44 protein-coding genes (2 of these 44 only partly in view) are annotated in these 57,671 nt (G+C 60.7%); 20 read left to right on the top strand and 24 right to left on the bottom strand.

The features are described 5' to 3' along the window. The 3 genes from AAFH49_RS05580 to AAFH49_RS05570 form a co-directional block, all read left to right on the top strand. A protein-coding gene (locus tag AAFH49_RS05580) for an AI-2E family transporter (protein ID WP_342296517.1) crosses the window boundary here: on the top strand, positions 1-719 show its 3' portion. The gene continues 478 nt to the left of window position 1, outside the view; only the last 719 of its 1,197 coding nucleotides appear in the window; its start codon lies off the left edge, out of view; its stop codon occupies positions 717-719. Between the two features lie 101 nt (positions 720-820). After that, positions 821-1,297: a ferritin-like domain-containing protein gene (locus AAFH49_RS05575; protein WP_342296516.1), complete on the top strand. Its 477-nt coding sequence runs from the start codon at positions 821-823 to the stop codon at positions 1,295-1,297. Positions 1,298-1,439: 142 nt separating this feature from the next. After that, positions 1,440-2,924, top strand: a complete 1,485-nt coding sequence (locus AAFH49_RS05570; protein ID WP_342296515.1) for an exonuclease domain-containing protein — start codon at positions 1,440-1,442, stop codon at positions 2,922-2,924. Positions 2,925-3,006: 82 nt separating this feature from the next. Here the strand turns inward: AAFH49_RS05570 and acs are convergent, their stop codons facing one another. The 10 genes from acs to AAFH49_RS05520 all read right to left on the bottom strand — a co-directional run bounded on the left by acs (position 3,007) and on the right by AAFH49_RS05520 (position 17,140). After that, the gene (acs, locus tag AAFH49_RS05565; RefSeq protein WP_342296514.1) at positions 3,007-4,920 is read right to left on the bottom strand and encodes an acetate--CoA ligase; all 1,914 of its coding nucleotides are present in this window, start codon (positions 4,918-4,920) and stop codon (positions 3,007-3,009) included. A 342-nt stretch (positions 4,921-5,262) separates the two neighbouring features. Continuing rightward, a complete protein-coding gene (locus tag AAFH49_RS05560) occupies positions 5,263-7,179 on the bottom strand; it encodes a propionyl-CoA synthetase (RefSeq protein WP_342296513.1) in 1,917 nt (638 codons plus the stop codon). 86 nt (positions 7,180-7,265) lie between these two features. Continuing rightward, positions 7,266-7,643: a response regulator transcription factor gene (locus AAFH49_RS05555; protein ID WP_342296512.1), complete on the bottom strand. Its 378-nt coding sequence runs from the start codon at positions 7,641-7,643 to the stop codon at positions 7,266-7,268. Positions 7,644-7,767: 124 nt separating this feature from the next. Then, positions 7,768-10,581, bottom strand: coding sequence for an ATP-binding protein (locus tag AAFH49_RS05550; RefSeq protein WP_342296511.1), 2,814 nt, complete (start codon positions 10,579-10,581; stop codon positions 7,768-7,770). Between the two features lie 148 nt (positions 10,582-10,729). Then, positions 10,730-10,951, bottom strand: coding sequence for a hypothetical protein (locus tag AAFH49_RS05545; RefSeq protein WP_342296510.1), 222 nt, complete (start codon positions 10,949-10,951; stop codon positions 10,730-10,732). 134 nt (positions 10,952-11,085) lie between these two features. Then, complete coding sequence (locus tag AAFH49_RS05540; RefSeq protein WP_342296509.1) at positions 11,086-12,579, bottom strand: MFS transporter; 1,494 nt, start codon at positions 12,577-12,579, stop codon at positions 11,086-11,088. Between the two features lie 54 nt (positions 12,580-12,633). After that, positions 12,634-14,142 (bottom strand): hypothetical protein, encoded by a 1,509-nt coding sequence (locus tag AAFH49_RS05535; RefSeq protein ID WP_342296508.1) that lies wholly within the window; start codon positions 14,140-14,142, stop codon positions 12,634-12,636. A gap of 182 nt (positions 14,143-14,324) precedes the next feature. Continuing rightward, positions 14,325-14,747 (bottom strand): IS1/IS1595 family N-terminal zinc-binding domain-containing protein, encoded by a 423-nt coding sequence (locus AAFH49_RS05530; RefSeq protein WP_342296507.1) that lies wholly within the window; start codon positions 14,745-14,747, stop codon positions 14,325-14,327. Positions 14,748-14,853: 106 nt separating this feature from the next. Next, positions 14,854-15,783: a M28 family peptidase gene (locus AAFH49_RS05525; RefSeq protein WP_342296506.1), complete on the bottom strand. Its 930-nt coding sequence runs from the start codon at positions 15,781-15,783 to the stop codon at positions 14,854-14,856. A gap of 91 nt (positions 15,784-15,874) precedes the next feature. Beyond that, positions 15,875-17,140 (bottom strand): MFS transporter, encoded by a 1,266-nt coding sequence (locus AAFH49_RS05520; RefSeq protein ID WP_342296505.1) that lies wholly within the window; start codon positions 17,138-17,140, stop codon positions 15,875-15,877. 255 nt (positions 17,141-17,395) lie between these two features. Between AAFH49_RS05520 and AAFH49_RS05515 the strand changes: the two genes are divergently transcribed. Together AAFH49_RS05515 and AAFH49_RS05510 are read left to right on the top strand one after the other, a co-directional pair. Further along, the gene (locus AAFH49_RS05515) at positions 17,396-18,304 is read left to right on the top strand and encodes a flavin reductase family protein (protein WP_342296504.1); all 909 of its coding nucleotides are present in this window, start codon (positions 17,396-17,398) and stop codon (positions 18,302-18,304) included. Positions 18,305-18,333: 29 nt separating this feature from the next. Beyond that, positions 18,334-18,795, top strand: a complete 462-nt coding sequence (locus AAFH49_RS05510; RefSeq protein ID WP_342296503.1) for a hypothetical protein — start codon at positions 18,334-18,336, stop codon at positions 18,793-18,795. 19 nt (positions 18,796-18,814) lie between these two features. On the opposite strand, the gene AAFH49_RS05505 is transcribed toward AAFH49_RS05510, so the two are convergent. Beyond that, on the bottom strand, positions 18,815-20,041 hold the full coding sequence (locus tag AAFH49_RS05505) for an alanine dehydrogenase (RefSeq protein WP_342296502.1): 1,227 nt from the start codon (positions 20,039-20,041) through the stop codon (positions 18,815-18,817). A gap of 96 nt (positions 20,042-20,137) precedes the next feature. Next, the gene (gene tsaE, locus AAFH49_RS05500) at positions 20,138-20,575 is read right to left on the bottom strand and encodes a tRNA (adenosine(37)-N6)-threonylcarbamoyltransferase complex ATPase subunit type 1 TsaE (protein ID WP_342296501.1); all 438 of its coding nucleotides are present in this window, start codon (positions 20,573-20,575) and stop codon (positions 20,138-20,140) included. Positions 20,576-20,856: 281 nt separating this feature from the next. On the opposite strand from tsaE, the gene AAFH49_RS05495 reads away from it, so the two are divergent. Next, a complete protein-coding gene (locus AAFH49_RS05495) occupies positions 20,857-23,253 on the top strand; it encodes a TonB-dependent receptor domain-containing protein (RefSeq protein ID WP_342296500.1) in 2,397 nt (798 codons plus the stop codon). Positions 23,254-23,324: 71 nt separating this feature from the next. Continuing rightward, positions 23,325-24,581 carry a pyridoxal phosphate-dependent aminotransferase gene (locus AAFH49_RS05490; RefSeq protein WP_342296499.1) on the top strand — a complete coding sequence of 419 codons (1,257 nt, stop codon included), beginning with the start codon at positions 23,325-23,327 and terminating at the stop codon, positions 24,579-24,581. A gap of 463 nt (positions 24,582-25,044) precedes the next feature. Here AAFH49_RS05490 and porX read toward each other — a convergent pair whose 3' ends face one another. Then, positions 25,045-26,613 (bottom strand): T9SS response regulator signal transducer PorX, encoded by a 1,569-nt coding sequence (gene porX, locus AAFH49_RS05485; RefSeq protein ID WP_342296498.1) that lies wholly within the window; start codon positions 26,611-26,613, stop codon positions 25,045-25,047. Positions 26,614-26,872: 259 nt separating this feature from the next. Here porX and AAFH49_RS05480 point away from each other — a divergent pair, with 259 nt between their 5' ends. The 6 genes from AAFH49_RS05480 (at position 26,873) to AAFH49_RS05455 (ending at position 33,084) form a co-directional block, all read left to right on the top strand. Further along, positions 26,873-28,102 (top strand): HD domain-containing protein, encoded by a 1,230-nt coding sequence (locus AAFH49_RS05480; RefSeq protein ID WP_342296497.1) that lies wholly within the window; start codon positions 26,873-26,875, stop codon positions 28,100-28,102. Between the two features lie 164 nt (positions 28,103-28,266). Further along, positions 28,267-29,307, top strand: a complete 1,041-nt coding sequence (gene lpxD / locus AAFH49_RS05475; RefSeq protein ID WP_342296496.1) for a UDP-3-O-(3-hydroxymyristoyl)glucosamine N-acyltransferase — start codon at positions 28,267-28,269, stop codon at positions 29,305-29,307. Positions 29,308-29,406: 99 nt separating this feature from the next. Next, positions 29,407-30,801 carry a bifunctional UDP-3-O-[3-hydroxymyristoyl] N-acetylglucosamine deacetylase/3-hydroxyacyl-ACP dehydratase gene (locus tag AAFH49_RS05470; RefSeq protein ID WP_342296495.1) on the top strand — a complete coding sequence of 465 codons (1,395 nt, stop codon included), beginning with the start codon at positions 29,407-29,409 and terminating at the stop codon, positions 30,799-30,801. A gap of 107 nt (positions 30,802-30,908) precedes the next feature. Further along, positions 30,909-31,715 (top strand): acyl-ACP--UDP-N-acetylglucosamine O-acyltransferase, encoded by an 807-nt coding sequence (lpxA, locus tag AAFH49_RS05465; protein WP_342296494.1) that lies wholly within the window; start codon positions 30,909-30,911, stop codon positions 31,713-31,715. A 172-nt stretch (positions 31,716-31,887) separates the two neighbouring features. Beyond that, the gene (locus tag AAFH49_RS05460) at positions 31,888-32,517 is read left to right on the top strand and encodes an ABC transporter ATP-binding protein (RefSeq protein WP_342296493.1); all 630 of its coding nucleotides are present in this window, start codon (positions 31,888-31,890) and stop codon (positions 32,515-32,517) included. Between the two features lie 204 nt (positions 32,518-32,721). Then, complete coding sequence (locus AAFH49_RS05455) at positions 32,722-33,084, top strand: hypothetical protein (RefSeq protein WP_342296492.1); 363 nt, start codon at positions 32,722-32,724, stop codon at positions 33,082-33,084. An 88-nt stretch (positions 33,085-33,172) separates the two neighbouring features. Here AAFH49_RS05455 and AAFH49_RS05450 read toward each other — a convergent pair whose 3' ends face one another. Then, entirely contained in the window at positions 33,173-34,042 is an 870-nt protein-coding gene (locus AAFH49_RS05450) for a DUF4197 domain-containing protein (RefSeq protein ID WP_342296491.1), read from the bottom strand. Between the two features lie 113 nt (positions 34,043-34,155). Here AAFH49_RS05450 and AAFH49_RS05445 point away from each other — a divergent pair, with 113 nt between their 5' ends. Beyond that, positions 34,156-35,457, top strand: a complete 1,302-nt coding sequence (locus AAFH49_RS05445; RefSeq protein ID WP_342296490.1) for a competence/damage-inducible protein A — start codon at positions 34,156-34,158, stop codon at positions 35,455-35,457. Positions 35,458-35,640: 183 nt separating this feature from the next. On the opposite strand, the gene AAFH49_RS05440 is transcribed toward AAFH49_RS05445, so the two are convergent. From AAFH49_RS05440 to dnaG, 6 genes are all read right to left on the bottom strand, one after another. Continuing rightward, positions 35,641-36,393 carry a hypothetical protein gene (locus tag AAFH49_RS05440; RefSeq protein ID WP_342296489.1) on the bottom strand — a complete coding sequence of 251 codons (753 nt, stop codon included), beginning with the start codon at positions 36,391-36,393 and terminating at the stop codon, positions 35,641-35,643. A gap of 262 nt (positions 36,394-36,655) precedes the next feature. Continuing rightward, positions 36,656-37,882, bottom strand: a complete 1,227-nt coding sequence (locus tag AAFH49_RS05435) for a bifunctional 3,4-dihydroxy-2-butanone-4-phosphate synthase/GTP cyclohydrolase II (protein WP_342296488.1) — start codon at positions 37,880-37,882, stop codon at positions 36,656-36,658. 44 nt (positions 37,883-37,926) lie between these two features. Beyond that, positions 37,927-39,117: a glycosyltransferase gene (locus tag AAFH49_RS05430; RefSeq protein ID WP_342296487.1), complete on the bottom strand. Its 1,191-nt coding sequence runs from the start codon at positions 39,115-39,117 to the stop codon at positions 37,927-37,929. Beyond that, a complete protein-coding gene (locus tag AAFH49_RS05425) occupies positions 39,114-40,370 on the bottom strand; it encodes a glycosyltransferase family 4 protein (RefSeq protein ID WP_342296486.1) in 1,257 nt (418 codons plus the stop codon). The genes AAFH49_RS05430 and AAFH49_RS05425 overlap by 4 nt, the downstream gene beginning before the upstream one ends. Positions 40,371-40,468: 98 nt before the next feature. Beyond that, complete coding sequence (locus AAFH49_RS05420) at positions 40,469-41,524, bottom strand: potassium channel family protein (RefSeq protein WP_342296485.1); 1,056 nt, start codon at positions 41,522-41,524, stop codon at positions 40,469-40,471. A gap of 153 nt (positions 41,525-41,677) precedes the next feature. Further along, positions 41,678-43,768, bottom strand: a complete 2,091-nt coding sequence (gene dnaG / locus AAFH49_RS05415; RefSeq protein ID WP_342296484.1) for a DNA primase — start codon at positions 43,766-43,768, stop codon at positions 41,678-41,680. A gap of 245 nt (positions 43,769-44,013) precedes the next feature. Here dnaG and AAFH49_RS05410 point away from each other — a divergent pair, with 245 nt between their 5' ends. From AAFH49_RS05410 to AAFH49_RS05400, 3 genes are all read left to right on the top strand, one after another. Further along, positions 44,014-47,007 carry a leucine--tRNA ligase gene (locus tag AAFH49_RS05410; protein ID WP_342296483.1) on the top strand — a complete coding sequence of 998 codons (2,994 nt, stop codon included), beginning with the start codon at positions 44,014-44,016 and terminating at the stop codon, positions 47,005-47,007. 165 nt (positions 47,008-47,172) lie between these two features. Further along, positions 47,173-48,831, top strand: a complete 1,659-nt coding sequence (locus tag AAFH49_RS05405; protein ID WP_342296482.1) for a T9SS type A sorting domain-containing protein — start codon at positions 47,173-47,175, stop codon at positions 48,829-48,831. A gap of 161 nt (positions 48,832-48,992) precedes the next feature. Beyond that, a complete protein-coding gene (locus tag AAFH49_RS05400; RefSeq protein WP_342296481.1) occupies positions 48,993-51,608 on the top strand; it encodes a M14 family metallopeptidase in 2,616 nt (871 codons plus the stop codon). A gap of 116 nt (positions 51,609-51,724) precedes the next feature. On the opposite strand, the gene AAFH49_RS05395 is transcribed toward AAFH49_RS05400, so the two are convergent. Further along, complete coding sequence (locus AAFH49_RS05395) at positions 51,725-52,075, bottom strand: MmcQ/YjbR family DNA-binding protein (protein WP_342296480.1); 351 nt, start codon at positions 52,073-52,075, stop codon at positions 51,725-51,727. A gap of 11 nt (positions 52,076-52,086) precedes the next feature. After that, on the bottom strand, positions 52,087-52,260 hold the full coding sequence (locus AAFH49_RS05390; protein ID WP_198068543.1) for a DUF6728 family protein: 174 nt from the start codon (positions 52,258-52,260) through the stop codon (positions 52,087-52,089). A gap of 106 nt (positions 52,261-52,366) precedes the next feature. On the opposite strand from AAFH49_RS05390, the gene AAFH49_RS05385 reads away from it, so the two are divergent. Continuing rightward, entirely contained in the window at positions 52,367-52,828 is a 462-nt protein-coding gene (locus AAFH49_RS05385) for a YybH family protein (RefSeq protein ID WP_342296479.1), read from the top strand. A 34-nt stretch (positions 52,829-52,862) separates the two neighbouring features. Here the strand turns inward: AAFH49_RS05385 and AAFH49_RS05380 are convergent, their stop codons facing one another. Both AAFH49_RS05380 and ispG read right to left on the bottom strand, forming a co-directional pair. Beyond that, positions 52,863-53,180 carry a hypothetical protein gene (locus AAFH49_RS05380; protein WP_342296478.1) on the bottom strand — a complete coding sequence of 106 codons (318 nt, stop codon included), beginning with the start codon at positions 53,178-53,180 and terminating at the stop codon, positions 52,863-52,865. Positions 53,181-53,194: 14 nt separating this feature from the next. Continuing rightward, complete coding sequence (gene ispG, locus AAFH49_RS05375; protein WP_342296477.1) at positions 53,195-55,183, bottom strand: (E)-4-hydroxy-3-methylbut-2-enyl-diphosphate synthase; 1,989 nt, start codon at positions 55,181-55,183, stop codon at positions 53,195-53,197. A 324-nt stretch (positions 55,184-55,507) separates the two neighbouring features. Here ispG and AAFH49_RS05370 point away from each other — a divergent pair, with 324 nt between their 5' ends. Together AAFH49_RS05370 and AAFH49_RS05365 are read left to right on the top strand one after the other, a co-directional pair. Continuing rightward, positions 55,508-57,031: a lipase maturation factor family protein gene (locus AAFH49_RS05370; protein ID WP_342296476.1), complete on the top strand. Its 1,524-nt coding sequence runs from the start codon at positions 55,508-55,510 to the stop codon at positions 57,029-57,031. A 47-nt stretch (positions 57,032-57,078) separates the two neighbouring features. Further along, a protein-coding gene (locus tag AAFH49_RS05365) for a phytoene desaturase family protein (protein WP_342296475.1) crosses the window boundary here: on the top strand, positions 57,079-57,671 show its beginning. Its footprint extends 856 nt past the window's final position; the window shows 593 of its 1,449 coding nt (coding positions 1-593); the start codon lies at positions 57,079-57,081; its stop codon lies off the right edge, out of view.

The raw sequence follows: 57,671 nt of genomic DNA, 5'->3' as shown, positions 1-57,671 counted from the left end.
GCGGCTACCTGGGCTCCACGCTCAGCACCACGGCTACTGTGCTGAGCGTAACCACGCTAATACCTATTTATATCTTCTGCTTTCTGTATTACCGCGACCATATGCGGCAGTTCATGTTCCGCTTCGTGGCGCCCGATAAGCGCACCACCGTGCTGCATACGATGGACAGTATTCAGACCGTGGTGCAGGCTTACATCCAAGGTTTGCTCACGGTGATTGTGGTGGTGTCGGTGCTGAACGCCATCGGGCTGCTGCTGCTGGGGGTGAAATTCGCCATCTTCTTCGCGGTTTTTGCCTCGGTGCTGGCCATCATTCCCTACATCGGCATCATGGTGGGCTCGGCCGTTCCGGCATTGGTGACGCTGGTTGAGACCGGCTCGATAGGCAAGGCGGCGGCCGTGGTGGGCGTGTTCATGTTCGTACAATTTCTGGAAGGCAACTTCATCACGCCCATGATTACGGGCTCGAAGGTGAGCATCAATCCCATGGCCGCCATCGTGGCTCTTATTTTGGGCGGCGAGCTGTGGGGCACACCGGGCATGATTCTGAGCATTCCGCTGATTGCGGTGCTGAAGGTGGTATTTGATGCCAGCAAAACCACGGAGCCCTGGGGCTTTCTGCTCGGCGACGTGACCGATGGCGAGGACACGCAAAACGACAAAACAGACGATAAGCCGGGCTTTTTTGCGAAAGCCTGGCGGATGATAAAACGGATGTAAAACTGGGCTGTAGTATGTTTTTTGAAGGTTTATTTGGATTTTTTAATTTAATATTCATTATATTTGATATTAAATTCATTTTCCACCTAACCATTTTCATCATGGCTACTACAAATGAAAAGACCTCCCGTGCTTACATCGAGCTTCTCGAAATCAACAAGACGGCCAGCAAAGGCTACAAGGAAGCCGCCGATGGCGTGACCAACCCGCAGCTCAAAACCGAGTTGAACCGTCTGGCGCAGCAGCGCACCCAGTTCACCAACGAGCTCACCCAGCAGGCCAGCCGTCTGGGCGTCGACCCCAATAAAACCACCTTCGAAGGTGCCGCCACGGAAGTGGTGGCGGCCGTGCATCGCAGCTGGATTAATGTAAAAGCGGCGGTGACCGGTCACAACGACGCCGCCATTCTGAATGAATGCGAAACGGGTGATACGTCGGCCCTGAAGGCCTACGATGCAGCCCTGAAAGCCCCCGATATGCCCACGCCGGTGAAAACCGTAATTGAGCACCAGCGCAGCGAGATTATGGCCGCCAAGAATGCGGTGACGCAGCTGAAATCCAAGATGAAACCGATGTAGAAAAGCAGCGGTAACGGCTTCGGCCTCCTCCGTGTTTTTCGCGTAGAAAAGGCAGCCGGTAGCGGCTGCCTTTTTTTATGTGCAACCTTCTGCGGGGCTAAGTTTGTTAGCTTCGCCACCGACCATCTTTCCCGCGCCCGATTTGTACGCCATCATTGACCTTGAGACCACCGGCGGGCAGCCCACCCAGGACCGCATCACCGAAATAGCCATTTACATTCACGACGGGGAGAAGATTGTGGACGAATACGCCACGCTGCTCAACCCCGGCCGGGGCATTCCGCCGTTCATTACCCAGCTCACGGGCATCACCAACGACATGGTGAGCGACGCGCCCAAGTTCCACGAAGTGGCCCGCAAGGTGGTGGAAATGACCGAAGGCTGCGTGTTCGTGGCCCACAACGTGCGCTTCGACTACTCGTTTCTAAAGAAGGAATTTGCCGACCTCGGCTACAACTACTCGCGCAAAACGCTATGCACCGTGCGTCTTTCGCGCAGCCTCATTCCGGGCCAGCCGAGCTACAGCCTCGGCAAGCTGTGTCAGAACATCGGTATCCCGCTCGAAGGCCGGCACCGCGCCGCCGGCGATGCCCACGCCACGGCCCTGCTCTTCGGCAAGCTCCTCAAAATCACCTCTGAAAGCGAAGACCTCCCCCACGGCACCGATGCCAGCCACACCCTGGCCCGCGTGGATGCCCTGGCCCCCAGCGGCCAGGCGGCCAGCACCAAAAAGCCCTCGCCCAAGCGCGTGGCCGCCGTGCAAACCGCCATCCGCGAGGCACTGATGCCGCCGCTGCTGCCGGCGTCGGTGGTGGCGAATCTGCCGCAGGCCACGGGCGTGTACTACTTCCACAACGAGGCTGGGGAGGTGATTTATGTGGGCAAGTCCATCAATATCTACAAGCGGATTCAGCAGCATTTTGCCATTGATGTGAAGTCGCGCAAAAGCCTGGAGTTCAAGAATTCCATTGCTGATATTACCTGGGAATTGACCGGCTCGGAGCTGGTGGCGCTGCTGTACGAGTCGCACCTGATTAAGCACATGAAGCCGGCTTACAACCGGGCGCAACGGCGCTCGGTGTTTCCGGCGGGCATCTATCTGCGCATTGATGAGCAGGGCTATAAGCGCCTGGCCTACGGCCGCGCCGATGCGCGCAATGCCGAAATCCCCATCATCGCGCTGGGCAATCAGTACAAGGCGCAGGGCTTTCTGTACCATAAAGTGGCCAAGTACAACCTCTGCCAGAAGCTGTGCGGACTCTACAAGACCCAGGGCGCGTGTTTCGACTACCAGGTGCACCGCTGCCTCGGAGCCTGCGTAGGCCAGGAACCGCCGGAGAGCTACAACCTGCGCGTAGACGAGGCCATCGATAGCATCAGCTATGAGCACGAGTCGTTCGTGGTCATAGGCCCGGGCCGTACGGAGCTGGAAAAGAGCATTGTGCTGGTGGAAAATGGCCGCTACAGGGGTTTTGGGTACGTGGACGAGACGTTTTCGGCCCGCAAGCTGGCCGATTTCCGGGACGTGATAAAGGAGTACACCGACAACAAGGACATCCAGCAGATTATCCGGAATCACCTGCGCACCAAGCGCAAGGGCGAGCGGGTGAAGGTGTTTGGGAATTGATTTCGACCTAAAAAAGAAAAGGGCGGCCCCAGAATATCTGGAGCTGCCCTTTTGCGTTGGGGGTTTTAGGGTCTATTAATCCTTACTTCTTGCCAGCCAGAATCTCATCCACCACCAGCGGGTCGAGGAGGGTGGTTACGTCGCCCAGGTTGGTGGTTTCGCCTTCGGCCACTTTGCGCAGGATGCGGCGCATGATTTTGCCGGAGCGGGTTTTGGGCAGGCCCGAGACGAGTTGAATCTTGTCGGGCTTGGCGATGCGGCCGATTTCGGCCACTACGGCTTCGATGATGCTGGCTTCGGTCATTTGCAGGTCGAGGTCGGTGGTGGGGACACCGTTTTTGCAGATGACGTAGGCGTAGATGCCCTGGCCTTTCACGTCGTGCGGGTAGCCTACTACGGCGCTTTCGACCACGTAGTCGCTTTGGTTGATGGCGTTTTCGATTTCGGCGGTGCCGAAGCGGTGGCCGGACACGTTTATCACGTCATCGACGCGGCCGATGATGCGGTAGAGGCCGTTTTCGTCGCGCCGGGCGCCGTCGCCGGTGAAATAGTAGCCGGGGTACGGAGTGAAATACGTTTGGCGGGCGCGCTCGTGGTCGCCCCAGGTGGTGCGGATGACGCCAGGCCAGCTGGCTTTGATGGCGAGGTAGCCTTCCTGGTCGTTTCCTTCGATTTCGGTGCCGTCCTGATTCAGCAAAACCGGTTGCACGCCGGGCAGCGGCAGGCCGGCGCGGGCGGGCACGCTGGGCGTGATGCCGGCCATTGCAGATATCATTATGCCGCCGGTTTCGGTTTGCCACCAGGTGTCGACGATGGGGCAGCGGCCTTTGCCGACGTGCTGGTGGTACCAGTGCCAGGCCTCTTCGTTGATGGGCTCGCCCACCGAACCCAGGATGCGCAGACTGCTGAGGGAATAGGCCAGGACGTGGTCGATGGGCGCGGCCATGAGGCTGCGGATGGCCGTGGGCGCGGTGTAGAAAATGGTGACGTGGTGCTTGTCAATCACCTCCCAGAAGCGGCCCGGCGAGGGGAATGTAGGCACGCCCTCGAACAGCAGCGTGGTGCTGCCGGCCAGCAGCGGGCCGTAGAGGCCGTAGGTATGGCCGGTAACCCAGCCGATGTCGGCGGTGCACCAGTACATGTCGTTTTCCTCCACCTGGAACACGTTGCGGAAGGTGTAATCGGCCCAGACCATGTAGCCGGCCTGGGTGTGGACCACGCCTTTGGGCTTGCCGGTACTGCCGCTGGTGTAGAGAATGAAGAGCGGGTCTTCGGCGGCCATTTCCTCGGCGGGGCAGTCTTTGGTCACATCTTTTACCTCGTCGTGGTACCACACGTCGCGGCCTTCTTTCATTTGCACGGGCCAGCTGGTGTGCTCTACCACGATGACGCGGCGCACCGAGGGGCACAGCTCCAAGGCCTCATCGACCACGCTCTTCACCGGGATTTGCTTCGCGCCGCGGTTGAGGCCGTCGGCGGTGAGGACGAAGGCGGCGTCGGCATCATTGATGCGGTCGGCGATAGCGGTGGCGGAGAAGCCGGCGAAAATGACGCCGTGCACCGCCCCGATGCGGGCGCAGGCCAGCACGGCAATGGCCAGGCTCGGAATCATGGGCATGTAGAGGACCACGCGGTCGCCTTTGGTCACGCCGTTTTTCTTGAGCACGTTGGCGAACTGGCAGACTTGCTCGTGCAGCTCGCGATAGGTGAGGCGCAGGTGGCGGGTTTTGGGGTCGTTGGGTTCGAAGACGATGGCGAGCTTGTTGGCGCGCTGGTCGAGGTGGCGGTCGAGGCAGTTTTCGGTGATGTTGAGGGTGGCACCGTCGAACCAGCGGCTGTTGCCGGCGGGCGAAAACTCGCCGCTGCGCACGGTATCCCACTTTTTGCGCCAGGTGAATGGCTCGGCGGCGGCGGCCCAGAAGGCGTCGGGGTCGGCCACGGATTGCTGGTAGTCGGCGTGGTATTCTTCGAGGGTACGGGTGCGGATGGCGGACATCTGGTTGAGTTAAGAGTTAGGAGTTAGGAGTTGAGAGCTAAGAGGTGGTGGGCGGGGGAAATTGGGAGTGGAGTCGAATTAAATCCTACTCGGTTCGTATTTATTTATAATTGAGTCGTATTTATTTATACATGTCATTAATTTATTTATATTTTGGCTCAATTAACGGCATCTTGATTCGTATTTATTTATACTCGGTGTGAATTTATTTATACTCTAGGGTGATTAATCGGTGCTCGGAGGTGATTAATGTTGCTGTAGGGTGCGGGGCTTGCCCCCGCCCGGACGTTGGTGCCAAACCGACGGTGCCGTTCAACGACGGGCGGGGGCAAGCCCCGCACCCTACAGCGTTTCAAAAGCCAAGCCGATGCCCCGGCGTTGCAGGCCGGCGCGGATTTCATCCAGGATGAGGGGGTCGTCGATGGTGGCGGGGAGGGCGAAATCTTCACCGTCGGCGAGCTGGCGCAAGGTTTTGCGGAGGATTTTGCCGGAGCGGGTTTTGGGCAGGCGCTTCACGACTAAAACAGCCCGGAAGCAGGCCAGCGCGCCAATTTGGGTTCGCACGGCGGCAATTAATTCCTTTTCAAGCTGCTCCTCTCCTATCGTCTGGCCGTCTTTCAGGACTACCAGGCCTGCGGGGACCTGGCCGCGCAGCTGGTCGGCAATGCCGAGGACGGCGCACTCGGCCACGGCGGGGTGGGCGGCCAGGATTTCCTCGATTTCGCCGGTGCTGAGGCGGTGGCCGGCCACGTTGATGACGTCATCGACGCGGCCCATGATGTAGGTGTAGCCTTCGGGGTCGCGGTAGCCGCCGTCGCCGCTGAGATAGTAGCCGGGGAAGGTGCTGAGGTAGGCTTCGTGGAAGCGGGCATCATCGTTCCAGAGCGTGGGGAAGCAGCCGGGGGGCAGCGGGAGTTTCACGGCTACCAGGCCGGTGGTGCCGGGGGGCACGGGCTGGCCGGCTTCGTCCAGAATCTGGATGTCGTAGCCGGGCACGGGGTGGCCGGCGCTGCCGGCGCGGGGAGCGGGCATGCCTTCGAGGCCCGTCAGGGTGGCCAGCATGGGCCAGCCGGACTCGGTTTGCCACCAGTGGTCGACCACGGGCACGCCCAGCAGGCGGCCGGCCCAGGCGTAGGTGGCGGGGTCGCAACGCTCGCCGGCCAGGAAGAGGTGGCGCAGGCTGCTGAGGTCGTATTGCTTGGCCAATAGCCCGTCGGGGTCTTCCTTTTTGATGGCCCGGATGGCGGTGGGCGCGGTGAACATCACGCTGACTTTGTATTGCTCGATGATGCGCCAGAAGGTACCAGCATCAGGGGTGCGGACGGGTTTGCCTTCGAATAAAATAGTGGTGCAGCCTCTTAGTAGCGGCCCGTACACGATGTAGGAGCTGCCCACGGCCCAGCCGATATCGGAAGCGGTGAAAATGACTTCGCCGGGCTCCAGGTTGTAGATGGTGCGCATGCTGAAGAACAAGGCCACGGCGTGGCCGCCGTGGTCGCGCACCACACCCTTGGGGCGGCCGGTGGTGCCGCTGGTGTAGAGGATGTAGAGCGGGTGCGTGGCGGGGACGGACACGGCGGGGACCGGAGCGGCTTGCAGCAACTCCTGGTAGTCGATGTCGCGGCCGGGCTGCATTTCGGCCGTCACGAAATCGCGCTGGCAGACCACGACGTGGGCCGGCTGGAAGGTGGCTTTGGCGAGGGCTTCCTCCACCAGCGGCTTGTAGGGAATGATGCGGTCGAACTCCATGCCGCCCGAGGCGCAGATGAGGACGCGGGGCCGGGCATCGTCGATTCTGACCGCCAATTCGTGCGGCGCGAAGCCCCCGAACACCACCGAATGCACGGCCCCAAGGCGAGCGCAGGCCAGCATGGCCACCACGGCCTCGGGCATGTTGGGCATGTAGATGATGACGCGGTCGCCCATTTCGACGCCGAGGGCGCGCAGGCCGCCGGCCAGGCGGGCGGTCATATCCAGCAGTTCGGCGTAGGTGTAGGTACGCTGGGTGCGGGTCACGGGCGAGTCGTAGATGAGGGCGGGCTGGTGGGCGCGGCCCTGCGCCACCTGCCAGTCGAGGCAGAGGAAGCTGGTGTTCAGTTCCCCGCCTTTGAACCAACGGTAGAAGCCATTTTCATCCTGGCTGAGGGGCTCGGCGGACTTTTTATCCCAATGCAGGTGGGCGGCCTGAGCGGCCCAGAACCCGGCCGGATGGGCCAGGCTGGCGGCGTGGGTGGCGGCGTAGGAGCAAGCTGGTTTCATGGCGGGTGGGATGTAGCGCGGACTTTTAGTCCGCGAGTGGGAATGTCAGGACAGCTCCGGCGCGGACTAAAAGTCCGCGCTACAATTCAGGCGGCTACGCCCAGCAGCTCGCGGACTTTTTCCATGAGCTGGCGGGTGCTGAAGGGCTTGGGAATGTAGAGGTCGGCCCCTACTTCGTAGCCTTTTTGGATGTCGGCTTCGCGGCTTTTAGCAGAGAGGAAAATGACTTTGGTGGCGGCGCGGTCGGGGCGCTGGCGGAGCTCGCGGCACACCTGCAGGCCGTCCACGTCGGGCATCATGATGTCGAGGAGAATGAGGTCGTAGGGGGTTTGGTCGATGGCGGCCAGGGCTTCGGTGCCGTTGCGGGCGATGCCGACCTGGAAGCCGTTTTTGCGCATCAGGAATTCAAGCGACATGACGATGTTGGGCTCGTCGTCGACGATAAGGATGTGGGGGGTTTTCATGCAGATGGGTGGAGGCGGGTGGTGAGGGAGGTAGAAATAAAGGGCCGGGGTTCAATCGGCTGTCATCCTGAGCGCAGCGAAGGACCTTATCACGCGTGCTGTTTGAGATTGCTGCAATTTGTTCTTACTTGATAAGGTCCTTCGCTGCGCTCAGGATGACAGTTTCGATTTCCGCTTCCTCCCTTCCGCTCCCGGCCAGCGGCAGCTCGATAAAGAAGCGGGCACCCTGCTCCAGGCTGCTTTCGACCCAGATGCGGCCGTGGTGGAGCTCCACGATTTTGCGGGTGATGGCCAGGCCCAGGCCGGTGCCTTCGGGCTTGCGGGTGGTCTGGTGCTGGGCCTGGTAAAACTTGTCGAAGATGAGGTGCTGGGCGGCGGGCGAGATGCCCCGGCCGTTGTCTTCCACGCAGAGCAGGAGCACGTCGGCGGTGGGCCAGGCCAGCACGGCGATGCGGCCCTGGCCGTCGGGGTGGCAGGCTTTGATGGCATTGGAAAGCAGGTTGACGAGGACCTGCATGAGGCGGTCGCGGTCGGCGTGGAGGACGGGCAGGTCGACGGGGATATCGACGTGCAGGGTGATGTGCTTGTAGCGCAGGAGCTGGCCCACGGCATCGAGGGCTTCGGCCACGAGGTCGGCCACGGGCACGGGGGCGCGGTCCAGGGTGGCCTGGCCCGATTCGAACTTCTCCAAATCGAGCACCAGGGAGATGAGGCGGGTGAGGCGCTCGGCCTCGCGGCCGATGGTGAGCTGGAAATGCTGGCGCTCCTCGGTTTCCAAATCGGGGTTGTCGGCCAGGATTTCGGCCAGCGCCCGGATGCTGGTGAGGGGCGTGCGCAGCTCGTGGGTCACGGTGTATAGGAATTCGTCCTTGCGATGGTCGAGGGCCTGGAGCTGGTCGTAGGCGGCACGTAGTTCGTCGGTAAGGCGCTGAAGCTGGCGGCTCTGCTTCTGGAGCTGGCGGTTGGCTTCGAGCAGCTGCTGGCTCTCCTTGAGAATGCCCACCACGCTGTCGTAGCTGATTTGCTCGGCCCCGGCCACCGAGGCCACCAGCATCCGGGCGCTGGCCGGGCCGAGGCTGCCGGCCAGCAGCTTCTCGGCGTAGGTGAGCAGGCGCGGGTCGGCTGGAATTGGCAGTTGAGCGGTTTCTGCTGGGTTTTCGGAGGGAAGCGCGTCGGGGAAGCGGGTGGCGAAGGTGCGCAGGGCCTGATTGGTGCGCTTCTTCCCGAGGAAGCCTAGCAGCAGGGCGCGCACGTCGGGGAAGGGGGTCCTCCCCTGCCAGCCGGCCACTTCCTCGGCCAGGCTGCGGCGCGTGAACACGTCTACGAACACATCGGCCTGCCGCAGCTCAAGCGCCGTGGGCGGCCAGGCCAGCGAGAGGCCCACGTAGAGCCCGATGTTGAAAAACCAGCTCCAGAACAGGCCGTGCGAGAGGTAATCGAGCCCTTCGAGCCCAAACAGCGCGAATGGCCGCAAGCCGCTGATGCCGCCCACGCCCTCGGTCAGGACAGATTCGGGCAAGCGCCCCGGCCCTACCAGCGTGGGCAGCACCAGCGTGAAAAACCAGATGCCAAAACCCGCCAGCAGCCCCACCGTGGCCCCGCGCCGCGAGCCGCCCTTCCAGTACAGGCCGCCCAGCACGGCGGGCACAAACTGCGCCACCGCCGCGAAGGACACTAGGCCGGTGTTCACCAGCGGGAGGGTTTTGCCCACTTCGGCGTAGTAGCCGTAGGCCAGCAGCAGCACCAGCACCACGGCCAGGCGGCGGCTTTCGAGCGCTACGCGGCCCAGGTAGGCAAACCAGCGAGTCTGGCCCCCGGGCTGGGCTAAGGGCACGCGCACCAGCAGCGGCATGAGCAGGTGGTTGCTCATCATCACGCTCAGGGCAATGGTTTCGACGATAATCATGCTGCTGGCCGCCGACAAGCCGCCCAGGTACGTGAGCAGCGCCAGCCACGAGTGCCCCGCCGCCAGCGGCAGCGCCAGCACGTAGGTATCGGCATCGATGCCGCTGTGGCCCAGCCGCAGCATGCCACTGAAAGCCACCGGCAGCACGAATAGATTGATGATGATGAGGTAGAGCGGAAACAGCCACATGGCCTTGCGGAGGTGGTTTTCATCGACATTTTCCACCACGGCCACCTGGAACTGCCGGGGCAGCAGCAGCACCGCCGACATGCTCAGAACCAGCAGTGTGAACCACTCAGCCCCGCTCGTGCCCGAGCCGCGTAACGTGAACAGCTGCCGCAGCGCCGGCACCGCCGCCGCCTGGTCGAATACGTCGGCAAAGCCATGAAACAGCCCAAAGGTGACGAACAGGCCCAGCACCAGAAAGGCTACCAACTTCAGCACGCTTTCCAGGGCCACGGCCAGCACAATGCCCTCGTGCCGCTCGGTAGCCTCCACCGACCGCACCCCGAACAGGATGGTGAACACCGCCAGCGCACCCGTAGTGTAGAGGGCCGTGGTGGCCGCCGCCCCGCCCGCCCCCGCCCCGCTCCCGGTCAGGGTCACGAACGAGGCAGCAATGGCTTTGATTTGGAGGGCGATGTAGGGCACGATGCCCAGCACGCACACCACCGTAACCAGCGCGCCCAGCGCCGCGCTCTTGCCGTAGCGGGCCGAAATAAAATCGGCAATGGAGGTGAGGCGCTGCTGCCGGCTCACGCGAATAATCTTGCGCAGCACCAGCCACCACACCGGGGCCAGCAGCGTGGGGCCGAGGTAGATGCCCACGAACTCCAGCCCGTTGTGCGCCGCCCGGCCTACCGAGCCGTAGTACGTCCAGGCCGTGCAGTACACGGCCATGCTCAGGGCGTAGATGTAGGGGTTGCTCACCAAGCTTTTCCGGGCGGCAGAGCGGCGCTCAGCGGCGTAGGCCACGCCGAAAAGCAGGGCCAGGTAGCCGAAGGAAAAGCCGATGACGAGCAGCTTGGACATTTTGGTGGGGTGGTGGGTTGGTAAAAGTTTGTCATCCTGAGCGGAGCGAAGGACCTTATTACCGCTGAACGGTTTGCAGTAATCAACTGGCGCAAGCGTGATAAGGTCCTTCGCTCCGCTCAGGATGACAGGCGGCGAACACGCGTTTTCACTCCCTCCTCTCCCGTACCAGCCAAGCCGTCAGCCCAACCAGCACAGCCCATAGCAGCAACACATACAGGTAGAGCACCGGCACGCCGCCCACCCGCCCGTCGTGGTCGAACACGGCCAGCAGGGGGAAATTGAGCAGCACGCCGAACAGCACGGCTAAGAACAGCAGCCGGTGGCCCCGGCGCGATTCCGTGCGTTCAGGATGGGGATGGGAGGACACGGGAAACGGAGGTTTGGCAGGCATCAGGAGCCGGTGCGCCGGGGAAAGCGGCCGCTCGTCAATTTAGTAAAAAAGCCGCTGGCCCAGCGGACCAGCGGCTTTTTCGGGCGTGGGTTGGTCGCGTTACGGGCTACCTAAGCGGCCGGAGAAGGCTGGTCTTCAATGAGCTTCACGTTGCGCACGTCTTTCATATAAGCCACGCCGACGAGGAAGCAAATCAGGGCGATAACCACCGGGTAAATCAGGCCCACGATGCTGCTGTGCTCCTTGGCAAACGTGCCGGCTGGCTGCGCGGCCGCCCACACACCGATGGACGTGGCCACCAGCGGCACGAAGCCGCCGAAGATGCCATTGCCAATATGATACGGCACCGAAAGCGACGTGTAGCGCACTTTGGTGGGGAACAGCTCAACGAGGTAGGCGGCGATGGGGCCGTACACCATCGTCACGAACACGACGAGGCAGAACACCAGCGCAATCATGGCCGGCACGTTGGGCGTGAGGGCTTTCATGACGGCGGGCACGGCTTTGCCGGCGGCATCCACCGTAGCGGGCGTGATTTCGGTGAGCGGCCCGGCAAAGGCCTTGATGCCGTAGAACAGCGGCATGGTGAACAGCGCCCCACAAATCATACCCGTCATGATGATTTTCTTGCGGCCAATGCGGTCCGACAGCGAACCAAAATACACGAACAGCGGCGTGGCCAGCAGCATCGAAACCACCATGATGATGCTCGAATCAACGATGTCGAGTTTCAGCGTGGCATTCATGAAGGTGAAGGCCTGAAACTGGCTGGTGTAGAAGATAACGCCCTGGCCCATAGTAGCGCCGAACAGCGCAATGAGCACCAGGCGGCGGTTGATGGGGTTCACGAAGGAATCGCGCAAGGGACTTTTGCTGGTGGTGCCGGTGGCCTTAGCTTTGGCAAACAGCGGCGACTCGTGCAGCCGGCGGCGGATGTAGTACGAGGCAATAACCAGGAAGCCCGAGAGCAGGAACGGAATGCGCCAGCCCCACTCCTTGAAGGCGGGCTCGCCCATCAGTTTGCGGGTGATGAGGATGACGGTGATGCTGAGAATGAGGCCGCCGGTGGCCGTAATCTGGATGAAGCTGGTGTAGTAGCCGCGTTTCTGGTCGGGAGCGTATTCGGCCACGTAAGTAGCTGCGCCACCATACTCGCCGCCCAGGGCCAGCCCCTGCAACAGGCGCAAAATCACCACGATAACCGGGGCCGCAATGCCAATGGAATCATAGCTCGGAATGAGGCCGGTGATGAACGTGGCCCCGCCCATAATCAGCAGCGTGACCAGGAAAGTGTATTTCCGCCCAATCATGTCGCCGATGCGGCCAAAGAATACGGCCCCAAACGGCCGCACCACGAAGCCCGCCCCGAACACGGCCAGCGCCCCCAGCAACGACTTGGTAATATCGCCGGACTGCCCAAACAGCACCGGCCCGATGATGGCCGCCAGCGAGCCAAAAATGTAGAAATCGTACCACTCAATCACCGTACCCACCGACGAGGCCGTGATAACCTGCCAGATTTGACTGGTCGAGGTCGTGTTGTTGTCGTGCGCTGCCGGGGCATCCGCCGCCGCCGCGTAGGCCGGCTTCAAACTTTGTTCCATGGGAATTTCAGCAAAAAAAGATGAGGTGTGAAAGCGAAGGAAGTGCCGCCGGCCCTACAGGTACACCTGGAGCTGCAGGGTGACCTCGGGGCGGTACTGCACGCTGTTGACGGTGGCCGCACCGTTGTTGGCGGGGATGAAGGTCTGGTCCGAGAAATCGGGCCGGGCGCGGTAGTTGAGCGTCACTTTGGCGTTGTGGCCGTCGAGCAGCAGGTTCAGGCCGGCATCGTACACGTTCACCGATTTGCGGTTGCCGCTGGTGTCGTGCAGGCCTTCCCACTCGTTGCGCAGGTAGGCCACGTAGGGCTGGAGGCGGGCTTTCGGGCCCAGCAACTTTTTGGGCAGCAGCAGGCCGGCCTGGGCGTAGTAGCTGTGGCCCGTGCCGATGAGCGGCAGCGCATTACCATACAGGTTAGATGGGCCGGTGCTACCGACCGCCACACTGGAACCCGGGTTCAGCAACCCGGCGTTGCGCACATAATTGGGGCCGAAATCATAGTTGTAGTACACGGCATACAGCGTGAGGGCCGTGTTTGAGGTAGTATCAATCGGCGCATCGTAAAAGGCATCGACCCCGAAGAGCTTGATGTCGTGGGTGTGCGTGCCCGGGTTAATTACGTAGTCCTGGTCGCGCGAGTAAGTGCCTTCGGCATTGTAATGGAAGCCCGCCCCGACGTTGAACACCTTCTTCGTGCCCAGGTAGGTACCCGTGGTGAAGGGCAGCAGGTTGGCCTCCTTCTCGAAAAACGAGTAGCTGAAATAGCCCTGGTAAATCTTGTTGGTATTGCGCGGGTTGAACTGCGCCACGTTGGTGCGCAGGCCGGTGGGATTGGCCGTGGTAAGCTGGAGGCTGTTGCCGGCCGTGTTGGTGGCAAAGGCATCATCAATAGCCACGCGGTAGTCAAACCCGCCAATCCGGCCATGGCCATAAAAGCCCAGGAAGAAGCCAAACTGGTCGGTTTGGTCCAGCGTGGGAAAATTGGTGACCGGGATGTCGTAAGTCATCATGGTAGCCGTGCTGGCGGCCGTCATCCGCGACACGCCTACCTGGTAGTTCAGGCCGCCCCCCACGCTCAGGTATTTATTCACTTTGTATTCAGCCACAGCTTCGTGGATGTAATTCGGGGAGCGCTTGCCAGTGCCGTTAGGGTCGTTGGGCAGGCCGCCGCTCAGGGCCGTTTGGTTCTCAATGCCCAGGTCGATGTAAGTCAGAAACCGGGGGTTGAGCTGAGCCAGCATAATCAGGCGCGCCCGCCGGATGCCAAACGTGGTCTGGTCGCTCCTGGGGTTGCCGTTGCGGATAGTATTGCTGTTGTTCTCGTTGTATTGCGCCCACATCTGGGCCCAGGTTAGGAAGCGTAGGTATTTTGAGCCGTCGGGCGAGAGATTGATTTTCATGCCCGGGCCGTAGGGAGCCGATTTGGTCGGCGTGGGCACGGCGGGCGGCGGCGCGGGCGCGGCGGGCTCAGGAGCCGTGCCGGTAGCGGGCGGGGCAACCTGGCCAAACGCGGCCCCGGTCATCAACAAGCCACTCAGGGCCAATGCGTAGCGGGAAGTATGCATCGTGCTAAAGGAAGAATTTAGGTGAGAGTTGCCGCGAAGCTGCCGGGTTATTCAGAAGCTGAGCCGCAGCCGTTAATGGCCGCGCTCCGGCCCCAAGCCGATTGGTCCGGCTAAGTAGCACAATGCCCAGCCCGTTAGCTACCGGCCGGCATCGTTTTGGTAAGCACTATATCTTTTGCGACTTAGTGAGCCCGGAACCGCTCCCAGCGAATCACCATGAACTTATCGCCTAGCTCCGTCACCACCATGCCCGCACCTTTCAGGTTGCCCGGCACCTGAAAAAACGCGCCTAACTCCGCTTGGTTGAGTATTTTGTAGGTTGGGTGATAGTCGGTTTGGCGCGGGGCGCGCATGCCGTACTTCTTCACCCAGTTCATCACGCTCACGTGGCTCACACCCAGCAGCCGCTCAATTTCGCGGTAGCTCACGCCCTCAATGTACAGCTGCAGGGCCTTGATGACGTAGTAGCTGTCCACCTCGCGGCCCAGCTTGGCCACGGTGTAGTGGTAGCCGCAGGTTTTGCACCGAAACCGCTGCCGCTCGTTCACCACGCCACTTTTGGTGGCTTCCTTCGATTCGCATTTGGGGCAGGCGGGGGCTAGCATGGCGCAAAAAAGACGGGTGAAATGCTGAAAAGCTATAGCTACTCAGCAAACCTATACCATTTTAGCGAATATAACACATTTTACATTCATTTTCATTAGTGAGTGCTTACTCTCCCATCTGCACAGTAGCCAGCAACGCTTCTACGGCTAGTCCAAGACGGCGCATATCCAGCCGGCCCAAGGTGTCGGTAGCCTCGTGGTAGCTACGGTTGCGGTAGAAGGCGGTATCTGTCAGCAACACGGCCTGGTAGCCGAATTTCCAGTAATTGAGGTGGTCCGAAAAGTCGATACCCGGCAACCAAGCCGGTGCCTTGAAGCGCTTCACGGGCACGGTGGCCGCGCCCCGGTAGCGCCGCGCAAACTGTCGTCCAAAGCGCCCATTACCAAATTTCTGCGCCACGGTCACGTAGTTGCCGCGGCTCCCATAGATAAATTTCAGCGGCCAGATTGGGTAGCGCTGGGTACCGCGCCGGTCGTCATAATAGCCCAGCATTTCGAGCGCTACCATGCCGCGCACCGGCACGCCAGCGGCTTTCAGGCTCGCGGCGTGCACGTAGCTGCCCATGTTTGGGGTGCGGAAAAACGGCGGCTCTTCCAGCGTATAGGCCACCAAATCGATGCGGTACGGCAGCGCGGGCTGCTGGCCCAGCAGGCGGGCTAGCTCCAGCAGGGCGGCCACGCCGGTGCCGTTGTCATCGGCACCCGGCTGGTCGCCGCACACGTCGTAGTGCGCCCCAATTATCAGGCGTGGCCCATCTGCCGGCCCGAACGAGCCGAGGACATTGCGGTACTTCTGGCCGCGCACGGCGTAGGGCTGCGCACCCACCGAGTGCGCCCCGGCTGCCCGCAGATTCCGTTGAATGTAAGCCGCCACCGAATCGAGCACGTCCGGGTGCTGGTAGTTGCGCGGCTGCGGCGTGCTAACGAGAAACCGCAGGTGCTGGCGCAGCCGCGCCGTGTCGGCTGGCGGTGGGCTGGCCGCTTGCGCCGGACCAGCCGTTTGGAAGAAGAATAAACTCAGCAATGCCCATTTCATGCGGCTAAAGCTAATATCCCAAAACACAAACGGCAGCGCCGGTAAGGGCGCTGCCGTTTGGCAACCTGCGTTCAGATTGAAATCTCGCAGCCTATTCTTCCTCCACGTAGTCGAGGTCTTTGCCATAGGTTTCGGGCAATGTGCTGGCACTAAAAAAGGCCAGCAGCAGCAGCACGGAACCAATAACGGCGGCCGCGCCCACCATGCCCAATGAAGGATTGTCTTTCAATGCTTTGAAAGCAAGGGTAACCAGCACGAGCGCACCCCGGGCAAAATTGGGAGCCGTAGTAGCCACCGTGGAGCGGATATTGGTACCAAATTCCTCGGCCGAAACCGTGACGAACAACGCCCAGAACCCGCCAGTGTAGCCCACGAAAAAGCAGGCGGCGTAGAAGGTTGTGGTGCTGGCCCCGTGCAGCCCAAACAGGTAGAAGGCCACCGCAATGGCACTACCAATAATGAACAGCTGCAAGGTTCGCATCCGGCTTTTGAGTAGCTGGCTGAGGCCGCCGCTAGTGAAGTCGCCCAGCGTGAGACCGAAATAGCACCAGGCAATGCTCAGACCACCCGTAACCGGGCCTTGCAGGCCAAACGCTTTGCCAAATTCCGGGGCTAGCGTGATGAGAATACCGGCTAGAAACCAGAACGGAATGCCTACGAACAGGCAGCGCAGGTACTTCCAAAACCTCACACCATTGGTAAACAGGCTCAGAAAGTTGCCGCGCTTGGCAGTCCCCTGCTTGGTTTGCTCAAACATGCCCGACTCGAACACGCCGGCCCGCAGCGCCAGTAGCGCCAGCCCCAGCCCGCCGCCGATGAAATACGCATTGCGCCAGCCAAACTCGCTACCTACAAAGTAGGCCACCACGGCCCCGCTCACGCCCACCGACGCCACAATCATGGTGCCGTAGCCCCGCTTTTCCTTGGGCAATGTCTCGGCCACCAGCGTGATGCCCGCCCCCAGCTCGCCGGCCAAGCCCACGCCCGCAATCAGGCGCAGCCAGCCGTATTGGTCGATATTCTGCACAAAGCCGTTGGCAATATTGGCCAGCGAGTAGAGTAGAATCGAGCCGAACAGCACCGATAACCGGCCCTTTTTATCGCCCAATATCCCCCATAGAATACCGCCCAGCAGCATCCCTCCCATCTGCATATTAAGTAGGTACAGGCCCTGGTTGGTCACGGCCGAAGCCTCGGTGATGCCGATGTCATTCAGGCTCTGCACCCGCACGATGCTAAAGAGCACAAGGTCATAAATATCAACGAAGTAGCCCAGCGATGCCACAATCACGATGGCGCTGAACAAGCCCACGTCGGGGCGTACCGCGTTGGGGTCCGGAATTTTGGTTGGGTTCATAGGGAGAAGAATTTGGTTACGAACCTCCAACGTTACCCTTTATTTTTTGAACGGCTGCCGCAGCGCCAGCCATCTACTTATTACTATAGCTGCCCTTATCGTTAACATTTCCTGCTGAAAACATCCAATATGTTAGAATATAAGAACTTTATACCCGAACAACCCTCGTTTTAAAAACGATAGTTGTTTAGCACAATCAAGCCCCGACGGCCTACCTCCCGGCCGGTATTTCCCGCTGTACTTCCTTTGCAACCTATGAACGATTTTCACTCCCTCACTCCTTCCGACCTCACGCCCGCCCAGTGGCACCCGTTCCTGGTGGGCGCGGTGGCCCCGCGCCCGGTCGCCTTCGCCAGCACCATCGACGCCGAGGGCCGCGTGAATCTGAGCCCCTTCAGCTTCTTCAACGCCTTCAGCTCGAACCCGCCCATCCTTGTGTTTTCGCCGGCCAACCGCGTGCGCGACAATACCCAAAAGCACACGCTGGAAAATGTGCGCGAGGTGCCCGAAGTCGTCATCAACATCTGCGATTACGCGCTGGTGGAGCAGATGTCGCTGGCCAGCACCGAGTACGGCAAGGGTGTAAACGAATTCGCCAAAGCCGGCCTCACCGAGTTGGCTTCCGAGCTGGTGCGCCCGCCCCGCGTGGCCGAAGCACCGGCGGCCTTCGAGTGCGTAGTAGAGCAGATTATCGAGTTGGGCCAGAACAACGGGGCCGGCAACCTCATCATCTGCCGGGTGGTGCGGGCGCACTTCCGCCAAGATATTCTGTTGCCCGACGCCACCGGCATCGACCCATTCAAGCTGGACGCGGTGGCCCGCCTGGGCGGCGACTGGTACTGCCGGGCCAGCGGGGCCAGCCTATTTGAAGTACCCAAGCCCAACCGCCACATCGGCATCGGCATCGACCAGCTACCCGAGCACCTGCGCAACTCCGAGGTTCTCACCGGCAACGAGCTGGGCCGCCTCGCCAACATCGAGCGCGACGCCCTGCCCACGCCGGCGCAAGTCGAAGACTTTAAAGCGGAGCCGATGGTAGCCTACCTGCTAAACAAATACCGCGACGATACCCCAGAGCTGAAGCAGCAGCTGCTACAGCTGGGCCGCCAGTTTCTGGCTGAAGGGCGGCTGGTGGAGGCGTGGAAAGCGTTTCTATGTGATTAAAATTTCCAAACACTAAATATCAAATCTATATGGACTTAGACTGGTTTGTATTTGACGCATCTGGCACACTTATTCACTTTACTTCGGCAGGTGGGTATTTACCAGCTTTTATAAAGGATGAAGCGTTTAAGATTGATGCTAAAACTCTGGCTCTTGATGCTAAAATTTTAGCCCTTCCAGAAATATCAAATCAAATTATAATAAGTCCTAATCTCTATAAAGCAGCATCAATTGCAAATGAGCAAGAATTTAGTTTGTACATCGTTAGCTACGAGGAGCATGCTCGCCGTGGGCTGTACACGTATGACAAAACCAGCCCATATTACGCGGGCTCAACTTACCATCTTGTAGCATGCCCGATAATAAGTTTGAAATATGAAGACGTTCCCTCAGAATTCAGGGATGAAATACCGTTTTTGAGCAATTTACTAATGCTTGATTCTACACCTCCTTTTGAAATAGTGACGGAAGAATTAGTTATTAAGCATTGAGCACCATCCCAAAGCCCTCCTAATTCCGCACCGCAATCAGTAACCCTAATTCCTTATACCGCAAATTAAATTTCTTCGCAATCATCGCATTTGTCAGCGAGCCGCGGTAGATGTAGACGCCGCTGCGGAAATGCTCGTTGGTGAACAGTACTTCGTTGATGCCGCCGTGCTGGCTAATTTCCTGGAGGATGGGCGTGAAGATGTTGCTCAGCGCGTTGGTGGCGGTGCGGGGCACGCGGGAGGCGATGTTGGGCACGCAGTAGTGCACCACGTCGTATTTGCGGAAGATGGGGCTGCTGTGGCTGGTCATCTCGCTGGTTTCGAAGCAGCCGCCCTGGTCGATGCTCACGTCGATGATGACGGAACCGGAAGCCATGCTGGACACCATTTCCTCGGGCACCATGAAGGGAATGCGACCGTCTTCCACCGCAAGCGCCCCGATAACGACATCGGCCCGGCGGATTTGCTGGCTGAGTGCGAACGTATCCAACGTACTGGTGTAGAGCTGCATACCCAGGTTGTGCTTAAGACGGCGCAGCTTGTACAGGTGGTTATCGAACACCTTCACCTCGGCTCCGAGGCCGGTAGCGGCGCGGGCGGCGAACTCGGCCACCGTGCCGGCCCCGAGAATGACCACCTGCGACGGCGGCACGCCCGTGATGCCGCCCAGAATGATGCCCTTGCCCTCGTTGGAGCGGGCCAGGTATTCGGCCGCAATCAGCATCACCGTCGAGCCCGCGATTTCGCTCATGGCGCGCACCACGGGGCGGGCACCGCTGGGGTCTTTCATCAGCTCAAAGCCGATGGCGTTGATTTTTTTGCGCGAGAGGGCCGCGATGTATTCTGAGGTCATCGAGCCCATTTGCAGGGCCGAAATCAGGGTTTGGCCGGGGTGCAGCAGCTCAATTTCTTCGAGCGTGGGCGGGGCTACTTTCAGCAGAATGTCGGCCTTGAAAACTTCCTCGGTGGAGTAGGCAATCTGGGCGCCAGCTTCGGAATAGGCGTGGTCGGCGTACTTGCTGGGCTCGCCCGCGCCGGCTTCCATCACTACTTCGTGCCCGGCCGAGACGAGGTGCTGCACGGCTTCGGGCGTGAGGCCGAGGCGGTTTTCCTGGAGCGAGGTTTCGCGCGGCATCCCGATGAAGAGCTTGCGTTTGCGCGTTTCCACGGCCAGCATCGATTCCTGCGTGAAATAGGCGCGGCTGGTGGCCAAGGATTCAAAACCGGAGGGTAGCTGCTCGGGCATTTTTGGGGAATTATAAATTATAAATTGGGAATTAAAAATTACGAGCAATCAATAATTACTTCGCACAGAGCGTGATGCGAAGACAATTTCTAATTCTTAATTAATAATTTTCAATTCTATTTCGCGGGTTTCGTCGGGCAATACCTGGATGCGCACTTCGAGGTGGGGCACCGGCAAAAGGGCCGCCACGCGGGCCGGCCATTCTACCAAACAAAGATACCCGGAATCGAGGTACTCCGCCGCGCCCATTTGCTCCGCTTCGGCAATGGAGTCAATGCGGTAGAAGTCAAAATGATAGATGGGCGTGTCGCGGGCATCGCGGTACTCGTTGACCAGGGCGAAGGTGGGGCTGCTCACGTCGTCGGCCACGCCCAGCGCGCCGGCCAGTGCCCGGATGAGGGTGGTTTTGCCCGCGCCCATCTCGCCCTCGAAGGCTATTACCGCGCAGCCAGCTTCGGCAATGGCGGCTTGCAGGCGGGCGGCGGCGGCGGGCAGGGCCGCCAGGGAAGGAACGGTGAGCGTAAGAGGAAGCATTTGGCGAAAATACCGCCTTATGGCCAGAAACAGGCTTTTTTTTGACGCATTGCTGTCAAAACCACGCCTATATCCTTTGCTGATTTCGCTAAGCAATTCATTTCAAAGCTCCTATCCATCGGCTTTCGAAGCGCTTACAATTGACCAACACCTGTTCAACACAGGCCTGTGCAACTTACAAATACGGCTAATGGTCCTTGAAGCCCATTCAGTCTAATTGCTATATGTTGCTCTCCTATTTTCTGCATCGGTCGTTTTCCGCTCGCGGCGGATATTTGTTTTTGCTTCTCCTGTCCGCTTTCGCGGCTGCGGGTCAAACCCGGGTTGCAGTGAGCGGCTCGGTGCTGGCAGCAGGTGCGCCCGTGGAATTTGCCACCATCACCCTGCACCGCGCCGCTGATTCCACTGTTGTTAAATCAGAATTCAGCGATGCGCGGGGCCGGTTTCAGCTGGAAGCGCCGAGCGGGGCCCGGTACCGGGTTTCGGCGGCGCAGGTGGGGTTTGTGCGGTTTTGGAGTGCGCCGTTTGAGCTGCCGGCCGCCGGGCTGGCGCTACCGGCGTTTGACATCCAGGCTAGCGCGGCTACGGATTTGAAGGAAGTGACCGTAACAGGACACAAGCCCTTGTTTGAGCGCCAAGCCGACCGGACCATTGTGAACGTGGAAGACAGTCCGCTCTCGGCCGGCTCCACCACGCTCGACGTGCTGGCCCGCTCGCCGGGCGTGACGGTGGGCAACGGCGACAACCTCAGCCTGAAGGGCCGCCAGGGCGTGCTGGTGATGATTGACGGCAAGCGCGTGGCCATGACGGGCACCGAGCTGGCCGACTACCTCCGCAATCTGCCCGCCGACCAGCTCAAAAACATCGAGCTCATCACCAACCCGCCCGCCAAGTACGATGCCCAGGGCAGTGCCGGCATCATCGCTATCAACCTCAAAAAAGACCAGCGCCAAGGCACCAACGGCAATCTGAGCGCCAGTTTCGGCCGCGGCCAGTACAACAAGTACAACACCAGCCTCACGCTAAACCACCGGCAAGGCAAGCTCAACGTGTTTGGCACCTACGGCTACGCCGACCGCGAGGGCTTTCAGGCCCTGACCATTCACCGCGACTTCCTGAGCACCGGCCAAATCACGGGCACCAGCGACCAGGAAAACTTTGTGCACGTCCGAAATTTCGCCCATACTTATAAAGCCGGGCTCGACTACAACCTGACCGAGCGCACCACTGTGGGCCTTTCCGTGAATGGCCAGGCCGTGCGCGTGCCCCAGGACGGCACCAGCACCGCCGTGCAGGCCGACGCCACCGGCGTGCCCATCCGCCGCTACCAGGCTGATAACGACCGCGCCCTGCGCTTTCCCAACGCCGCCGCTAACCTCAATTTCAAGCATGTATTTGCCGACTCGCTCGGCGCCCGCGAGCTGACCGCCGATGCCGACTACGCCCAGTATCGCAGCATCCGGCTCCAGACGCTCACCACCAATTTCAGCTTGCCGGTGCAAAGCCCCGTGATACTCGACAGCGACCAGCGCGGTACACTCACCATTCAGTCGTTCAAGGCCGATTACACCCAGCCGCTCAACAAGCTGACCAAGCTGGAAGCGGGCGTGAAAACCAGCCTGGTCAATTCCGACAACAACGTGTTGTTTACCAACACCCAGGACGGCCAAACGACCATCGACACCAACCAGTCCAACCACTTCATCTACCACGAAAACATCAACGCCGGCTACGTCACCATCACCCAAACCACGCCCAAAACCACCCTCACCGCCGGCCTGCGCGCCGAGCAAACCAACGCCACTGGCCAGCAGGAAGTGGGCGACGAGCCCTTCGCCCCGCGCCACTACGTGCAGTTGTTTCCTAGCGCCGCCATCCGCCGCAGCCTGAGCGCGCAGCACGAGCTGTCCCTCTCCCTGAGCCGCCGCATCGACCGGCCCACCTACAACCAGCTCAACCCCTTCCGCACCTACATCGACGCGACTACCTACGGCTCGGGCAACCCCACGCTACTGCCCCAAACCAGCTACAACCTGGAGTTGAGCCACACTTTCAAGCAGAAATTCACCACCGAGCTGGCCTGGTCCATCACCAACAACCCCATCATCAACGCGGTGCAGCCCGCGCCGGGCGGCGGCAATTTCGTGGTGGCGCGGGACATCAACCTCGACCGCCAGGACACTTACACCCTCACTCTGAGCGCCGCCCTGGAGCCCGCCAAGTGGTGGAGCACCAACAACAACGTGGTAGTGTACTACGCCCGCTTCATCGGCAGCCTGGCCGGCACGTCCCTCGACAAAGGCCAGCCCGCCTTCAACGCCACCTCCACCAGCACCTTCACGCTGGGCCACGGCTGGGGGGCCGACCTCACCGGCTCGTACCAATCGCGCCAGCTCTACGGCTTCTTCGATTTACGGCCCCAGGGCCAGCTCACGGCCGGCATTTCGAAGAGTGTATGGGACAAAAAAGGCAATTTCAAGCTGAACGTAGCCGACTTGTTCTACACCCAGAAAACCCGCGCTACGTCGACCTACGACAACTATCAGGAGCGTTTTTACCAGCGGTTCGATTCGCGGGTCGTTACCCTGGCCTTCACCTACCGCTTCGGCAACCAGAAGCTGGCCCCCACCCGCCGCCGCACCGGCGGGGCCGAAGACGAAAAGCGCCGCGCCGGCTAAAAAAGCGGGCGTTTCCGACGGCGCTGAAATACCTTCGTGGGCCGAAGCGGCATTCATTTCTCCGTTTTCCCATGCAAGTATCCAAGATGGCAGCCGGCCTCATCGGCTCCGAAATCATTCGAATTGGCAACCAAGTAAGCGAGCAGGTGCGCCAGGGCGCAAACATCTGCAACCTGACCATCGGTGATTTCGACTCGAAAATTTTTCCAATTCCGGCCGGGCTCACCGCCGGCATCATCGGTGCCTACCAGGCTGGCATGACCAACTACCCGCCCGCCGCTGGCATGGGCGAGTTGCGCGACAGCGTCTCGGCATTCCTAAAAACCCGCCAGGGCCTGGAATATTCGGCTAATGATATTCTCATTGCCGGCGGCTCGCGCCCGCTCATCTACGCCACCTACCGCGCCCTGCTCGACGAAGGCGACCGCGCCATTTTCCCGCTGCCCAGCTGGAACAACAACCACTACTGCCACCTGGTAGGGGCTACGCCCGTAGCCGTGCCCACCCGGCCCGAAAACAACTTCATGCCCACGGCCGCCGACCTGGCGCCGCACGTAGCGGGTGCCAACCTGCTGGCCCTCTGCTCGCCGCTGAACCCCACCGGCACCGTATTCACCAAGGAAGGTCTGGAGGAAATCTGCGACTTGGTGATTGCCGAAAACAAGCGCCGTGGCCCCGATGAAAAGCCGCTCTACGTGCTTTACGACCAGATTTACTGGCTCCTCACCTTCGGCGAAGCCAAGCACTACGACCCCGTCAGCCTGCGCCCCGAGCTGCGCGACTACGTCATCTACATCGATGGCACGTCAAAGTGCTTCGCCGCCACTGGCGTGCGCGTGGGCTACAGCTTCGGCCCCACCACCATCATCGACAAGATGAAATCCATCCTGGGCCACGTCGGGGCCTGGGCTCCCAAAGCCGAACAGGTGGCCATGGGCAAATTTCTGCCCCAAACCGCCGCCGTCGATGAGTTCCTAACCAGCATCAAAGGTCGCCTGCAAACCTCCCTGACCGCTCTTTTCGACGGTTTGAAAGAGTTGAAAGCCCAGGGTTACCCCGTCGATGCCGTGGCACCCGCCGGGGCCATCTACCTCACCGCCAAAATCGACGTGCTCGGTCGCACCGCCCCCGACGGCACCATCCTCACCACCACCGCCGAGCTTACCTCCTACCTCATCGCCGAAGCCAAGCTGGCGCTGGTGCCATTTTCAGCATTCGGCTCACCGGCCTCGGAGCCTTGGTTCCGCGCCTCGGTTGGGGCTGAGACAGTGGATTCGATTCAGGCCGCGCTACCGCGTTTGAAGGCGGCACTGGATAAGCTGAAATAATAATTAGCTTATTGTGTATTTTTATTGCGCAATATTCATTGCATTACCCATGAAACGTCAAGCGGCTACATGTCACGAATTGTAGGTACCAACCTATAATTCACATGAAACAACCAAAAAAACGCTGGGCTTGGACGGCGTGGCAAAAAGGGCGCATCCGGCTTTACAGTAGCGTCTCATATGGAGTTTATCACCCCGGTAAAGCTTACACCCAACTGCTATGGAGAAGGCATCGCGCCTTAAAGCGTAAGGCCTTAAGTCAAATTCGGCAGGACGCTGATGAGATGGATGTTCACTTTCTATATCATCACCGTCATAGCGGTCATTGGCAATGTTAAAACAAAAAAAGGCCGCCAGAATTGGCAGCCTTTTTTTTGTTTTGGCTCTTCAATATGCGAACCTTATATAGGTAATCTCGCGCCTTTTTAATTAAGGGAAAATCTTGCGATTAACTTACTATTTATCAACCTTTCGCCGTGAGCGTCACATAAGGAATAATGCATTCCTCCAGCGAAATACCGCCGTGCTGGAACGTGTCCTTGTAGTAGTTCACGTAGTAATTGTAGTTATTCGGATAGGCGAAGAAATAATCGCCAATCGTAAATACATACGCCGTGCTCACATTCTCACGGGGCAGGAAAATGGATTCCGGCTTGCGCACCACGTACACGTCGCGCGAATCTTCGAAGCCCAGGTTTTTGCCGTGCTTGTAGCGCAAGTTGGTGTTTGTATTGCGGTCGCCCACAATCTTATAGGGGCGCTTGCAACGGATGGTGCCGTGGTCGGTGGTGATGATGAGCTTGCCTTTTTTCTCGGCAATCTGCTGCATCATTTCATACAGCGGCGAGTGCAGGAACCACGAGCGGGTGATGCTGCGGTAGGCCGATTCGTCGGCCGCCAGCTCCCGAATCATGGCCATGTCGGTGCGGGCGTGCGAGAGCATATCCACGAAGTTGTAGACGATGACGTTGCACTTGTAGTTGTTGTGCAGGTTGCTCATTTTGCTCAGCAAGTCCTTGCCAGCCTGCAGGTTGGTCACCTTGTGGTAGCTGTGCTTGGCCTTCTGGTTGTTCTTTTGGAAGTTGATTTCCATGAACTCGGCCTCGTGCAGGTTTTTGCCTTCGTCGTCGTCGTCAGTCACCCACAGGTTAGGGTATTTTTTTTGGATTTCACTCGGCATCATGCCCGAGAAAATGGCGTTCCGCGCATAGGCCGTAGTGGTCGGCAGAATGGCGTAGTACATCTCCTCGCTGTCCACCGTAAACATCTCGGTGATAATTGGCTCCAGCACTTTCCACTGGTCGTAGCGCAGGTTGTCAATTAGCACGAAGTACACGGGCGTGTCGCCGGTGGCCTTTAGCGTGGGAAACACCCGCTCCTTGAACAGTTGGTGCGACATGAGCGGCGCGTCCTTGTCGCTGCCGTCCACCCAGTCTTCGTAGTTCTCGGTGATGAAGCGGCCGAAATACGTGTTGGCTTCGTCCTTCTGCATGTTGAAAACCTCGGCCATGCTCTTGCCTTCAGTTTCATTGATTTCAAGCTCCCAGTACACCAGCTTCTTGTACACGTCGGCCCACTCGGAGGGCGAAAGGCGGTCAGAAAGCTGCATACCGAGCTGGCGGAAATCGCGCTGGTAGCCCGAGTTAGTGGCTTCGCTCACGAGGCGCTTGTTGTCAAGCACCTTTTTCACCGACAGCAGAATCTGACTGGGGTTCACCGGTTTAATCAGGTAATCCGCAATTTTAGCGCCGATGGCCGACTCCATAATGTGCTCTTCCTCGCTCTTGGTAATCATCACCACGGGCACGGTGGGGCGGATGGCCTTGATTTCGGTGAGCGTTTGCAGGCCGGTGAGGCCGGGCATGTTCTCATCGAGAAACACGAGGTCGTAGCTCTTTTCCTGAATCTCCTCAATGGCATCCGCGCCGCTGTTGACGGGCGTTACGTCGTAGCCTTTTTCCTTGAGAAACAGCAGGTGCGGCTTGAGCAGGTCGATTTCGTCGTCGGCCCAGAGAATGGTGGTTTGTTGCATAGTGGGGACTTGAGGTCTTGGGGACTTTGGCGTCTTGGTTAATCAAGTTAACGTAAGACGTCCCGAATGGATATATAGAAAGCTGACAACGTTGGCGCGGCCAGCTTCCCGTAAAGGGTTGAGCTTGCCCAAACGGCCTGCCGTAGCTTCGCGTTCAGTTATTGACGGGCGGGCGCTGCAAATGTTGCCTGTTTTTGCCCATTCGCTCCGTATTTCTACTGTTCTGTTTTCTGCCCGTCATCCCCTCCCCGCCCGTTCCGTGAACAAAAAGAAAATCTTCAACGACCCCGTTTACGGCTTCGTCACCATCCCGACGGAGTTCCTGTTTGACCTGATTGAACACCGGTATTTTCAGCGGCTGCGGCGTATCCAGCAGCTCGGCCTCACCGGCTTTGTGTACCCCGGGGCGCTGCACACGCGCTTTCACCACGCGCTGGGCGCCATGCACCTGATGTCGCTGGCCCTGCGCACGCTCAAGGATAAGGGCGTGAAGATTTCGGCCGCCGAGGGCGAGGCTGCAATGGCTGCAATTCTATTGCACGACGTAGGTCACGGCCCCCTATCCCACGCCCTGGAAACGGCCATTTTCCAAGATGTGCCGCACGAGCAGCTGTCGCTTTTTTTGATGGAGCGCCTGAACAAGGAATTTCACGGCAAGCTCGATTTGGCCATTGAGATGTTCAAGGGCACCTACAAGCGGCCGTTTTTTCACCAGCTGGTGAGCAGCCAGCTCGACATGGACCGCCTCGATTACCTCAACCGCGACTCCTTCTACACCGGCGTTGAGGAAGGCCGCCCCGGGGCCGACCGCCTCATCAAAATGCTGCGCGTGCACGAGGAGCGGCTGGTACTGGAAGAGAAAGCCGTGTACTCGGTCGAGAATTTCCTGGTGAGCCGGCGGCTGATGTACTGGCAGGTGTACCTGCACAAAACCGTGACCTCGGCTGAGCAAATGGTCATCCGCGTGGTGCAGCGCGCCCGCGACCTGGCCCGCCGTGGCGTGGAAGTGCCCGCCAACAGCTGCCTGGGCTACTTCCTGGGCCGCGCCGTGAGCCTGGACGAGTTCGAGAAAAACGAGAAAATCCTCAGCCATTTCGTGGAGCTTGACGATTACGACATCTGGTCGGCTATCAAAGCCTGGGCCGGGCATTCGGATATCGTACTCAGCTACCTCGCCAAGAGCATCCTGCACCGCAATCTGCTCAAAATCGTGCTGGCCCCCGAGCCGTTCGACGAGGAATTCCGCCTCGGCATTCAGGAGCTCATCGCCGAGAAGTTCCACCTGCCGATGGAAGAAGCCGAACTGCTCATGATTTCGGGCCGCCTCAGCAACAGCGCCTACAACGCCGAAAGCCAGGAACCCATAGAAATCCTGACCAAAAAAGGCGATGTGGTGAACGTAATGGATGCGTCGGACTTGCCCAACATCCGCGCCCTGAGCCAGCGCGTGGAGAAGTTTTATATCTGCTACCCGAAGGAGATTGTGTAGCGTCCACTTGTCATCCTAAGCGGAGCGAAGGACCTTATCATGTCTGAACAGTTTGCAGTAAATCAGTTGCTACAGGCTTGATAAGGTCCTTCGCTCCGCTCAGGATGACAAGTAGACCGATTACTCAGTCTAAAAACAGAAACCGCCGCCTAATTTTGCGCCTTATGGAATTTACCGTTCAGCAAATTGCCGAAGTTCTCGGCGGCACCGTGGAGGGCGACGCCACCCTGCGCATCTCCAGTTTGGCCAAGATTGAAGAAGCCCAGGCCGGCTCCCTCACCTTCCTCTCGAACAGCAAATACGAGCCGTTTCTCTACGAAACCGGCGCTTCGGCTGTAATCGTGGGTCAGGCCCAGGAGCTGAAACAGGCCATCAAGCCCGCCCTGATTCGGGTTGAGAATCCTTATACCGCATTCAGCCAACTGCTAGAATTTTATGCGCAGGCCACCCGCACCGGCAAGCGCGGCGTCGAGCAGCCTTCGTTCATCGCGGAGTCGTCCGAGATTGGGCCGGGCCACTACCGGGGCGCGTTTTCCTACATTGGCGAGAACTGCAAGCTGGGCGAAAATGTGTTGGTGTTCCCCCACGCCTATATCGGCGACCGGGTCACGATTGGCGCGGGCAGCATCATCCACGCTGGCGCTAAGATTTATTCGGATACCGTCATTGGTCAGTTCTGCGTCGTTAAAGCTGGAGCCGTGGTTGGTTCCGATGGCTTCGGCTTCGCCCCGCAGCCCGACGGCTCTTATAAAGCCATTCCGCAAATCGGCAACGTGGTGCTCGAAGACTACGTCAGCATCGGAGCCAATGCCACCATCGACTGCGCCACGCTGGGGTCGACGCGCATCGGCAGAGGTAGCAAGATTGATAACCTCGTGCAGCTGGCCCACAACGTGGAAATTGGCCAGCACACGGTCATTGCCTCGCAAACGGGTATCGCCGGCTCGGCCAAAATCGGCGACCATTGCGTGCTGGCGGGCCAGGTGGGCATGGCCGGCCACGTCACGCTGGCCAACAAGACGACCGTCACCGCGCAGTCGGGCATCGGCAAGAATGTGAAGCAGGAAGGCACCATCCTGCAAGGCTCCACGGCCTTCGACTTCAAGCAGAACCAGCGCGCCCAAATCGTTTTCCGCCGCCTGCCCGAGCTCGAACAGCGCGTGGCATCGCTGGAGAAGGCGAAAAACGCGACGGAAAAGCCCTAGCTTTGTAGCCTAGTAGTTGTCTGTTGCTAGTGGTCAGTTGTTAGGCTCAAACGCCTTTAAGCCTGATTGCGAACAGCTAACAACTGACAATCAGCAAGAATGAACGACAAGCAACACACCATTCAGGCACCCGTGACGGTGCGCGGCATCGGACTGCACACCGGCGTAGAGGCCACCATGACGTTTTGCCCCGCTCCGGTGGGCCACGGCTACAAGTTTCAGCGGGTCGATATGCCCGGTCAGCCCATCGTCGATGCCGACGTGGACAACGTGGTGGACTTGAGCCGCGGCACCACCATTGAGCAGAACGGTGCCCGCATCAACACCGTGGAGCACACGCTGGCCGCCCTCGTGGGCCTGCAGCTCGACAACGTATTGATTCAGCTCAGCGGCCCCGAGCCGCCCATCATGGACGGGTCGTCGGCCGAGTTCATCAAGGCCCTGGTTTCGGTCGGGTTTGAAGAGCAGAACGCGCTGCGTAACTACTACGAAATCCCGGAAAGCATTCGGTACGTGGACAATGCGCGCGGCGTGGAAATTGCCGCCCTGCCTCTCTCCGACTATCGCCTCACGGTGATGGTGGACTACAACTCGCCGGTGCTGGGCTCGCAACACGCCACGCTCACGGATATCGGCCTGTTTAGCGAAGAAATTGCGTCGTCGCGCACGTTCTGCTTTTTGCACGAGCTGGAAATGCTCTACAAAAACAACCTCATTCGCGGCGGCGACCTCTCCAACGCCATCGTGGTCGTGGACCGTGTGGTGAGCGATGATGAGCTGACCGACCTCGCCAAAATGCTGGGCAAGCCCCGCGTATCGGTGAAGAAAGAGGGCATTTTGAACAACGTGGACCTGCGCCACAAAAACGAGCCCGCCCGCCACAAGCTGCTCGACCTCGTGGGCGACCTCGCCCTGGTGGGCCGCCCGCTGAAAGGCCAAATTCTGGCCGCCCGCCCCGGCCACGCCGCCAACGTCGCCTTCGCCAAGAAAATCAAGAAGAAGATGCTGGAGTCGCGCACCAACCCGGTGCCCGCATACGACCCCAACCGCGAGCCGGTAATGGACATCAACCGCATCATGCAGGTGCTGCCCCACCGCTACCCGTTCATCATGATTGACAAAGTCATTCATCTGGACGACCAGGTGGTGACGGCCGTGAAAAACGTGTCGATTAACGAACCTTTCTTCCAGGGCCACTTCCCCGGCAACCCGGTGATGCCCGGCGTGCTGCAAATCGAGGGCCTGGCCCAGACCGGCGGCATCCTGGTGATGAACACCGTGCCCGACCCCGAAAACTATTGGCAGTATTTCCTGGGCATCGAAAACGCCCGGTTCCGCAAAAAAGTCCTGCCCGGCGATACCATCGTGTATCATTGCCAATTGCTGGCCCCCATCAAGCGCGGCATTGCCAAGATGCGCGGCCAGGCTTTCGTGAATGGCAAAGTGGTGTGCGAAGCCGAAATGAGCGCCGCCATCGTTCGCAAAGACGCCTAATTCATTTAACAATTAACAGTTATCATTTAACAAGACCTAAGGCTGCCTCACATGAACCAAGCCTTTACCTTCTGTTAAATGTTAAATGATAAATGACCACTGAGTACATGATTTCCCCCCTCGCCTATATTCACCCTTCGGCTCGCCTCGCGGCGGGCGTCACCGTCGAGCCGTTTACGACCATTGCGGCCGATGTCGAAATTGGGGAGGGCACCTGGATTGGGCCGAACGTGACCATCATGAACGGGGCCCGCATCGGGGCCAATTGCCAGGTGTTTCCGGGTGCCGTGATTGGGGCCGTGCCGCAGGATTTGAAGTTTGCCGGTGAGCAAACCACCGCTGTAATCGGCGACAACACCGTGATTCGGGAGTGCGTGACCGTGAACCGCGGCACCGTGGACCGCGGCGAAACCCGCGTGGGCAGCCACTGTCTGCTGATGGCCTACGTGCACGTCGCCCACGACTGTATCATCGGCAACCACTGCATTCTGGCTAATACCGTGCAGGTAGCAGGCCACGTCGAGATTGGCGATTATGCCATCGTAGGCGGGTCGTCGGCAGTGCATCAGTTCGTTAAAATAGGGGCGCACGCCATGATTTCGGGCGGCTCGCTGGTGCGCAAGGACGTGCCGCCGTACGTGAAAGCCGGCCGCGAGCCTCTCTCCTACGCCGGGGCCAACTCGGTGGGCCTGCGCCGCCGGGGCTTCTCCGAAGACGCCATCAACATGGTGCAGCAGCTGTACCGCACGCTCTTTCTGGGTGGCCTCAACAACAACGACGCCCTGACGCAGATTGAGCGTGAGCTACCCGCCACGCCCGAGCGCGACCTAGCCGTGGAATTTGTGCGGGCCGCCACGCGGGGCATCATCAAAGGCCCCAAGCGCGGCCGGCCTGATGGCAGCGAGTCGGAGTAATTAATTCCTGCTTTGGCATTGATGCAAAAAAGAACGTCATGCTGAGCGCAGCCGAAGCATCTCTACCGCAGTAGTAAATCCAATCGAAAGGATTAGTTGCGCGGTAGAGATGCTTCGACTGCGCTCAGCATGACGTTCTATCGTTTCAACCAACCAGTCAACCTTCTCCACCTTGCAAATCGACGCCACCGGCCTGGGCAAGCGCTTCCAGCGCGACTGGATTTTCCGGGGCCTGACGCGCGTTTTCCGGCCGGGCAGTGCCACGGCTGTCCTCGGGCCTAATGGCGCGGGCAAGAGCACGTTGCTGAATACGTTTTCGGGGCAATTACTTCCTACCGAGGGCACGCTGACTTACTCACTGGCGGGCGAAAACCTGGCCGTGGAGGATGTGCCCCGGCATCTGGCCTACGCTGCCCCCTACTTGGAGCTGCTGGAGGAGTTGACGCTGATGGAGATGTTGCAATTTCATACCCAATTCAAGCCCTTGCGGCCCGGCGTGACGCTCGACCAGCTCATCGGCATTATGTACTTAGAGAAGGCGCGGCACCAGCTGGTGCGCGAGTTTTCCTCCGGCATGAAGCAGCGGCTGAAACTGGGACTCGCGCTATATGCCGATGCGCCCCTGCTCCTGCTCGATGAGCCCACCACCAACCTCGATACCACCGGCGTGGCCTGGTACCAGGAGCACGTGCAGGCCACGCGCGCCGGCCGCACCCTACTGTTGAGCTCCAATGTGCCGGCCGAATATGGCTTTTGCGATGAGCAATTGGTGGTGACGGATTTTCAGTTGGTGCACGGTTAGTATCCGTAGTTTTCGGGCTTTCAACTTCCTGATTTCTTGGTCAGAATAACAGCCCGACGAGCGGACAAAAACGCCATTCCCAAGCTTGAGCTTACCTTTTTATCGAAATCAAAGGCCCAGGAAGGGAACCGAAAATCAGCTTGGGACGTATCTTCGCGGCCTACTCAAGCATCATTTCTCACCTCAACCTAATCCGCCCTGGCCATGATTGATGACGACGACCTGGACGACGACCTGCTCGCCGACGATGACGACCTGGATACGTATGCCAAAAAAGGCGGCGCTGCCGCCATCGGCAATACCGAAGACCGCCTCTCGGCCAAATACGCCGACTACCTGATGTGGACCGACACCGGCTCCTCGCACGACGAGGCCCTGGACTTGGCCAACATGAGCGAAGAAGAATTCGTGGAAGCCGAGCGCGCCGAAAACTCCGACCGCGGCGGTTTCACCAGCCTCGACGATGATGATGACGAATTCGCTGACGATGACGATGAAGACGACGAAGGCTACAGCAGTGGCCGGGGCAGCCGCCGCGGCAGCAGCTTCGATAGCGACGATTACTAAAATACCGTAGCATTTTTGCCCATGAAAAAGCCCCTGCTGGAAATTCCAGCAGGGGCTTTTTTAATCAACTAATGCGGTAATCTGACGCCTAGCGGCCGAACACCGTTTTGAGGATGTCGCTGGTGCGGGCGGCGGGATTTTTGCGGATTTTGGCTTCCTCGTTGGCCAGCAGGATGAACAGGCCATCCACGGCTTTCTGGGTGGTGTAGTCGGCCAGGCTGAGGTTGACGGGCGTCATCAGCGGGATTTTGTTGTACTGGTTGGTGATGGTGGCGTAGGCGCGGCCGGCCCCTACCTGGTCGATGGCGGCCTCAATGTCGGGATGGAAAGCCGCGTTCAACTGCGCCTGCGTGGATTTGCGCAGGAACTGCGTGGCCGCGTCGGTCGAGCTGCTGGTCACCAGCGTGAGGGCATCGGTGATGCTGATGTTGGCCAAGGCGTTGAGGAAAATGTCTTTGGCTTTGGGCGCGGCGGCCTCGGCGGCGCGGTTGAGCTGGGTTTCGAGCTGGGTGAACAGCGTGTTCATGCCCGGCAGGCGGCCTACGGTCGATTTCACAATGTCAAGGTCGGGCGGCGTGGGGATGTGAATGTCGTCGTTGAGGTTGAAGCCATCGGGCTCCGAGGCGAACTGCACGGCCTTCACGATGCCTTTGTTGAGGGCTTCCTTGATGCCGGCGCTGGCCTGAGCTTCGGTGAGAGGCGCGGCGGGCGCGGCTACGGGCGTGGGGGCTTTGGTGGTGGCAGCTTTGGCAGCGGCAGCTTTGGCGGCAGCGGCTTTGGCGGCAGCGGCTTTGGTCGCGGCGGCTTTCGCGGCGGCCGTTTTAGCAGCGGCGGCCTTGGCGGCGGCGGCTTTTTTGGCGGCAGCGGTTTTAGCGGCGGTAGTTTGGGCGTGGGCGGCGGGGGCCGAAGCGGCCAGCAGGCCGGCTACGAGCAAGGCACTGGCAATGCGAGTAAACATGAAATAAACTGACGCGGCGGGAAAACCGGAAGGCCCCTGTGGCTGTCCTTGGACCGCCGCTTGTGCAAATTGAAGACAATTTTGCGGCCAAACCTATTTTTTTCGCCCAACTCATGCCCACGGCTCATCCCATCCCTGCTTCCAGCGCCCCTCAGCTCCCCCACGCCGCGCCGCCCGATGTCGAAATCATGACCATTGGCGACGAGCTGCTCTACGGGCAGGTCATCGATACCAATTCGGCCTTCATGGGCCAGGAGCTGGGCAAAATCGGCCTGCGCGTGCGGCAGATTTCATCGGTATCGGACCGGGCCGATGAGATTGTGGCGGCCCTGGACCAGGCCCGGCAGCGGGCGCAGGTGGTGCTCATCACCGGCGGCCTCGGCCCCACCAAGGACGACCTGACCAAGCATGTCCTCGCCCGCTATTTCAATACCGAACTGGTAATGCACGAGCCCACCCTGCACCACGTCGAAGAGATTTTCAAAAGATTCCAGCGGCCCATGCTGGACGTGAACCGCCAGCAGGCCCTAGTGCCGGCCAACTGCGAGGTGCTGCACAACGCGGTGGGCACGGCCCCCGGCATGTGGTTTTCCGACCAGGGCACCATTTTCGTGAGCATGCCCGGCGTGCCCTTCGAGATGAAGCGCCTGATGACTGACCACGTCCTGCCGCGCCTGCAGGCGCAGTTTCACATCGCCCCCATCGAGCACGTCGTCATCATGACGGCCGGCCTGGGCGAGAGCTTCCTGGCCAAGCAAATCGAGGATTGGGAAGATGCCCTGCCCGCCAACATCAAGCTGGCCTACCTGCCCAGCTTCGGGGCCGTGCGCCTGCGCCTGACCGGCTCCGACGACGGCCTGCCCGACCTGCGCGGCCGCATGCTGGCCCTGCTGCCCGCCCTGCGCGAGCGCATCGGCGAGTACATTTTTGCCGAAGAAGAAACCACGCTCGAAGCCGCCATCGGCAAGTTATTACTCGCCAAAAACCTCACCGTGGGCACGGCCGAAAGCTGTACCGGCGGGATGGTTGCTCAGCGCCTGACCAGCGTTTCGGGCAGCTCGGCGTATTTCCGGGGCGGTATCGTGGCCTACCACAACGACATCAAGCAGCAGGAGCTGGGCGTGAAGCCCGAAACCCTGGCCGAGTTCGGGGCCGTGAGCGAGGCCACCGTGCGCGAGATGGCTGAGGGTGCCCGCCACCGCCTAGGCGTAGACGTGGCCGTGGCCATCAGCGGCATTGCCGGCCCCACCGGCGCCACCGAAACCAAGAAAGTGGGGACCGTGTGCCTCGCCTACGCCGACGCCACCCACACCATCAGCCGCGAGTACGTGCTGGACCGGGGCCGCGCCCTGAACACGGAATACGCCGCCCAATCGATGCTCACGATGCTGCGGCAGCAGCTGGCGCTGGGGTAGCGGTTGTCATTGCGAGGAGGCACGACGAAGCAATCCGTCCTGTTCTCAGTGACCAGCCCTGAGATGAGACAAGCCCCGGCACCGCAATGGTGCCGGGGCTTGTCTCATTTTACACTTGCCGGGCCTTTGTAACGACTTGTTGCCAGCGCCCGGCCAGCGCCCGCCGGGCCGGGCGGCCACCACCTACGGCTTCGCCGCACTGGCCAACGAATTGGCGTAGCTCACCAGCTCATGCAGCTCCCGGGCGGTGGCAAACCCCAGGCCCTGCGCCCGGGCGTAGGCCTGTAGCTGCTGCGCCTGCTCGGGGAAAGCCGCCAGCAGGTCTTTCCGGGGGTTGCGCAGCGCCCTGATTTCGCCGGTGGGCCAGGCCAGGTAAAAAACATCCTGCAGCTCGTTCACCGTGCGGAACTGCACCGGCGCGATGTCCACCACGGGCAGCTTGCCCGGGGCCACGGGCAGGCTCCGGCTCAGGCCGCCGCCGTGCGCCGGCCCGGCCATATTCAGGGCCACTTGGCGCGGCACCAGAAACTGCCGCCGCAACAGCAGCACGGGGCCTTCGGCCAGCTGCTCGAAGAAGTAGGGCTCCGGCCGCTGGTCCGGGTGCTCGCCGTTCCAGGGCAGGGTGCGAAACAGCCGCAGCACCGTGGGGTCGGCGGCCCGGGCCACCCGGTAGCGCCCCTGCCCCGTGGCAAACTTTTCGCCCTGCACCGCAAAGGCCGCCACCATGCCGGGCACCAGGTTGCGCACCGTGCCATCGGGCTGCGCCAGATACAGCACATCGGTCGCGTAGTGCATCGCCACCGGCCCCGCCAACGTGTCGCCGTTGGCCAGCACAATGCGGCTGAACTGAAAATCCAACCGCACTCCGGTGTTGGCTTGGCCGTGCGCCGTGCCCCGCGCCAAAAGCAGCAGGTAGGCTAAAAACCGAATGTTCATCGTGTTTAGAGGAGGGGTGAATCCAATGACGCACAAGGTATCAAATCCTGCTGATTCCTATTTGTAAATGATAAAGGCGGGCTTTTTTGAGAATGATGTCGGGGCGGGGCTGGCCCCTGTCTGGATGTTCGCACAAAACCACCGATTCCGTTCAACGACCGGGCGGGGGCCAGCCCCGCCCCTACAGCATTCACCGACCCCGCTTCCACCAAAAAAGGCCAGCCCGGTGGGCTGGCCTTTTTGGCAAACAGGCGCTGGAGGCTTACGCCGCCGGCGTTTCCGCCGGCACCACGTTCATGATGGTATGCCCCATTTTGTCGCGCTTGGTAGTCAAATACGCCTCATTGTGAGGGTTCGAGTCGATTTCGATGGGCAGCGTGTCCACGATTTCGAGGCCGTAGCCGATGAGGCCGGTGCGCTTGCGGGGGTTGTTGGTGAGCAGGCGCATCTGGCGCACCCCGAGGTCGCGCAGGATGCTGGCGCCCACACCGTAGTCGCGCTCGTCGCCCTTAAAGCCCAGGTCTTCGTTGGCCTGCACCGTGTCGCGGCCCTGCTCCTGGAGCTTGTAGGCCTTGAGCTTGTTGAGCAGGCCGATGCCCCGGCCCTCCTGGTTCATATAAACGATAACGCCGCGGCCTTCGCGCTCAATCTGGCGCATGGCCTGGCGCAGCTGCGGGCCGCAGTCGCAGCGGCACGAGCCGAAGATGTCGCCCGTCACGCAGGAGCTGTGCACGCGCACCAGCACCGGCTCGGGGCCGCTGATGTCGCCCTTCACCAGGGCCAGGTGCTTGGCCCCGTTCGAGTTTTGGGTGAAGGCGTAGAGGTCGAAATCCCCGTCCTCAGTGGGCATCCGCACCGAGATTTCGCGGGTAATCAGGCTTTCCGTGGCGAGGCGGTACTTGATGAGGTCCTGCACCGAAACCAGCTTCAGGCCCCACTTTTTGGCCACGATTTCGAGGTCGGGCAGGCGGGCCATTTCGCCGTCTTCCTTCAGGATTTCGACCAGCACCCCGGCCGGGGCCAGCCCCGCCAGGCGGGCCAAATCCACGGCCGCTTCGGTGTGGCCGGCGCGGCGCAGCACGCCTTCCTTGCGGGCCTTGAGGGGGAAAATGTGGCCGGGCTTGCCCAGTTCCTCGGGCTTGGTGGTGGGGTCGATGAGGGCCAGAATGGTCTTGCTGCGGTCGGAGGCCGAGATGCCGGTGGTCACGCCGTTCTTCAGCAAATCGACCGACACCGTGAACGGTGTGGCGTGCAGGGCCGTGTTGTGGCCCACCATCAGGTCGAGGCCCAGGGCCTCACAACGCTCCTCGGGCAGCGAGGCACACACCAGCCCCCGGCCGTGGGTGGCCATGAAGTTGATGATTTCGGGGGTGGCGCAGGCGGCGGCGCAGATAAAGTCGCCCTCGTTTTCACGGTCTTCGTCGTCAACGACGATGACCACTTTGCCAGCCCGGATGTCGGCAATGGCGGATTCGATGGAGTCAAGCATGGGGTGGAGTATTTCGGCCCATAACAACGAGGGCGAGCGCAAAGTTAGCGCCGGCTGGCCGCGCCCTCCCCAAACCGCGCTTCGAGCCGCGCCGTGGCCCCGGCCCAGGTGTAGCGCGCCGTCACAAAGGCCTGTCCGCGCGCGGCCAGCGCCCGGGCCTCAGCCTCATCTTCCAGCAGGTGGCTGATGGCCTGGGCCAGCTCGGCCGCCGTGCCGGCCACACGCACCTGTTCGCCGTCGGTAGCGCCCAGGGCATTGTTGGCCAGCGGCGTGGTCACGCAGGGCAGCGCCATGGCCATGGCCTCCAGCAGCTTGTTTTGCAGGCCCGTGCCCACCCGCATGGGCGCGGCAAACACCCGCGCCGACGCATACGCCGCCCGGATATCCGGCACCCAGCCGCTGATTTCGACGTGGGCCGAAGCCAGCGCCTGCACCCGGGGCGCGGGCGTAGTGCCCGCCACCAGCAGGCGGGCCGTAGGGTGCCGCTGGCGCACCAAGGGCATTATTTCTTCGGCCAGAAAGCAGGCGGCATCCACGTTGGGGTGGTAGCTCATGTTGCCGCAAAACAGCACGTCGCAGGTCTTGGCGGCCTCGGGCCGGGGCTGAAAAAAATCGGTATCGATGCCATTGAGCACGATATCAATCTCGGCCCGCCGGGGGTGCTGGATGAGCTGCCGGTCCTGGTCGCTGATAATGGTGTGGTGCTGAAACCAGTCGAAAGCCGCCGCTTCGTAGGCCAACAGGCGCTGGGCTTCGAGAGCCAGCACGGACCGCTGCCAGCGCGGAGCCTGCGTGGCCCGCCGCGCCACCCCGGCCGAAAACACGTCCATATAATCGAGCGTCATCGGCACGCGCCCGGCGTGGGGCCGCAGGTATTCGGCCATGCGGATGAGCTGGCAATACACGTGGTCGGGCCGAAAATCGCGCAGCAACTCATCCACCAGGCGCTGGGCGGCCGGGTCGTAGAAATAGCCCACTTGCAAGGGCCTGCCGGTGGCCAGCGCCCAGGTCATGTTGCGGGCAATGCCGGGCCGACGCAGGCGGCGGACCACCAGGCCGCCACGGCACAGCGGGCGCACTGCCGCATAGGCTTCGTCCGAAACATCCTCATCAGAAAGGGCAAACAGGCAGATTTCATGATGCCCCGCCAGGTAGCGGAGCTGGTGGAAGGCGCGCAGCTTGTCGCCCTTATCGAGCGGGTACGGGAAGCGCGAGAGCAGAACGAGCAGCTTCATGCGGGCGGCGAATGAGCGGGCGTGCCGGCCGGCGCGGGCACGAGTAATTGGGCATACAAATCGACGAAGCGCTGCACCACCCGGCGGTTGTCGTAGAGGTCGGAGGCGGTGCGGGCGGCTTCGGCCCCGAGCCGGGACGTGGGCAAGGTGCCCCGGGCCCAGGCGCGCAGGGCCTCCAGCCAGGCGGCGGGCGTATCGCGCAGCACAATGTCGTGGCCGTCGCGCACGGCAATGCCCTCGGCCCCGAGACTGGTGCTGAGAATGGCCTTGCCCAGGGCCATGCCCTCAATGATTTTCACGCGCATGCCGCCGCCGCTGAGCAGCGGCACCAGCATCAAATCATACGCCTGCATAAACGCCGGGGCCGACTCCACGAAGCCGTGCATAAACACGTTGTCGGCCCGCAGATTGAGCAGGTGCGCGGGGGCGTTGCGCCCGGCAATGTGCAGCTCCACATCGGGGAATTCGGCGTGAAAAGTGGGCCACACCTCGCGCAGCAGCCACTCCACCCCTTCCTGGTTAGGCAGCCAGTCGAGCGAGCCAATCATGAACAAAGTGCGCGGCTTGGGCTGAATTTCCGGATTGGCCTGCACGCGGTCCAGCTCCACCCCGGCCGGGATGAACACCACCGGCTCGGGGCAATGCAAGGCCCGCAGACGGTCGGCATCGGCCTCGGTGATGGCCGCCACGGCATCGAACTGCCGCAGGTAGCGCCGCTCGAATTTCTCCAGGCGGCGGGCCATGGTTTGCAGAAATACGCGCTTGAGCGGGTTGCCCTCGCGGCGGGCCAGCATGTGCCAGATGGTGTTTTCGAGGTTGTGCGCCCGCAGCACCAGCGGCGGCACCCGGAAATCCTGGCGGTGCTGGCGGCCCAGCAGTTCGGCGTACCAGGCCACGAAGGTGCCCTCCATCTGCACGATATCGACCTGCTCAGTGCGCAGGATTTCGAGCAGTTTCTCGCCCACCGCCGGGCTGATGAACCGCTCCACATTATAAGGCTGGCGGCTGAAAAGCAGGTTTTTCAGGGCCTTCCCGGCCGAAATATCGGTATCCACGTCCACCAGCACCAGCCGCAGGTTGGGGCCGAGGTGGGCCAGCGCATCGGCCGGCTGGCGGTGCTTGGGCGTGTTGATGGCCAGCAGCGTGACGCGGTGCCCGGCCCGCACGAGGCCAGCGGCCACGTCGTACATGGCAATGGCCCCGCCGTCGTGGGGCGGAAACGGAACGCGGGGGCAGAGTTGCAGGATGTGCATTTCGTTGAATTATGAATTATGAATTATGAGTTTTGAATTATTGGAGGAACGGCTGACGAGCCAATTCATAATTTCTAATTCACAATTCATAATTACCCTTACAGTTGCCGGAAGCGCACTTCGAAGTTTTCAATCTGCTCCTCGCTGCCGAGCACCAACAACACGTCGCCGGGAATGGGCACGTAGTCCACGGGCGGGCTCACCAGCAGGGAGCCATCGGCCTGGCGCAGGCCGATGATGGTGGCCCCGGTGATGGAGCGCACGTCGAGCTCGCGGATGCTACGGCCGTGCAAATCGCGGCGGATTTGCTGGAACGTCATTTCTTCGAGGCGCAGTTTATCGGCGCTGAGGCCCGAAATCAGGTCCAGAAAGCGGATGACTTCGGGGCGCACCACCAGCTTGGCCATGTGCGAGCCGCCGATTTCGTCGGGCATCACCACCGAGTCGGCCCCGGCCGAGATGAGCTTGCTTTCCGAAGTTTTGAGCGAGGCGCGGGCGATGATTTTCAGGCGCGGATTGAGGGCGCGGGCCGAGAGGGCCACGAACACGTTGTCGGCATCCTTGGGCAGCGAGGTGATGAGGGCGGAGGCCCGTTCCACGCCGGCCTGCTTGAGCACGAGGTCGGTAGTGGCATCGCCGAAGACGGTGAAAATGTTGCCGCCGGGTACGCCGTCGCCATCATAATCCTCGCCGGTGTGGCCTTCGGTGATGTTTTTCATCAGCTCCTGGTTCGACTCCACTACCACCACGCGGGCCCCGCTGGCCCGCAGCTCCTGGTAGGCGCGGCGGCCGTTGCGGCCAAAGCCGCACACGATAACGTGGCCGCTGAAACGCTTTATCTCCTGGTCGGTTCGAATCATCTTGTAAATTTTGCGCAGCTCGCCGTCAAAGATAAAGGAAGAGAAAACCGACACGAGGTAGGCCACCACCACCAGGTTGTAGAGAATATAGATGGAAACGAACAGCCGGCCCGCCTCCGAAAACGTGTGAATCTCGCCAAAGCCCACCGTGGCAATGGTCGTCACCGTCATGTAAAACGCATCGATGGGGCCGTAGTGCTCGATGTAAGTGAAGCCGCTCATGCCAATGACCAGGCTGGCCACGGTGAGCACGACGGCCAGAATCAGGCGGTTGATGTTGAGGCGTTGGAGCATTCTAGGTAAAATGGGTTCGCAAGAACGTCATGCTGAGCGCAGCCGAAGCATTTCTACTGCGCAACTAATTCCAATCAGAAGGAATAGTGTTGCGCAGTAGAGATGCTTCGGCTGCGCTCTGCATGACCGTGCTTTTTCATTCGTGACGACTACTCAGGTGCCCCGCGCCACCACCGTGCCCAGCAGCGCGGCCAGCTCATTATCCAGCTCCTTCAGCCGCTTGATGTCGCCCAGGATTTCAAACATCTCGGCATCTTCCAGCGGGTGGCGCAGCTTTTCGAGGCACTGGTCGAGCTCGCGCTGGACGTGGACTTTGTTGAGGCGCAGCACGGCGTTGTCGCAGGCCAGCTGGGGCAGGTCGACTTCGTTGAAGACGTAGATTTCCTTGGTGCGCCAGTTGGGGCTGATTTCATAGCGCTCAGTGGCCAGGTCGGTGATGAGCTGGCGGATGTCCTCGCGCTCGTTCTGGGCCAGCAAGCGGGCATCGGGGAAGCGTCCGGCCAGGAGCTCCTGTCGGCAGATTTCCCACATCTCGGCGAAGAGCGGCTTCTGGAGCGGGTACTCGCCGAGCTGGCCCATGAGGTAGCCGGCCACGCTTACTTCGGGCTCGATTTCGCGACCGGAATAGAGCACCAGCAGGCGCAGCACCTCGCGCTCACAGACATGAAGCATGTCGGGCGTTTCTTCCTCTTCGGCAGCCTTCTTGGGGGCTGACGTGAACGAGGTGCCCAGCGACTCGGCCGCTTCGGCCCCGCCATACATCAGCATTTCGGCCTCTTCCTCGTCGCTCATCGGGCGCGGGGCCGGGGCCGAGCGCGGGTTGGAGCTGGGTGGGTAGCCGGTATTGGCGCTGCCCGCGCCGTTGCCATAGTTGCCGCGGTTGTCGGATTGGCCGCCGGGCTTGCTCTGCTGGCCAGGTGACTTCACCAGCTTATTATACTCCGTGATGAGTACCTGCTCATCGATGCCGAACGTGGCCGAGGTCTGCTGCAAAAACACCTGCCGCTTGATGGCATCGGGCACCTTGGCGATGCTGTGGAGCACGTCGCGGATGGCCTCGGCCTTCTTCACGGGGTCGTTGCTGGCCTCGCGGGCCACGAGCGTGGTTTTGAAGGTGATGAAGTCCTGGCTCTTGGTTTCGATGTACTCGGTGAAGCGCTGGTCGCCCACTTTGCGGATGTAGCTGTCGGGGTCGTCGCCGTCTGGAAACAACACCACGCGCACGTTCAGGCCGCCTTCGAGCAGCAAATCCGTCCCGCGCAGCGAGGCTTTGATGCCGGCCGCGTCGCCGTCGTAGAGTACCGTCACGTTATCCGAATACCGCTTGATGAGTCGAATCTGGCCCTCGGTGAGCGAGGTGCCGGATGAGGCCACCACGTTTTTAATCCCACCCTGATAAAGGCTTAACACATCGAGGTAGCCTTCCACCAAATAGCAAACCTCCTGCGTCCGAATGGCCTGCCGGGCCTGGAACAGGCCATACAGCACGTCCGACTTATGGTAAATCTCCGACTCGGGCGAGTTCAGGTACTTCGCCATCTTGTCGTCGCGCTTCAGGGTGCGCGCCCCGAAGCCCACCACCCGGCCGCTGATGTTGTGAATCGGGAACATCACGCGGCCCCGGAACCGGTCGTAGCGCCGGCCGGTGTCTTTGCCCTGGTCGTCGGTGCGGATGACGGTGAGGCCGGTTTTTTCGAGGTACTTCTTGTCGAAGCCGGCCGTTTCGGCGGCTTTCATCAGGTCGTCCCAGCTGTCGAGCGAGTAACCCAGTTCGAAGGTCTGGATGGTGCTCAGGTTGAGGCCGCGCTCCTTGAGGTAGCCGTAGCCGATGCTCATGCCCTCCTCGGAATTGAGCAGCAGGCGGTGGAAGTGGTTTTTGGCGAAGTCGGAAACGATGAACTGGGAATCCCGCTCGTTCTGCTCCAGCTGCTGCTGGGGCGTTTTTTCCTCCTCCTGAATCTCGATGGCGTACTTCTTGGCCAAGTATTTCAGGGCCTCCACGTAGCTGGTGCCCTCCACATCCATCACGAACTGCACCACGCCGCCGGCCTTGCCGCAGCCGAAGCATTTATAGAGCGACTTGGCCGGGTTTACGGAGAACGAAGGGGACTTTTCGTTGTGGAACGGGCACGGTGCCCACAGATTCTGGCCCTTGCGCTTGAGCTGCACGAAGTCGCCGACGACTTCCACGATGTCGGCGGTCTGGATGATGTGGTCAACTAATTCTTTGGGGATGCGGGCCATGGGTGGCTATTCGGGGGCAAATGGGGGCGGAAGCGGCTAATAACAGAGCGTCATGCTGAGCGCAGCCGAAGCATCTCGCGTGCCACCACTAACTCAATCGTTCTGCGGTTTTGATTACTACCACACGCGAGATGCTTCGACTACGCTCAGTATGACGTTCTGGTAGTGCGGCAGTACGTGATACAACAAATTTCGCCCTACTTTCTCCTACGTCCTACCTTTGCCCGGAATAAACTCCGCGCAAGATGCCCGCATACCGTCCCGAAGAAATTGAAAAGAAGTGGCAGGCCCACTGGAAAGCGCACAGCACTTTCCGCACCGAGAACCACTCCGATAAGCCCAAGTACTACGTGCTCGACATGTTCCCCTACCCCTCCGGGGCGGGCCTGCACGTGGGGCACCCCCTGGGCTACATTGCCTCCGACATCGTGACGCGGTACAAGCGCCTGCGCGGCTTCAACGTGCTGCATCCCATGGGTTTCGACTCCTTCGGCCTGCCCGCCGAGCAGTACGCCATCCAGACCGGCCAGCACCCGGCGCTCACCACCGAGAAGAACATTGAAACCTACGTGCAGCAGCTCAGCAGCCTCGGTTTCAGCTACGACTGGAGCCGCGAAGTGCGCACGTCGGATGCCTCGTACTACAAGTGGACGCAGTGGATTTTCCTCAAGCTGTTCAACTCCTGGTACAACCTCGACACCGACCGCGCCGAGCCCCTCACCGAGCTCACCGCCCGCTTTGCCGCCAGCGGCAGCGAGGGCATCCGCGCCGCCGGCGACGACGGCGACCGCCTCAGCTTCTCGGCCGGCCAGTGGGCTTTGTTCAGCGAAAAGCAGAAGCTGGCCGCCGTACTCCCCTACCGCCTCGCCTACCAGCAGGATACCTACGTGAACTGGTGCCCCGGCCTGGGCACGGTGCTCTCGAACGATGAGGTGAAGGACGGCTTGAGCGAGCGCGGCGGCTTCCCCGTCGAGCGCCGCCTCATGCCCCAGTGGAACCTGCGCATCACCGCCTACGCCGACCGCCTCCTGCAAGGCCTCGACCAGCTCGACTGGCCCGATGCCGTTAAGGAAATGCAGCGCAACTGGATTGGCAAGAGCATCGGGGCCGAGGTCACCTTCCCGGTGCAGGGCTCCGAAAACGCCCAAATCAAGGTCTACACCACCCGCGTCGACACCATTTACGGGGCCACCTTCCTGGTGCTGGCTCCCGAGCACGAGCTGGTGGACGAGCTCACCACGCCCGGCCAGCGCGCCGCCGTGGACGAGTATATCGCCGCCACCAAGCGCCGCTCGGAGCGCGACCGCATGACCGACGTGAAGGCCGTATCTGGTGTGTTCACCGGCGCGTATGCCCTGAACCCGGTGAACGGAGCCCCCGTGCCCATCTGGCTGGCCGACTACGTGCTGGCCGGCTACGGCACCGGCGCCGTGATGGCCGTGCCCAGCGGCGACCAGCGCGACTACCTCTTCGCCAAGCACTTCAACCTGCCCATCCCCGCCATTTCCGATGCCCAGCAGGGCCTCGACCAGCAGGCCGACCCCACCAAGGAAGGCCACTACATCAACTCCGGCATCATCAACGGCCTTACTTACAAGGAGGCCACGCAGAAGCTTATCGCCTTCCTCGAAGAGAAGGGCTTGGGCAAAGGCAAGGTGAATTTCCGCCAGCGCGACGCTATTTTCGGCCGCCAGCGCTACTGGGGCGAGCCCATTCCGATTTACTACAAGGACGGCACCGCCTACGGCATCGCCGAAAGCGACCTGCCGCTGGTGCTGCCCGAAATCGACGAATACAAGCCCACCGAAACCGGCGAGCCGCCCCTCGGCCGCGCGTCAGATTGGCTCTACAAAGGCAAATACCCCTACGAGCTGAGCACCATGCCCGGCTGGGCGGGCTCGTCGTGGTACTACCTCCGCTACATGGACCCCACCAACGAAGCCCGCTTCGTCTCGGAGGAAGCCGAGCAGTACTGGGGCAGCGTGGACCTCTACATGGGCGGGGCCGAGCACGCGACAGGACACCTGTTGTATGCGCGCTTCTGGTATTTGTTTTTGAAGGATTTGGGCCTCGTCAGCAGCGGCGAGCCGTTCCAGAAACTGATTAATCAGGGGATGATTCTGGGGCGGTCGAACTTCGTGTATCGAGTTAATATGCGTTGGGTTCAAACTGGTCCGACTACTGCCGGACATGAGGCTTTTGAACCGTTACCGTTTAGTCCACCGGTAATCTTAATTTCCAAAAGCAAAAAGGACGCTATTGATGCAGCTCAAGGAATGGCTTTTGAGCATACTGGAGAATTGGCTAAATCAGCTTATCAGCAAATAGGCGCGGTTACGAAGCGTTATTCCGACCAATTCAACGCGAATCATCCAGAAGCAGATTTGGCAGCTTTGGATTTTGAAAGCTTTACTCCGCTTCACGCCGATGTTAATCTAGTAGACAATGACATACTAGATGTTGAAGCTTTCAAGAACTGGCGTGAAGAATACGCTGATGCCGAGTTTATTCTTGAAGACAACGGCACTTATATCTGCGGTACAGAAGTCGAGAAAATGTCGAAGTCGAAATACAATGTTGTTAACCCCAACATTCTAATCGACAAATACGGCGCGGACGCGCTGCGCCTCTACGAAATGTTCCTCGGCCCGCTGGAGCAGTACAAGCCCTGGAACACCAACGGCATCAGCGGCGTGGGCGGCTTCCTCAAGAAGTTCTGGCGCCTCTTCCACCCCGAAGACGGGCCCCTTGCCCTCACCGACGAGCCGGCCACGCCCGCCGAGCTCAAGGTGCTGCACCGCGCCATCCAGAAGGTGCAGGAAGACATCGAGAAGTTCAGCTTCAACACCTCCGTCAGTTTGTTCATGATTACCGTGAACGAACTCACGGCCCTCAAGTGCCACAAGCGCGCTATCCTGGAGCCGCTGGTGCTGCTGGTGTCGCCCTACGCCCCGCACCTCGCCGAGGAGTTGTGGCAGGAACTGGGCCACGAGGCCGGCAGCATCAGCCACGCCGCCTACCCCGAGTTCCGCGAGGAATTCCTGGTGGAGGACACCGTGGTGTACCCGCTGGCCATCAACGGCAAGGTGCGCGAGCAGATGCAGTTTGCCGCCGCCGCCACCGCCGCCGAGATTGAAGCCGCCGTCCTGGCGTCGGATTTCCTGGCCAAGCACGGCGAAGGCAAAGCGGCCAAGAAGGTGATTGTGGTGCCCGGCCGCATGGTGAACGTGGTGGTGTAAATTCGAAAATTAATTCGCCATAAAAAAAGCCCGCTGGTAATTCCAGCGGGCTTTTTTTATGGCGAATTAATCCACTTGAAAAATGCTGGAATTTTATTTTTTAGCATAGCTGGCGGGTGAATGCTGCGGGTATCTTTGTCCGTATTTTATTCACCAACTTTTTTCATGAAAAAACTATTACCCTTTCTCTTGAGTGCCTTCTCCCTGGGTGCTCAAGCCCAAACGGCCCCGGCCTGGACCTGGGCAAAAATGCTCGCCAGCAGCAACCTGACCAGTGCCGGCACCATGACCACCGATGCCGCTGGCAATACCTACCTGGCGGGCAGTTTCAGCCAGCCGCTCACGCTGGCCCCCGGCACGGTCCTCACCACCAGTTCCGGCCAGGATGGTTTCGTGGCCAAGTATGATGCGACGGGCGCGCTGCTGTGGTCGCGGCAGCTGGCCGGTTTTTTCAACGATGGATTTCAGAAAGTCCTGATTGACGGCACCGGCAAAGTGACGCTGGTGGGCATGTCGAGCGATGGGGCGCTGCTGGGCAACACCACGTTTGCCAGCAACAGCTTCGGGCCGGTGGTGGTGCTCACCCAGCTCGATGCCCAGGGGGCGGTGCTTTCCATGACGGAGGTGGGCAGCGGTTCCCCCCTCATCCTGGCCGACCTGGCCCTGGATGCGGCCGGCAACAGCTACATCAGCGGGACGTTTGGCCTCAGTGCCACGTTTGGCAGCTTCACGCTCACCACGCCCGTGGTGGGCACCAGCGTGGCTTTCGACCAGTTTCTGGTCAAAATCTCGCCGCAGGGCACCCCGCTGTGGGCCCAGCAGGGCGGCCGGTCAGCAGCGCCGACCGGCACCGGCACCAATTTTTACTACAGCAGCCTGGCCGTAGAGCCCGGCGGCAACGTGTACCTCACCTGGACCTGCAATGCCAACGCCGCCGGCTTTGGCAACCTAACCATGCCCACCGGCTACGGCGACGCCGACATTGTGGTGGTGAAATACAACCCCCAGGGCACGCCGCAATGGTTGCAGCGGGCCGGCAGCGCCGGCCTCGACTATGCCGGCAACACCGCCCTCGACGCCAGCGGCCGGCTGGTAGTGCCGGGTTTCGTGGCAGGAAACGGCACCTTCGGCAGCCAGGCCCTGACCAGCCCGGCGGGCGTGCCCATCGGCTACGTGTGGGCGCTGACTCCGGCCACCGGAGCCAGCAGCTGGGTGCGCGGCTTGAGCGGCACCGTGGGCGCCGCCTACCGGGGCGTGACGGCCGATGCAGCCGGCAACATCTACGCCGCCGGGCAGTTCAGCGGCCAGGGCACTCTGGGTGCCGCTACGATGGCCAACGCCGGCGGCCTCGATGGGTTGATTGTGAGCTACTCCGCCGCCGGCAACGTGCAGTGGTCGGCTAAAACCGGCGGTGTCGGCGACGAATCGCCGCTGTACGTATCGCTCGATGGCACCAACCGCCTAGCGGTGGCCGGTATCCTGAACGGGGCCGGCTTGTTTGGCACCACCGCCCTCACCGGCCAAAATGCTCCCGTTGGAAATCTTTTCGTGGCTCACCTGGGCACGGTGGTCACGGCCACGCGCGGGGCGCAGCCGGTGGCTCCGCTGGCCCTCTACCCCAACCCCGCCACGGCCACCGAATCGGTCAATTTGCCGCAGTTGCCGGCCGGCACTTCCCTCACCCTCACCGATGCGCTGGGCCGGGTGGTGCGGCAGCCAGCGGGTGCCAGCTTGTTATTGGCGGGCCTGGCAACGGGCGTGTACGTGGTGCAAGCCACGGCTCCCAACGGCCAGCAGTGGACCAATCGCCTCGTGGTGAAGTAAGGCTGTTTATTTCTCCTAATAAAAAAAGGGACTACCGAATTCGGTAGTCCCTTTTTTTTATGGGAAACAATGGGGGCCGGTGTTTATTTTCTGAGGTAGCGTGGCAGCCTCTTTTCACAGGCAAGCAGTAGGTTTGTTATCCAATAATTTCTCGTTTGTAAATGACTAATTTTTCCTGGCTGCATTTCATATTCCTTCGCATCTGGCGACAGGTTTTCGGAGCAATGGCCACCGGGCTGGCGGTGTTGCTGAGTTTTGGCAGCGCCGCCCAGAACCTGAATGCCCCTGACGCCGGACCGCTGCTCACGCCCGAGCAATTCCTGGGCTATAAGCTGGGTGCGCAGTTCACGCCCCACGCCGAGCTGCTACGCTACGTGGCCCACATCACCGCCCACACGCCCGGCCGCATGAAGCTGGTGCGCTACGGCAGCACCTACGAGAAGCGCCCGCTGGAAGTGGTGCAGATTGCCAGCGCGGAAACCTTTGGCCGGCTCGAAGACGTGCGCCATAACAACCTGCGCCTCGCCGGCCTCGAAAGCGGCAGCGCCCAGCGCCAACTGCCCGGCGTGTGCTGGCTAAGCTACAACGTACACGGCAACGAAGCGGTGAGCTCCGAAGCCGTGATGCAGGTGCTCTACGACCTGGCTAACCCGCAGGACCAGCAGATGCAGGACTGGCTAAAAAACACCGTCGTTGTAGTCGACCCCTGCATCAACCCCGACGGCCACGACCGGTACGTGAACTGGTACAACCGCGTGCGCAACCAGTCCATCAACGCTGCCCCCGATTCCTGGGAGCACCATGAGCCCTGGCCCGGTGGCCGCTACAATCACTACTACTTCGACCTGAACCGCGACTGGGCCTGGCAAACCCAGCAGGAAACCCGCCAGCGCATTGCCCTCTACAACCAGTGGCTGCCCGAGGTCCACGCCGATTTCCACGAAATGGGCCCGAACAACACCTACTACTTCTCCCCCGCCGCCAAGCCCTACCACGCCGACCTCACGGCCTGGCAGCGCAAGTTCCAGGGCGTGCTGGGCGACTACAACAAGGTAGCCTTCGACAAGAATAACTGGCTGTACTTCACCCGCGAAGTCTATGACCTCTACGCGCCCACCTACGGCGACACTTGGCCTAGCTTCAACGGTGCCATCGGCATGACCTATGAGCAGGGCGGCGGCGGCCCTGCCGGCGTTGCCTACGCCCGCCTCGACGGCGACACCCTGACGCTGGCCCAGCGCATTGCGCACCACCACGCCGCCAGCCGCGCCACCATCCAGGCCACCGCCGAGCGGCACGATGACCTGGTGCGTGAGTTCCAGAGCTACTTCGCCAACGCCGCCAGCAAGCCCCAGGGCGAGTTCAAAAGCTACGTGATGGCGGCCGGCAACGACCCCGGCCAGCTCCGCGCCTTCACCCAGTACCTCGACCGCAATCAGATTCGCTACGGCTACGCCCCGAAGCGCACCAAAACTCGCGGCTTCAACTACACCACTGGCAAAACCGGCGACGTCACCATTGAGCCCCGTGACGTGGTTATCAGCATGTACCAGCCCAAATCGACGCTGGTGAAGGTGCTGTTTGAGCCAAAATCACAGCTTGAAGATTCTCTTACCTACGACATCACGTCCTGGGCCCTGCCTTACGCCTTCGGTCTGAAATCTTACGCCGTAGCCGGCCGCCTCGACGCCTCAGCCAGCGTGCCCGCCACGGCCAGCGTGAAGGGCAGCGCCGCCACCGCCGACCGTCCCTACGCCTACCTCGCCCGCTGGAATAGCCTGCAGGACGTGCGCTTCCTCAGCCGCCTGCTGCAACAGAAGGTGAAGGTGCGCTACGCCGAAAAAGCCTTCGAGTCAGAAGGCCAGCAGTACGCCCCCGGTACTCTCATCATCACCCGCACCGGCAACGAGGGCCTCGGGGCGCGGTTCGACCAGTTGGTGCGCGCCCAGGCCGACTCGGCCGGCACCACCGTCATGGCCGTGAAATCGGGCTTTTCAACCTCGGGGCGTGATTTGGGCTCCAGTTCGGTACACTTCGTGAAGCAGCCGAACGTGGCCGTAGTGGCCGGCCCCGGCGTGGATGCCACCGCCTTTGGTGAGGTCTGGCACTTCTTCGAGCAGCAGCTTGGCTACCCGCTCACGGTGCTCGGCACCGACTACCTCAGCCGCGTGTCGCTGAATAAGTACGACGTCCTCATCCTGCCCAATGGCGGCTACGCCGACGTGTACAACGACCGCAACCTCGAAAGCCTGAAAGCCTGGGTGCGCGACGGCGGCCGCCTCATCGCCCTCGAAGGTGCGGCCAAATTCCTATCCAGCAAAAAGGACTTCCTGCTAAAACCCAAAACCACCGATTCCACCGCCATTAAAAAAGACCTGAAGGCCAACCCCTACCGCCTGCTACGCCGCTACGGCGACGCCGAGCGCGAGGAAGCCGAAGACGCCGTGCAGGGCAGCATCTACCGCGTGCAACTCGACAATACTCACCCGCTGGCCTTCGGCTACGGCGACACCTACTTCGCCCTGGTGCGCAACCCGCTCAACTACAACTTCCTGGGCAAAGGCGGCTGGAACGTAGGCGTCATCAAAAAGGACAGTTATTCAGCCGGTTTCACCGGCACCAAGGCCCGCAAGGAGCTTGCTGATACGTTTGTAGTCGGCACCCAGGATTTGGGCCGCGGCTCGGTAGTGTATCTGGGTGACAACCCGTTGTTCCGCGCCTTCTGGCAGAGCGGGAAACTGATGTTTGGCAACGCCGTTTTCTTGGTCGGGCAGTAACACACGTAGCTTGGACTCTGCGAGTCCGAGCCGCGAGCAGAGCGAGCATCTCGCGTCTGAATTTATTCGGTTCCAGATGCTCGCTACGCTTGCGGCTCGGACTCGCAGAGTCCAAGCTACATTTCCAGCGTCGCCTTTACGGCCTTCGGCAACGAGGCCCGCACCAGGTCATATGAGTGGTCAATCAACTCGCGCAGTTGACTTTCTGGGGCTCCCGTGCCGATGAGCACCGTGTTCCAATGCTTCTTGTTCATGTGGTAGCCGGGCCGCACGTAGTCGTGCGCTTCGCGTAGCTCCTCGGCGCGCTCGGGGTCGCATTTCAGGTTGATGCTGCCGAATGTGTCGATATCAGTCAGGGCAAACACTTTGCCGCCGACTTTAAACACCAGCGTTTCGGGGCCGAAGGGCGTTTCTTCGGTCACGCCGGCTTTCAGCAGGCAGTAGTCGCGGAAATCCTCAATATTCATCCTACCCTGGACTACAGCACGTAACGGAACAGCATCACCACCAGGCACACCAGAAACATAGCCAAGCTGAGCTTATTGATGAAGTGCATGGTCTTCAGGTTGAAGTTGTTCTTGCGGTTGGGGTCGTTTTTCCGGAAATAGTAGCCGAGGACCGGGCCGAAATTGAAGAGGTTTTTGCCGTTCATATCAAAGCAAGTTTGGGAGTAGCTAAGGTAACACCCGCCGCGCCAGAAAGATTTGCAATGCGGCCGGCTTTCCCTCGTCGTTGAGCATCCTTAAACCTCGAAACGCATGAAGTTTTTTCCGCTCCTGTTGCTGCTGGTGGCCGCTGCGCCCGCCGCCCACGCCCAAAAAGCCCTCTCCGAAACCGAGGCCGTGAAGCAAATCGTCACTGCCTTTTTCGACGGTATGCGGCGCGGCGACAGCACCGCCGTGCGCCGCACGCTGGCCCCGGCGGCGGTATTCCACGGTTTTAGCGGCAAGCCGGGCCAGCCGCCCACGCTGGAAATCGAAGCCATCAACGGCTTCCTGAAAGCCGTGGGCACGCCCCACCCCGAAATATGGGACGAGCGGGTGCAATTCGAGCGGGTGCTAATTGATGCCAATCTGGCCAGCGTGTGGGCTCCCTACGAGTTCTACCTAGGCAGCAAATTCAGCCACTGCGGCTACGACTCGTTCCAGTTGGTGAAGCTAGCCGACGGCTGGAAAATCGCGCATATTATCGATACGCGGCGCAAGGAGAAGTGTAAGTAGCTTATTGATTCAACTATCCGCAGCATGTTAATTATCATCGAATTATGCTCATAATGCGCTGATTGAGGCCACAGAATTCTACGCTAATTTCACTATACTCTTCAACATCGGTAAGACAAATACCTCCGTCGCATTCAAGAATTTCACCAAGTGAAAAAAGCCCTGTTAATTCTAAATCTGCTAATGCCTGCCAATCGGGCGCTTGCGTATTTGCGCGGAAAAAGGACTGGAAATCCGAGAAATAAGCCGGCGAAGGCTGAAGTATTCCCCCGACTATACCCATTGAGTCATCAATAATTTTTGAATCAACTATTCCCAGCTTGATTGAGCCTGCAAAAAGCTGGATTTCCATGCTGAGGAAAATAATTACGCCCCCACCGGCTCGCCCAACACCTCCTTCTCAATCCAGCGCCCGTCCTCGCGCATGAGCTCAATCAGGTCGTCCACGGCTCGTTCCTCGGGCACCGATTTCTTGATGACTTCCTGGCCACGGTAGAGGGAAATTTTGCCCTTGCCCACGCCCACGTAGCCGTAGTCGGCATCGGCCATTTCGCCAGGGCCGTTCACGATGCAGCCCATGATGCCGATTTTGATGCCCTTGAGGTGGTCGGTGCGCTTGCGAATCATGGCCGTGGTTTCCTGCAAATCGAACAGGGTGCGGCCGCAGCTGGGGCAACTGATGTATTCGGTTTTGCTCATGCGGGTGCGGGCCGCCTGCAGGATGCCGAACGAGAGCTGGTTGAGGCCGCTCACCGTATCGAGCCATTCCTCCTGCGAGCGGTTGCTCAGCAGCTCCACGCCCAGCACCACGCCATCGCCCAGGCCATCGATGAGCAGGCCGCCCACGTCGGTGGCCGCGTCGAGCTGGGTTTGCTCCACAGGTTGGTCAGGAAACGAGCGGGCGATGACCACCGGGCAGGTTACTTCGTGCTTCATCAGCTCGAAGAAGGCCCGGCGCAGTTCCGGCATGGCGTGGGCGTTGGTGGTGTGCAGCACCAGCACCACGGTCGTATCCTGCCGCAGCTGTTGTAGCATGGCCGCATCAAGCGCATCGAGGCTGATGAGCAGGAAATTGAGCTGCGGATGCCGCGGCCCATCCTCCACGTAGCGGTCGGCGGTGAGCACCGGGAAGTGGTGCGGGCGGCTGCCCGCATCGCGCCAGGCCGAGTACGTCACGATTTCCTTGAGACCGTTGGGGAGCATAAACGGCACCGGACGTTCGCCGCTGAACACGTAGTCGGCCCCGTGGTCGGCCATCTGAAACTTGTCCAGAAACGGCGAATACAAATGGCCCACGGCGCTCAGGTCGGCATACTCCACGCGGGGCAGGCGGGCAATGCTCACGATGACGCGCGGCACATTCTGCCCTCCAAAATTGGCCACCTCGTGCGTGTGGCGGCGGAAATACTGGAACGGATTTATCGGCACCTCCCCTTCCAGCGGCTTAATGGGCTGGGCCTGCGCGGCGCGGCCGATGTAGCGGTCAATCAGCATGCGGGCCACCGGGGCTTCGGCCTCGGGCGCTTCGGTGAGCGACACGCGGACGGTATCGCCGAGGCCATCTTCCAGAAGGGTGCCGATGCCCACGGCACTCTTGATGCGGCCGTCTTCGGCCTCGCCGGCTTCGGTCACGCCCAGGTGCAGCGGGTAGGGTTGCAGGCCTTCCTCATCGAGCTTCTGCACCAGCAGGCGGTAGGCCTGCACCATCACCTGGGTGTTGCTGGCTTTCATGCTTAGCACCACGTCGTAGTAGTTTTCTTCCTCGCAGAGGCGCAGGAATTCCAGCGCCGACTCCACCATGCCGAGCGGGGTGTCGCCGTAGCGGCTCAGAATGCGGTCACTCAGCGAGCCGTGGTTGGTGCCGATGCGCATGGCCGTGCCGTGCTGCTTGCAAATCTGGACCAGCGGCCGGAACCGCTCGCGGATGCGTTCAACCTCGGCCGCGTAGGTGGCATCGGTGTATTCAATCTCCTCAAATTTCTTTTTATCGGCATAGTTACCGGGATTCACGCGCACTTTCTCCACGATGCGGGCGGCCAGCTCGGCGGCATTGGGCGTGAAGTGGATGTCGGCGATGAGGGGCACGTTGCAGCCGCGCTTGCGCAGCTCTTTCTTGATTTCCAGCAGGTTCTGGGCCTCCTTCATGCTGGGCGCGGTAATGCGCACGTATTCGCAGCCGGCTTCCACCATGCGCAGCGTCTGCTCCACCGAGCCCATGGTGTCCATCGTATCCACGGTGGTCATGCTCTGCACGCGAATGGGGTAGTCGCCGCCCATCGGCACGCCGCCAATGTTGACCACGCGCGATACGCGGCGCTTGTATTCGGTGAGGCTGGGGCAATACGTCTTATTCATGAGGCAAAAACTAGGGTCGGCAGGCGAAAGTTGCGCGGTAGCGCAAAGGTAAAGCGGTAACGGGCGGCCGCGTGGCGCACATGCGCAATGTCGGGGAGCGGAAGAAGCTTGCGAGCCGGCCTGATTTCCGTTTGAAGCGTTGGCCGCCATCGCCCCAGACGGCCGCCGGGCCTGCCTCAACGGTAAGCAGATTTAGCTCCTAACGTTTTTCATATTAGGTATTTGCAGATAATCCACCCCCAACCGCAGCGCAAAAAACGGGTATATAGTAAAATGCAGCGAGCTGCCTGCTGAGCTGTTCCCGTTCCATTGGTGCGCATCAACATGGAAACCGAGGCTTCCACTACGCCGCCCGCGCCGACCTACTGGCTCACGCGCTTCGTCATTTTGCGCCTATTGGGCTCATTGTATGCGGTGGCATTTCTGGTGGCCATCAATCAGATTGTGCCGCTAATTGGGGAACATGGGCTGCTGCCGGTGGGGCTTTTTCTGAAGCGAGCAAGCGTAGTGCTGGGGTCGGCGGGTGCGGGCTTTGTGCGGCTGCCGTCCATTTTCTGGCTCGGCCATTCCGATGCGGCTTTGCTGACGGCGGCTTGGCTGGGATTCGGGCTTTCCTGCATTGTCGCGGCCGGCTATGCCAACGCGCTGCTACTGGCGGTGCTGTGGGGGCTGTACATGTCCTTCGTGCACGTGGGGCAGGAATGGTATAGCTACGGCTGGGAAATTCAGCTGACCGAAACCGGGTTTCTGGCCATTTTTCTGTGCCCTTTGCTCGATGGGCGGCCTTTTCCGAAGTATGCTCCACCCATGCCCATCATCGTGCTGTTTCGCTGGGTGGTGGTGCGCGTCATGCTCGGGGCCGGGCTCATCAAGGTGCGCGGCGATGACGTCTGGCGCAACAGCACCGCGCTTTACTACCACTTCGAAACCCAGCCCATACCCGGCCCGCTGAGCCGGTGGTTCCACTTTTTGCCACGCGCGGCCCTGCGACTGGGCGTGTGGTTCAACTGGCTGGCCGAGTTGCTGGCACCCTGTTTTGCTTTCGGACCGCGCGTGGCCCGGCATGCGGCTGGCGTAGTCATGATACTGTTTCAGACAACCCTAATTCTGAGCGGCAACCTGTCATTTTTGAACTGGCTGACCATCGTGCCGGCCCTCGCTTGTTTCGACGACGGCTTCTGGGCCAAGTTGCTGCCCCAGCCGCTGGTACGCCGGGCTGCGGCTGCGGCGGCGCAGGCCGAGGAATCGCGCCCCATGCGCACCACGGCCTGGGTGGTCACGGCGATTGTCACCCTGCTCAGCATCCGGCCGGCGCTGAACATGGTTTCGCCGGGCCAAATCATGAACACCTCTTTCGACCCGCTGGATTTGGTGAACACCTACGGAGCCTTCGGCACAGTGGGCCGGGAGCGGCTGAACGTGGTATTTGAAGGCACCCGCGACACCATTCCCAACGACAGCGCCACCTGGCAGCCCTACCCCTACAAAGGCCTCCCTGTGGCCCTTGACCAACGCCCGCCCCAAATCGCGCCCTACCAACTGCGGCTCGACTGGCAGATGTGGTTTGCCGCTATGGCCTCGCCTGCCGATTATCCTTGGACGGTAAATCTGGTGTCGAAACTCCTGCACAACGACCCCAACGCGGTCAGTTTATTTGCCCGCAACCCGTTTCCCGGCCAGCCGCCGCGCTATATTCGGGCCGTGCGGTACCGCTACAAGTTTGCCCGGCCCGATAACCCGCAGGGCCAGTGGTGGCAGCGGGAACGGGTTGATATGTGGCTGGTGCCGCTGTCGGCCGATGACCCGCGTTTGGTTGAGTTCCTGCGACGGTCGGGCTGGGGACCTTAAGCCGGGAAACCTCTCGCTCCTTTGCCTCAAACCCAATCCCGTACTGCATGAGCACGCCCACCTATGATGCCGTCGTCGTCGGTTCCGGCCCCAACGGGCTGGCGGCGGCCATCGTGCTACAGCAAGCGGGGTTGTCGGTATTGCTGCTCGAAGGCAAAAAGAAAATCGGCGGCGGCCTGCGCACGGCCGAACTGACGCTGCCCGGTTTTCACCACGATATCTGCTCGGCCATTCACCCGCTGGCGGCGGCTTCGCCCTTTTTTCAGACGCTGCCGCTGGCGCGCTACGGGCTCAAGTACATTACGCCGCCCGTGGCCGCCGCGCACCCGTTCGACGACGGCACTGCTGCCATTGCGGCTTCTCTGACCGATACCGCCCGTAGCCTCGGCTCTGATGCCGCTGCTTATGAGCGCCTGCTCGGCCCGTTTGTAGCCCAGTGGCCCAACATTGCCAACGACGTGCTGGCCCCGCTGCATTTCCCCCGGCACCCGCTCGATATGGCTCGTTTTGGCCTCTCGGCGCTGCTACCGGCCACGATGCTGGCGCGACGCTTCACGGGTGAAAAAGCCAAAGGCTTGCTGGCCGGCATGGCCGCCCACGCCATCCAGCCATTGAGCAACCTGACCACTTCCGCCATTGC

Source organism: Hymenobacter segetis, from assembly GCF_038448715.1.
Lineage (GTDB): Bacteria > Bacteroidota > Bacteroidia > Cytophagales > Hymenobacteraceae > Hymenobacter > Hymenobacter segetis.
Note: the sequence above shows the minus strand (reverse complement) of the source record. Positions and strands in the feature narration are given on the sequence as shown.

Bases quoted from the DNA above. Each gene is read 5' to 3' on its own strand.
- tsaE (WP_342296501.1), bottom strand. From the start codon at position 20,575: ATGCTTCCTCTTACGCTCACCGTTCCTTCCCTGGCGGCCCTGCCCGCC.
- dnaG (WP_342296484.1), bottom strand. From the start codon at position 43,768: ATGGCCCGCATCCCCAAAGAATTAGTTGACCACATCATCCAGACCGCC.
- AAFH49_RS05540 (WP_342296509.1), bottom strand. From the start codon at position 12,579: ATGGAACAAAGTTTGAAGCCGGCCTACGCGGCGGCGGCGGATGCCCCG.
- AAFH49_RS05395 (WP_342296480.1), bottom strand. From the start codon at position 52,075: ATGAATATTGAGGATTTCCGCGACTACTGCCTGCTGAAAGCCGGCGTG.
- AAFH49_RS05425 (WP_342296486.1), bottom strand. From the start codon at position 40,370: ATGCACATCCTGCAACTCTGCCCCCGCGTTCCGTTTCCGCCCCACGAC.
- AAFH49_RS05385 (WP_342296479.1), top strand. From the start codon at position 52,367: ATGAAGTTTTTTCCGCTCCTGTTGCTGCTGGTGGCCGCTGCGCCCGCC.
- AAFH49_RS05400 (WP_342296481.1), top strand. From the start codon at position 48,993: ATGACTAATTTTTCCTGGCTGCATTTCATATTCCTTCGCATCTGGCGA.
- AAFH49_RS05490 (WP_342296499.1), top strand. From the start codon at position 23,325: ATGCAAGTATCCAAGATGGCAGCCGGCCTCATCGGCTCCGAAATCATT.
- AAFH49_RS05575 (WP_342296516.1), top strand. From the start codon at position 821: ATGGCTACTACAAATGAAAAGACCTCCCGTGCTTACATCGAGCTTCTC.
- AAFH49_RS05435 (WP_342296488.1), bottom strand. From the start codon at position 37,882: ATGCTTGACTCCATCGAATCCGCCATTGCCGACATCCGGGCTGGCAAA.
- AAFH49_RS05430 (WP_342296487.1), bottom strand. From the start codon at position 39,117: ATGAAGCTGCTCGTTCTGCTCTCGCGCTTCCCGTACCCGCTCGATAAG.
- AAFH49_RS05555 (WP_342296512.1), bottom strand. From the start codon at position 7,643: ATGAAAACCCCCCACATCCTTATCGTCGACGACGAGCCCAACATCGTC.
- AAFH49_RS05560 (WP_342296513.1), bottom strand. From the start codon at position 7,179: ATGAAACCAGCTTGCTCCTACGCCGCCACCCACGCCGCCAGCCTGGCC.
- AAFH49_RS05505 (WP_342296502.1), bottom strand. From the start codon at position 20,041: ATGCCCGAGCAGCTACCCTCCGGTTTTGAATCCTTGGCCACCAGCCGC.
- AAFH49_RS05510 (WP_342296503.1), top strand. From the start codon at position 18,334: ATGGACTTAGACTGGTTTGTATTTGACGCATCTGGCACACTTATTCAC.
- ispG (WP_342296477.1), bottom strand. From the start codon at position 55,183: ATGAATAAGACGTATTGCCCCAGCCTCACCGAATACAAGCGCCGCGTA.
- AAFH49_RS05420 (WP_342296485.1), bottom strand. From the start codon at position 41,524: ATGCTCCAACGCCTCAACATCAACCGCCTGATTCTGGCCGTCGTGCTC.
- porX (WP_342296498.1), bottom strand. From the start codon at position 26,613: ATGCAACAAACCACCATTCTCTGGGCCGACGACGAAATCGACCTGCTC.
- AAFH49_RS05530 (WP_342296507.1), bottom strand. From the start codon at position 14,747: ATGCTAGCCCCCGCCTGCCCCAAATGCGAATCGAAGGAAGCCACCAAA.
- AAFH49_RS05450 (WP_342296491.1), bottom strand. From the start codon at position 34,042: ATGTTTACTCGCATTGCCAGTGCCTTGCTCGTAGCCGGCCTGCTGGCC.
- AAFH49_RS05380 (WP_342296478.1), bottom strand. From the start codon at position 53,180: ATGGAAATCCAGCTTTTTGCAGGCTCAATCAAGCTGGGAATAGTTGAT.
- AAFH49_RS05440 (WP_342296489.1), bottom strand. From the start codon at position 36,393: ATGAACATTCGGTTTTTAGCCTACCTGCTGCTTTTGGCGCGGGGCACG.
- AAFH49_RS05445 (WP_342296490.1), top strand. From the start codon at position 34,156: ATGCCCACGGCTCATCCCATCCCTGCTTCCAGCGCCCCTCAGCTCCCC.
- AAFH49_RS05535 (WP_342296508.1), bottom strand. From the start codon at position 14,142: ATGCATACTTCCCGCTACGCATTGGCCCTGAGTGGCTTGTTGATGACC.
- AAFH49_RS05520 (WP_342296505.1), bottom strand. From the start codon at position 17,140: ATGAACCCAACCAAAATTCCGGACCCCAACGCGGTACGCCCCGACGTG.
- AAFH49_RS05405 (WP_342296482.1), top strand. From the start codon at position 47,173: ATGAAAAAACTATTACCCTTTCTCTTGAGTGCCTTCTCCCTGGGTGCT.
- AAFH49_RS05525 (WP_342296506.1), bottom strand. From the start codon at position 15,783: ATGAAATGGGCATTGCTGAGTTTATTCTTCTTCCAAACGGCTGGTCCG.
- AAFH49_RS05550 (WP_342296511.1), bottom strand. From the start codon at position 10,581: ATGTCCAAGCTGCTCGTCATCGGCTTTTCCTTCGGCTACCTGGCCCTG.
- AAFH49_RS05370 (WP_342296476.1), top strand. From the start codon at position 55,508: ATGGAAACCGAGGCTTCCACTACGCCGCCCGCGCCGACCTACTGGCTC.
- lpxD (WP_342296496.1), top strand. From the start codon at position 28,267: ATGGAATTTACCGTTCAGCAAATTGCCGAAGTTCTCGGCGGCACCGTG.
- AAFH49_RS05390 (WP_198068543.1), bottom strand. From the start codon at position 52,260: ATGAACGGCAAAAACCTCTTCAATTTCGGCCCGGTCCTCGGCTACTAT.
- AAFH49_RS05410 (WP_342296483.1), top strand. From the start codon at position 44,014: ATGCCCGCATACCGTCCCGAAGAAATTGAAAAGAAGTGGCAGGCCCAC.
- AAFH49_RS05515 (WP_342296504.1), top strand. From the start codon at position 17,396: ATGAACGATTTTCACTCCCTCACTCCTTCCGACCTCACGCCCGCCCAG.
- AAFH49_RS05470 (WP_342296495.1), top strand. From the start codon at position 29,407: ATGAACGACAAGCAACACACCATTCAGGCACCCGTGACGGTGCGCGGC.
- lpxA (WP_342296494.1), top strand. From the start codon at position 30,909: ATGATTTCCCCCCTCGCCTATATTCACCCTTCGGCTCGCCTCGCGGCG.
- acs (WP_342296514.1), bottom strand. From the start codon at position 4,920: ATGTCCGCCATCCGCACCCGTACCCTCGAAGAATACCACGCCGACTAC.
- AAFH49_RS05455 (WP_342296492.1), top strand. From the start codon at position 32,722: ATGATTGATGACGACGACCTGGACGACGACCTGCTCGCCGACGATGAC.